The organism is Bradyrhizobium sp. HKCCYLS20291, from assembly GCF_051167715.1.
Lineage (GTDB): Bacteria > Pseudomonadota > Alphaproteobacteria > Rhizobiales > Xanthobacteraceae > Bradyrhizobium.
The window spans coordinates 1-40,466 of sequence record NZ_JBNPTO010000032.1 but is presented as its reverse complement, the minus strand read 5'-3'; the positions used below and the strand labels follow the sequence as shown (position 1 = coordinate 40,466).

Below are 40,466 nucleotides of genomic sequence, written 5' to 3'. Positions count from 1 at the left end.
TGTGGTGACGCCGCCTGCTTTTTTTCTGCAGGCGGGCCATGGGTGCGGCCCGCACCCGGCCTTCCCTGCGCCCTTCTCTGATAGGGGCGTGACGAAGAGCAAAGCTCGGACGCTGTGTGCGCCGCGAGGCGGCGGAGCCGCGTTTGCAGGGGCGGAGATGAAGGATCGAGCGCGGCGAGGTCTCACCGCTCTCCATGCAGACGCCGTTCGGCGTGCTCGTGGTCCGGTGTCCAGGACCGACCTCGGTTTCAGGCCCTCTCCATGAACACGCTACTGATGGAGGATGTGCACTTCCGGTGTCGGCGCCGGACTCTCTTCCCGCTTCTCGATCCCTGGTCCTTTGATGATCTCCTTCAAACCAGCCTGCAACCTCCGCACCGATGCGCAATGCAGTGCCCTCGCCCCTTGTGGGAGAGGGCAGCGCCGGCCGATCCGCAGACTCGGTTGGGTGAGGGGTTCTCTCCGCGAGCGTGACTCGTTGAGACAGACCCCTCACCCGACCGAGATCGTTGCGCTATTGTCCATGCCCTCTCCCACAAGGGGCGAGGGCGCAGTCATGGCCACCGCGCCCGCGGCGATGTCGATTGGTTTCCCGCTTCTCAGTGTGCGACGGCCGCTCCGTCGCTTGACCCTCATGGTGAGGAGCGCCGCGCCGATCAGGCTGTTACCTTGTAAGCTTTTCGTTCGCGGCGCGTTCAGGCGATGCTCTCGCATCGCCTTGAGAACCATGAGGCCACGGCGCGGGCCTCGCCCTTCGAGACGCGCGCCAAGATGGCGCGCTCCTCAGGGTGAGGGGAGAAAGTGCAGCGATGAGGCGTCAATCGAGCAGACGTTGCCAAGACCTCATGATGACGAGCGCCGTCTGTGGCGCGTTCAGGCGATGCTCTCGCATCGCCCCGGGAACCATGAGGCGCGGCCGCTCAGGCGAGCCCCGCCTCCTGCAAGGTCCGCTTGATATGGGCGACACCCTTCTTCGCGTAGGTCAGCGGATGGGCCTTGCGCGGGTCTTGCTCGGCTTCGATGACGATCCAGCCGGAGTAGCCGATGAGCTCGCGGAATACGGCGGCGTAGTCGACCATGCCGTCGCCGGGGACGGTGTAGACGCCGAGTGCGTCGCCCTGCCCGAGCACGGCATCGAGGAAGCTCCAATCCTCGCGCCGCGCCTGCTCCATGACGGCGCGGCGGACGTCCTTGGCGTGGACGTGGCTGATGCGGGCGCGATAGGTTCGGGCCAGCGCGGCCGGATCGGCGCCGCCCCAGGTGGCGTGGCCGGTGTCGAGCAGGAGATGCACGGCGTCGCCGGTCGCGGCCATGAAGGCGTCGATGTCGTCGGCGCTCTCGACGATCGTGCCGATGTGGTGATGGTAGACCAGCCTGACGCCCTCGGCGAGCGTGCGCTCGGCGACCTCGGTGATGCGGCGGCCGAACTGAGCCCAGTCGCCCGCCTGCATCGCCGGCCGCTGCGACAGCGGTTTGCTGCGATCGCCATGGATCGCATTCGAGGTCTCGGCGAACACCAGCACGTTGGAGCCCATCGCCTTGAGCAGATCGAGATGCGGGCGCAGCTGCCGCATCTCTGCGTCGGCATCGCGCGTCAGCAGCTCGGCCGAGTACCAGCCGGAGATGCAGGCCATCCCGAACGGCGCGAGCGCGTCTTTCAGCGCCTGCGGCTGGCGCGGAAATTTGTGGCCGAGCTCCATGCCCTCGAAGCCGGCTTCGCGCGCTTCGGCAAGGCAGGTCTCGAGCGGGGTCTCGCCGCCGATCTCCTGCAGATCGTCGTTCGACCAGCCGATGGGGTTGGCGCCGATACGGATGGGCATGTCGTCCTCACTCATTCAATGGTCACGGCGCTTCAGCGCCTCGACATAGTTGCGTCTCGCGGTCTCGACCTCCGCGCGCTCCGAGACCTCCGGCACCGCGACGTCCCACCAATGGCCACCGGCATCGGTGGAGGGCAGCGGATCGGTGTCGATCACGATGACGCTGGTGCGATCGTGGCCGCGCGCGGCGTCGAGCGCCGCTTCGAGCTCGGCGATCCCGGCGACCCTGCGCGCGATCGCGCCCAGGCTGGCGGCGTGGCCGGCGAAGTCGATCTCGGGCAAGGTCTCGTGGCGGGTGTCGCGCAGCAAATTGTTGAACGGCGCGCCGCCGGTCGCGTTCTGCAGCCGGTTGATGCAGCCGAAGCCGCGGTTGTCGAGCACGACGATGATGAGTTTTGCGCCGAGCATCACCGAGGTGGCAATCTCGGAGTTCATCATCAGGTAGGAGCCATCGCCGACCATCACGACGACATCGCGTTGGGGATCGGCGAGCTTGACGCCGAGCCCACCGGCGATCTCGTAGCCCATGCAGGAATAGCCGTATTCCATGTGATAGCCGCCGGGCGCGCCCGGCTGCCACAGCTTGTGCAGTTCGCCCGGCAGGCCGCCGGCGGCGCACAGCACGACGTCATCCGGCCGGCTGCGGCGCTGCACGGCGCCGATCACCTCGGCATCGCTCGGCAAGGTCGCGTTGCTCGCCGCGAGATAGCGCGCCGCGGTGTCGAGCCAGGCCGTGCGGCCAGCTTTCGCTTGTTCAGTCCAGCCAGCAGGCGCCGCCCAGCCGTGAAGCGCGGCGTCGAGCTCGGCCAGCCCGGCCCTGGCGTCGGCGACCAGCGGCTGCGCGCGGTGTTTGGTGGCATCGAAGGTCTGCGTGTTGAGACCGATGATGCGGCAGGCGGGATCGGCGAACAGCGCGCGCGAGCCGGTGGTGAAATCCTGCAGCCGCGTGCCGATGGCGAGCACGACATCGGCCTCTCGCGCGGCCGCGTTGGCGGCGCCGGTGCCGGTGACGCCGATCGCGCCGAGATTGAGCGGATGATCGTGCGGCAGCGCGCTCTTGCCGCCTTGCGTTTCCGCTGCCGGGATGCCGTGTGCGGTACAGAACGCGGCGAGCTCGCGCTCCGCCTCGCTGTAGAGCACGCCACCGCCGGCAACGATCAGCGGACGCTTGGCGGCCCTGAGCAGCGCTGCGGCCTCGGCCAATTGCGCTTCGTCGGATCGCGCGCGGCGCGGCTGCCAGACGCGCTCGGCGAAGAACGAGGTCGGAAAATCGCAGGCCTCGGTCTGCACGTCCTGGCACAGCGCGAGCGTCACCGGGCCGCACTCGGCGGGATCGGTGAGCACCTGCATCGCACGCTCGAAGGCGGGCATGATCTGCTCGGGCCGGGTGATGCGGTCGAAATAGCGCGACACCGGGCGGAAGCAGTCGTTGGCGGAAATGGTGCCGTCGCCAAAATCCTCGATCTGCTGCAGCACCGGATCGGGGCGGCGTCCGGCGAACACGTCGCCCGGCAGCAGCAGCACCGGCAGGCGGTTGACGTGCGCCACCGCTGCGGCCGTCACCATGTTGGTCGCGCCGGGGCCGATCGAGCTCGTCACCGCCATCATGCGGCGGCGGCGCGCGGCCTTGGCGTAGGCGATCGCCGCATGGGCCATCGCCTGCTCATTGTGGGCGCGCAAGGTCGGCAGGCGCTCGCGCACGGCATGCAGCGCCTCGCCGAGACCGGCGACATTGCCATGCCCGAAGATCGCCCAGACGCCGGCGAACAGCGGCAGCGTCTGCCCGGAAATCACCGTGCGCTGCGCAGCCATCGCGGCGACGAGCGCCTGCGCCATGGTCAGCCTGATTGTCGCCATCACCTCAACTCCCGCTCAACCGCGTCGCCCGACATGCACCAGCCCGGCGGCATGATGCAAGCCCGCGCTCTCAGTGCTCGCTGCGAAACGCGCGCACTCACGCATTTGTTTGAGACCGTATCGTCGAGCAGCGATGTTGCGATGCGGCGGATGACATCGAGAAGATCGGGCTCCATCCTTGACGTGGCGGCGGCGAGAATGGAATGCTCGTCCGAAGAGTCAAGCAGTGAAGGTGATGATGCGATTTGGACTTCTCGGCGCCGGCAGGATCGGGCGCATTCATGGCCTCAATGTCGCATCGCGCGGCGATGCGCATCTCGTCGCGGTGGCCGACGCCTCGCACGAGGCCGCCGCCTCGCTGGCGCAGGCCACGGGCGCCAAGGTGGCCGATGCGGAGGCCGTGATCGGCGATCCCGGCATCGACGCCATCCTGATCTGCACGCCGACCGATACGCATGCCGATCTGATCGAGGCCGCCGTGTCGGCCGGCAAGGCGGTGTTCTGCGAGAAGCCGGTCGACCTCGATTCGGACCGCATCCGCCGTTGCCTAGCGACAGTCGACAAAGCCGGCAAGCCGCTGATGATCGGCTTCAACCGCCGCTTCGATCCGAACTTCGCGGCGCTGGAAAAGCGGCTGCGCGGCGGCGAGGCCGGCGACATCGAGATCGTCAGCATCATCTCGCGCGATCCGTCGCCGCCGCCGGTCGATTACGTCAAGCGCTCGGGCGGTCTGTTTCGCGACATGATGATCCATGATTTCGACATGGCGCGCTTCCTGCTGGCGGAGGAACCGGTCGAGGTGTTCGCGCTCGGCTCGGCGCTGGTCGACAAGGCGATCGGCGCGGCCGGCGACGTCGACACCGCCGCGGTGCTGATGAAGACGGCGAGCGGGCGGATCGCGCAGATCTCGAACTCGCGCCGCGCCACCTATGGCTACGACCAGCGCATCGAGGTGCATGGCGCCAAGGGCATGCTGCGCGCCGGCAACATCCACGAGACCACCGTCGAGATCGCGACCGGCGATGGCTTCCGCGCCGACCCGGTGCAGAACTTCTTCCTCGAACGCTACAGCGCCGCCTATCGCGCCGAGCTCGCCGCCTTCATCGATGTCTGCGCCGGCAAGGCGGCGCCCTCGCCGAGCGGCCGCGACGGGCTTCGCGCCCAGATGCTGGCGGACGCCGCGACCGAATCGGCGCGCAGCGGGCGGCCCGTCGCTGTCGAGGCGAGCTGACGATGACGGAGACCGACATTCTGCTGCGCTGCTACGCGGTCCAGGGCCTCGTCGCCGAGGCCGGCCGCATCGCGCTCGATTATTTCAGCCGCAAGGAGAGCCTCGGCGTGACCATGAAGGGCACGCAGGATTGGCTCACCGTCGCCGATGGCATCGTCGAGACCTATCTGCGCACACGGCTGGCCGAGCTGTTCCCCGACGACACATTGATCGGCGAGGAAGGCGGCGGCGATGCCAGCGATGCGGTCTGGATCATCGATCCGATCGACGGCACGGCGAATTTCGCCCGCGGCGATCGCAACTGGTGCATCTCCATCGGCTTCCTGCACGAGCGCGTGCCGACGATCGGGATCATCGCCGCTCCCGCGCTGGACGAGCTCTATGTCGCGCGGCGCGGCCATGGCGCGACGTTGAACGGGCAGCGCATCGCCGTCTCAGGCAATGACGACATCCGGCGCGCTTATGTCGAGCTGGGCTGGTCGGCGCGGACACCGGCGCAGCGTTATCTGGACGTGATGGGCCGCGCCTATGCCGCCGGCTGCTCGGTGAAGCGCTCTGGCTCGGGCGCGCTCGGCCTCTGCCATGTCGCCAACGGCCGCACCGACGCCTATGCCGAGCCGCACATCAATGCCTGGGACGTCGCGGCGGGCCTCGTGATCGTCGCCGAGGCCGGCGGCTGGGCGAACGACTTCTTCGCAGGCGACGGCATCAGCACGGGCAACCCGATCCTGTGCTGCACGCCAGCGCTGGCGCCACAGCTGCGCGACATCACGGGGATTGGGTAAGGCGATAAAATACCGTTGCTTTGAAGCCGAAGAGGAGCCACCGTCAGGACAAAGACAGAGAAGCATCAAGTTTCTCGTTGGGGGGAAGTGGTCCATGGTTTCGAAATCCCTGACTTTGAGCGTCCTGCTCGGTGCCGGCCTCCTGGCCGCGGGCGGCTCTTTTGCGCCGGCATCGGCCGAGGGCTCGCTGGTGATGTATTGCGGCGTCCAGGAGGAATGGTGCCGCGCGATGGCCACCACCTTCGAAAAGGAAACCGGCATCAAGGTCGCGATGACCCGGAAATCCGCCGGCGAGGTCTACGCGCAGCTCCGGGCGGAAGCGTCCAACCCGCGCGCCGACATCTGGTGGGGCGGCACCGGCGACCCGCATCTCCAGGCGGCCGACGAGGGCCTGACGCTCGAATATGAATCGCCCGCCAACAAGGACCTGCACGACTGGGCGCTGAACCAGTGGAAAGCGGCCAAGCAGCGCGCGATCGGCATCTATGCCGGCGCGCTCGGCTTCGGCTACAACACCGAGCAGATCAAGGCCAAGGGCATCGCCGAGCCGAAATGCTGGGCCGATCTGCTCAACCCGAAGCTCAAGGACGACGTGCAGGTCGCGGACCCGAACTCCTCCGGCACGGCCTATACGCTGCTCGCCACGGTCGTGCAGCTGATGGGCGAGGACAAGGGGTTTGACTATCTCAAGGCGCTGCACAAGAACGTCAGCCAGTATACCAAGTCCGGCGCCGCGCCGGCCAAGGCGGCGAGCCTCGGCGAGACCGCGGTCGGCATCGTCTTCGTCCATGATGCCCTGGTGTTCACAGTGCAGGGCGACCCGGTCAAGGCCGTGGCGCCGTGCGAGGGCACCGGCTACGAGATCGGCTCGATGTCGATCGTCAAGGGCGCGCGCAATCTGGAGAACGCCAAGAAGTTCTACGATTGGGCGCTGAGCCCGGCCGCGCAGGCGCTCGCCGCTCCCGCGAAGTCGTATCAGGTGCCGTCGAACAAGAATTCGCCGGTGCCGACGCAGGCGCCGAAGATGAGCGAGATGAAGCTGATCAACTACGATTTCGTCAAATACGGCTCGTCCGCCGAGCGCACGCGGCTGCTGACGAAATGGGACAAGGAGGTCAAGGCGCTGCCGAAGTAGACGCGGGCGGCGGAGAGAGCGTGATGCGTGCTGCGACGCGGCTTGCCCTGATCGTTGGCTGGCTCGGCTACATCATCGTGCCGTGGTACCTGCCGGAAGGCTGGGACCTCGCTGGCTATCCGTTCGGTCGGGCCGGCACCGCGCTGGCGCTGGCGATGTCCGGCGCGGCACCATGGCTCTGGCCGATCGGCATCGCGCTGCTCGCAGCGACGGTGCTCGTGGTCCGCGGCGATACCAATGCGGGTGGCCGCGGATTGATCGCCGTCGGGCTGCTCGGCCTTGGAGTATTCTTTGCGCAGGGCTTCGCGATCACCTTACCCGGCCAAGGCATGCCTGCGCTCGCAGCACTGCTCGGCGGCACTGGCGCGGCGCAGCCGGGGATGGGGTTCGGCGCGCTGCTGACCTTGGTCTCGCTGCTGCTGCTGCTCTGCCACGGCCTCGCCTATCGCGGCGTCTGCCGCGGCGATCTGTTCACGACGTCGACCATCGGCGTCGTCGTCCTCCTGATCGGCCTCTTCATCTTCCTGCCGGTCGCGACCATCCTGCGCAGCGCGCTGGTCGACAGCAACGGCCACTGGGCGCTCGGCGAATTTTTCGATCGCCTGTTCTCCGCGACGATCTGGGGCACGGGCTGCCTCGGCGGCGGCATCGCCTGCGGCGTCGCGTGGAATACGCTGATCCTGGGCGTGCTGACCGGCCTCATCACCACGCTGCTGGGGCTGGCCTGCGCGCTCTTGGTGTTGCGCACCGCGATGCCCGGCAAACGGCTGATGCGCGCGATGACGGTGCTGCCGATCATCACGCCGCCGTTCGTGATCGGCCTTGCGCTGATCCTGCTGTTCGGCCGTTCCGGTGTCGTCACCGGCCTGATGTTCGAATGGTTCGGCATCCCGCGCTCGCGCTGGATCTACGGCCTGCCCGGCGTGCTGCTGGCGCAGGTGCTGGCATTCGCGCCGATCGCCTTTCTCGTCCTGATGGGCGTGGTCCAGGCCATCGCACCGAGCCTCGAAGAGGCGGCGCAGACGCTCGGCGCGCGGCGCTGGGCGACGTTCCGCACGGTGACCTGGCCGCTGCTGCGGCCGGGGCTCGCCAACGCCTTCCTGCTCGGCTTCGTCGAGAGCCTCGCCGACTTCGGCAATCCGCTGGTGCTCGGCGGCAATTTCGAGGTGCTGTCGACCAAGATCTTCTTCGCCGTGGTCGGCGCCGCGCACAATCAGGGACTGGCGGCCGTGCTGGCAATCGTGCTGCTCGCCTTCACGCTCGCCGCATTCGGCCTGCAGCAGGGCTGGCTCGGCGGCAAGAGCTACACCACCATCTCCGGCAAGGGCGATGCCGGCCTTCCGGCGAAGCTGCCGATCGCCGTCACCGTGCTGTCGGCTGCGGTGACTGGACCCTGGGTCGCGCTGACCGCGGTGATCTACACGGTCATCCTGATCGGCGGCTTCGTCAAGACGATGGGCCGCGATCATACGCCGACCCTGGAGCACTACCGCACCGGCTTCGCCGTCGACGTCAGCCACGGGCTGTTCTTCAGCGGCGCCGCCTGGCCGTCGCTGTTCACGACCCTCAAGGTCGCGGCGATCTCGGCGCCGCTGACGGCGCTGATCGGCCTGCTCACCGCCTACCTGCTGACGCGGCAACGCTTCGTCGGCCGCAAGCTGCTCGAGTTCACGACCATGCTGAGCTTCGCCATTCCCGGCACCGTGCTCGGCGTCGCCTACATCCTGGCGTTCAACGTGCCACCGATCGAGATCACCGGGACGGGGCTCATCCTGGTCATCGCCTTCGTATTCCGCAACATGCCGGTCGGCATCCGCTCCGGCATTGCGGGCCTAGCGCAGATCGACAAGAGCCTCGACGAGGCCTCGACGACGTTGCGGGCCCGTAGCTTCACGACGTTGCGCCGCGTCGTGCTGCCGCTGCTCAAGCCCGCGCTCGTCGCCGCGCTGGTCTACAGCTTCGTGCGCAGCATCACCTCGGTCAGCGCCGTGATCTTCCTGGTCTCGGCCGAATACAATCTCTCGACCGCCTACATCGTCGGCCGCGTCGAGGCCGGAGAGTTCGGCCTCGCCATCGCCTACTCCTCGGTGCTGATCGTCATCATGGCGGCGGGCATCGCCCTCATCCAGCTCGGCGTCGGCGAGCGCAAGCTCGGGCGCAAGCAGGTGGCGCTCGCGACCCCGGCCGCCGCGCCGGCCACAGTTAGGACCTGACATGGACAAATCCAGACCCGCCTCGGTCGCGTTCAACCATGTCAGCATGCGCTATGGCCCGGTGACCGCCGTGGACGATGTCAGCTTCACCATCGAGGCCGGCGAGCTCGTGACCCTGCTCGGCCCGTCCGGCTGCGGCAAGACGACGACGCTGCGGATGATCGCCGGGCTCGAGATCGCAAGCGAAGGGCAGATCCTGATCGGCGGCAAGGACGTCACGCGGCTGTCGGCGGCCGACCGCGACGTCAGCATGGTGTTCCAGTCCTACGCGCTGTTCCCGCATATGACCGTGCTCGAGAACGCCGCCTATGGACCGAGCGTGAAAGGTCTCGGCAAGGCTCGGGCCGAAGCGATGGCGCGCGAGAAGCTCGCGCTCGTCGGGCTCGGCGGCTACGAGAAGCGCTACCCGTCCGAGTTGTCCGGCGGCCAGCAGCAGCGCGTCGCCGTGGCGCGCGCGCTGGTGCTGGAGCCGCAGGTGCTGCTGTTCGACGAACCGCTGTCCAATCTCGATGCCAAGCTCAGGCGCCGGGTGCGGCAGGAGATCCGCGAGCTGCAGCAGTCGCTCAAGCTCACCGTCGCCTATGTCACGCATGACCAGGAGGAGGCGCTCGCGGTCTCCGACCGTATCATCGTGATGTCGAACGCGAAGATCGCGCAGCAGGGCTCGCCGCGCGAGCTCTATGAGAGCCCGGCCAACGGCTTCGTCGCCGATTTCATCGGCGATGCCAATCTCGTCGACGTCACGATCGAGACGGTGCAGGACGGCCAGGCCCAGGTCGCGCTCGGCCCCCTCCGCCTGACGCTTCCCGCGCGCGGCCTTACCCCCGGCCCGGCCCGCGCCGCTATCCGCCCCCACGGCATCACGCTCGGCGAGGGCCTTGCCGGCACCGTGCAAAAATCCTCCTACCTCGGCGACCACATCGAGCTGATCGTCGCGACGCCGGTCGGCGAGCTCCTGGTCGTCAGCCCGCAAACCGATTCGTGCCCCGCCGCCGGCTCGGCGATCGAGCTGGCCTTCGCAAGGCAGAGCATCGCACTGGTGCAATAGAGGACGCCGGGTCTGATTCAGCCGGGAGATGCCAGCTGCAGCAGGTGCGACGCCACGGCGTCGGCGTCGTGGAGGCCGCGCTGCCACGGGTCCTCGAAATCGTCGGTGACCAGGCGGATGCCACGCGCGTCGGCGATGCGCTGGGCGTCGCCGAGATCGAGGTATGACGCGCCCGCGTCGGAGCGCAGGAACGGCAGCGGGCGCCGGTTCGCCAGGACGTGCGTCAGCAACCCGGCCTCCGCATCGACAGCGCCCGGAGGTCTCCCCTTGGCAGCGAAGGTCGCGATCAGGTCACCGGCGCTGCGCCCGCGCGTCTCGCCGCATTCCATCATGTTGCAGACCAGGATTTTCGGAATCTCAACTCGCCCCGAGATCGCCTCGGCGACGCCCTCGACCAGAAGGTGGGGCAGGATGCTGGTGTAGAAGCTGCCCGGGCCGAACACGATGGCATCCGCGTTCAGCACCGCCTCGATCACCGCCGGGTTCGCGGCAACCGGACCGTCGCTGCCGCGCTCGCCGGACATGCTCCCCAGCCTGACGTGCCTGATCCCCGCCGCAGCATCCTCTCCCGCCAGGGCCGTGATCCGATCCTGGCCGGTGACCGACTTTCCATTGTGCAGCTCAGCCATGAGATGCGCGTCGTTGCAGGTCGACGCCGGCCAGACGTTGCCTTCGATCCCGCACAATTTTCGAAACACGAAGATCGCGGTGTTGATATCCGAATTATGGGCGAAGGTGGCACCGGTCAGAATGAAGTTGCCGATGCTTCCCCGGCGCAGATCGAAATCCCGTCCGATCCGCGACCTGAAGACATGGAGATAGTTGAGGATCGCGCCCCTGAGCCCCGGCTCCATGGCGGCAATCAGCGGATGCCTGCCGGAGACGTAGAAGTCGATCTCCTCGTCCAGCTCGGCAGGCGCCGACGCGTTGGACAGCCGCGCGTTGAAGATCTTGACGACATGGCCGACCCGGCCTTCCGCATAGGCCATCGTCATCAGCGCGTGCCTGACGTCGCCGACCGGCAGCATGTCGAAGCAGTCCCGCAGAATGCGCGAGCTGCCGCCATTGTCCCATGCCGGAACGACCCGCGTGATCTGCACCCCGCGCCGGCACAGCGCAACGTTGATGCCCCGCATCGCCGTGCCGCCCGAAAACAGCACGATGCGCGGCTTCCCACACCGTCCCAGCAGATCCGATCCCGAGGGCATCCTGATGGCCTTCTGTTCTGCGACGCGGACCTCGCGACCGGCGCGCCTCTCCGGCGCAGTGCGCCGCCACCAGTCTAGAAGCTGGACCAGTCCAGTCCACCCCCCTTGGGCGCAGACATCGTCGCTCAGCATCACGAGGGACCTGCTTGCCGCCATGCGCAAGCCGAAGCGATGGCGCGCCCTCTGCGCCATCTGCTCGCACGCGCCCAAAACCAAAGGAGACACTGCCGACCGACAACCCTGTCAGTGCGAGCGAGTGGAACGGCGAGCGACTCGTCCAAACCTTATGGATCGTCACGGCGCGTCGCTGACGGGCATCTGGCTAGACGACGCGCACCTTGTTCGGGTTACGGGCGGGATCGCGCCAGAACGCATCGTTCTCATATTTGCGCCAGAGGTCGCCGGGAAGCACGGTCTTGCGGCCTGGTGATTCCACGCGGCGGCCGACCTTGTGCAGGCCGGGGGTGCCGAGCCGGCGATCGAACTCCTCGGCATCGAACTCAATGTTTTCGAAATCATGCGCGAACGGCTTTTCGCCGATGAAGTCGTAGACGGCGGCGATCGCCTGCTGCGGCCGCTGCGTCAATGTCTCGTAGGTCAGCGCCAGCAGGCAGTCGGCCTGCTCGCCGCAGAACGCCTCGCGCAGCGCATTCCAGGCGAAGCCAACCATGCCATTAGGTGCCGCGAGCCCGTCGACCCGAGAATATACCGTGCCGCCGGGCTCGAAGTTGAAGATGCCCGAGGGCTGGAACTTGTTCTTGCGGATCAGCCGCTCGACCGAATCGAGGATCCAGGGCACGTCGCGCACGCAGCAGATCACCTTGGCGCGCGGAAACAGCTCGGCCAGCAGCGGCAGACGCGTGCACCAGTTGCGGTTGGTGTCGAACACCACGTCGCCCCGGGGGACGTCGGAGTAGTAGGCCGAGAAGATGCCTTCCAGCAGCGCCTTGCGCTGCGCGTCGGTGATGAAGATCGAGGTCTCGTTGCTCATACTCATGCTGCGCAGCATGGCATCGACCAGCGAGCCGACCGGCCCGGTCATGCCGGCGCGGAAGCGCGGGTTCTGCCGCAGGATGGCCGACAGCAAGGTCGAGCCGGCCCGCGGAAGCCCGGAGATGAAATGGATGTCGGCCTGCATGATCCTCAAGAGCCTGAAAGTGTCAGCCTCACACTAGCAGAATATCGTGCTGTGCAAGCTGGGTCGGAGTCACGCCGGTCAGCGTGACCATGTGATTGGCGTCGATCGCGATGGTGGTGTCGGCCGGGTTACCGGCGTTGTGCGGATCCGACGAGATCGCGGCCAGCACCGCCGCGGCATCGGCATAGACGCTGTGGCTGAGTTGCAGGATATCGTGCGCGACGTCGAAGCCGCCGATCGTCGCACTGCCGGCCGGCTGGGAGCCGAACTGGAACACGAAGGTGTCGCTGCCAGACGACGCCATCAGCACCGCATTCGGCGCCTGCACCGTGACCGTATGCGACCCGTCATTGTTGGTGACGTCCTGCGCGGCGACGGCGCCGTCGGCGCCATAGCTGACCAGGGACTTGATGTAAGGCGGGTTGGCGCCGATCGAGAACTGGCCGACGGTCTCGTTGACGGTCGACGGCGTCAGCAGCGTGTTCAGATCGGCATCGCTGGTCGGGGTGGTGTTCTGGAATTCGATCTCGAGCGGAGCCGCGCCGCTGCCCTGGACCAGGATGTGCGCAGTGCCGCCGCTGACGCCGATCGCGATGTCGGTGTCGTGGCCGCCATTGATGCTGGTCACAGTGACCGCATTCGGGTCGACGCCTTCGAGATGAATGCGGTCGTGCTCGCCGCTGCCGTTCGCCCACGACAAATCGGTGATCTTGTCGGTGACCCCAGCGGCGAGCTCGGTGGCGCGGAAGAAGAACACGTCGTCGCCGGTGCCGCCGGTCAATATCTGCGCGCCAGCGCCGCCATGGATGACATTAGAGCCGGACCGGTCGGGTCCGCCAGTGATGATGGTGTTGCCGGTGCCGGCATCGAAGGCGAACTGGAAGTCCGACAGCGCATGCAGGTCCGAACCGCCAACGCTGAGGCTGACCGAGCCGCTGGCGCCGTTCAGCACCAGCACGCCATTGCTGTAGCTCTCGCTGGTCGCATGGAAGCCGTCGATGATGATCTGGTCGCGGGCGCCGAAATTCGCGATCGCGTTGGTCGGCACATTCGCCGCGCTGAATTCCAGCGCGGCATGATCGGCCGGAGAGAAGCTGATCGCGCCGGAGCCGGCGGCGCCGTGGGCGGTCAGATCGAGCGTGCCGTTCTCGATGCTGATGCCGCCGGTGAAGGTGTTCGTGCCGGCCAGCACCAGCGTGCCGCCGCCGTCGAGCAGCAGATGTCCGGCGCCGGTCTGGCCGCTGGCATCACGCGAGCCGGTCATGTCAGCGATCACGCCGGCAAGGGTGATGCTGTGTCCCGCGTCTGGGGCGAAGGTGATGGACTGATCGCCTTGCAGGAAGATGCCGCTGCCATAGGCCGCGCCGTGGGCGTCGAACCCGGTCGCAGTGCCCGCGGTCACGCCGCCATTCTGCTCGCTGCCCGAGCCGGCGAAGATCAGCGTGCCGCCCTGCTGCACGAAGATCGCACCGCCGGCGCCGAGGCCGCCGCCGCCATAGGCGCCACTACCCCCCGTGCCACCGCCAAAGCCGCCCGCGCCGCCGGTCGTGCCGTAAACGCCGCCACCGGCGCCGCCGCCGCCGCCGAAGCCACCGGCGCCGCCGCCATGCCGGCCAGCGCCGCCGCCGCCGCCAAATCCGCCGGCACCGCCATAGCCACCGATGCCATTCCACGCGTCGAAAGTGCCGCCACCGCCGCCGCCGCCGAAACCGCCCGCTCCGCCCGTTTCAATGCCGCCATTGACGGTGCCAACGCCGCCCCCGATGCCACCGCCGCTGCCTGGGGCGCCATATCCAGAAATGCCGAAAGCGGCCGCGCTGGTGTAGAATCCGACACCCTGGCCACCGCCACCGCCATTGGCTCCGCCGAGATAGACCGGGTTGGTCCCGACGACCTGTCCGCCTCCCGAGGCCGCGCCAAGGGCGATGCCGGCGCCAGCACTCGTTCCGGAGTAGTATTGCCGCGGATGGCTGCTGCCAGAGGCATGAATGCCAATGCCGCCGCCACCCTGCACACCGCCGGCGCCGCCAAGGCCGCCGCCGCCGCCATAGAGCGCGGATCCCCAATAGCCGAACGTGCCGGCGCTGTTGCCGCCGACCGCCTTGTCGTTGGCGAAATTGACGTTGGACAGTGTCACCGTGCCTGCCGATGCGATGAACAATCCGCCGCCGAGGCCGGCACCGCCGCCGCCGCCGAAACTGCTGTCGCCGCCCTTTGCGACCGCATTGATGATGCTGAGATCGTCGATCTCGACACTGCCGGCATAGACGAACAGGCCCGGCAGGCCGTGGGCATCGAGCACATGGCCATGGCCGGCGATGGTGAGCGAGTCGCCCGGCGGAAGATTGAACAGCGGCAACTGGTCACTGAGTTGCAGATCGCCGACGATGTCGAACGTAGTGTGCGTTCCGTTTTGAGCGCTCGCGCCGGAGACGTCGATCGCCGCGATCGCCTTGGCGAGATCGGTCGCCGAGGTGATGGTCCAAGTGTTCGCCACCGGCGTGATGGTGACATCAGCGCCCGCCGATGCCGGTCCCGTGATGCCGTCGATCGTCGCGGTCACCGTGATGCTGTGCGCACCGCCGGTGACCGACTGGAATTCGCTGATGATGTCGAAATGGCCTGATGCATCGGCTGCGCCGGTGCCGATCACCGTGCTGCCGTTGTCGGCGTAGAGCTTGATGATGGTGCCGGCCTCGGCGTTGCCCTTGACCTCGACGCGGCCAACGGAGTCCGGCACCGAGACCACCGACGCGACGACGGGCGCAGCCGGAGCGACGCTGGCATCGAACGCAGCCGCAGGGCTCGCATGACCGAGGCCGTCGGTCTGGATCACCGTGATGTGCTGATGACCAGGGCCGAGCAGTGCCCCCACGCTTGCGTCGGTCGTCACGTCGAAATGTCCGGAGGCATCGACGGCTCCGGTGCCGATCACCGTGTTGCCGAGCATCAGGGTGATCGTATCGCCCGGCTGCCCGGTGCCTTGAAGCTCGATGACGCCGTGATCTGCAGCAACTCCGACCTGGCTGATGCCGGTGACCGGCGCCGGATCGACATACATGGCAAAGCCGGTCGAGGGGGCGCTGACGTCGGCGCCGGCCGCATCGGTCGCGGTCAGCGTGTGGCTGCCGTTCGCGAGCGCAGTCGTGGTCGTGATGGTGAAGGTGCCGTCGGCTGCAACGACGCCCGTACCGATCGGAGTCGTGCCGCCATCTGCGTAGAGCGTGATGGTCTCGCCCGCATGCTGGCCGGTGCCCTTGACGACGAAGGCGTGGCTGGCATCGACCTGTGTCGCAACCAGCGGCAAGACCGAGGTGATGGCGGGCGCCCGCGGCGTCACGTCGATCGTGACGCCCGCGGAAACGGCGCTCGTCAGATTGTCGCTATTGGTCTCGGTCGTGGTGATGACGTGATGGCCGCCCGGCGCATCGACGCTGACATCGAAATGCCCGGTCTGATCGACAACACCGGTGCCCAGCAAGATCGTACCGTCGGCATAGACCTTGATGGTCTCTCCGGCCTCGCCGGTGCCCTGAACCTGGATCGTCTGAGCCGCCGTCGCGATGACGGCCGAGATCACCGGTGCGGTCGGCAGCACGTTGACGTTGAACGAGGTGGACGGGCTGGTCAGGCTGTCGGCGTCCGTTGCCGTCGCCCGCAATGCGTGGACGCCATCGGCGAACGTCGCGGTGGTGACGATATCGAACGCGCCTGCGCCATTCGCGACGCCCACCCCGACCACCGTGCTGCCCTCGTAGAGCGTGACAGTGCTGCCTGCCAGCGCAGTGCCCTTGACCTCGACGGTGCCACCGTTGACGCGCTGGCCAATGATGGCGCTGATCAAAGGCGCCTGCGGATCGACGTGGAAGGCAACCGCCGATGACTGGCCACTGGTGAAGTTCGCGGCATCCTGGGCCGTCGCCACCAGGGCGTACACGCCATGCCCCAAGGGTGCCGTTGCGGTGATGTCGAAAAGGCCGTTGGCATTGGTGCTGCCGGAGCCGATGTACTGGCCATTGGCAAACAAGTTGATCCGGATATTGGCCTCGGCGCTGCCCGTCACCTCGATCCTGCCGCCATCGACCGGTTGCCCGACGACGCCCGAAATCAGCGGCGCCTGCGGAACGACGTCGAACGCGATCACGCTCGACGGCAGGCTGACGACGCCATCCGCGTCGGTTTCCGTGGCGTTGAGCGAGTAGTGGCCGTCGACGAGGTTCGGCGTGACGAAGTCGTAGTGGCCGCTGGCATCGGTCGTGGTGGTGTAGGACACGGAACTGCCGCCGGGACCGCTGAGATGCAGCGTGACGGTCTGGTTCGGCTCGCCGCTGCCCTGCAGATGCACGCCGACATTGTTCGCCACCACCGCCTGCCCCGGCGCCAGCGCGAGCGACGGCGCGAGCGGCAGCACGTCGACGATCAGTGGCGCCGTGGTCAGCGTTTGGCCTCCGCCCGTCTGCGCGGCGGTGAAGACGTATTCGCCGTCGGCGATTGCAGCGGTCGTGAAGCTGATGTGGCCGCTCGCATTCGGCGTGGCGGTGCCGACCTGATTGCCGTCGATGAAGATCGCAATGCTGCTGCCCGGCATGCCCGTGCCGCTGAGCACGACCTGATTGCCGTTCTGGGGCTGGCCGACGAGGACAATCCTCGGTGCGATCGTGTCGGTCACGGCGACGCCACCATTATAGGCAGCGATGCTGAACTGGGCGGTCGAGTAGTCGACAGCCGGATCGAGATGAAGCTGAGCCGTATGCGTGCCGTCACTCACCGTGAGCACGTTACCGGCGCCCAGCGTCACGGTCGCATTCGCCGCGAAGCCGGCGAGCTTGATGGTGTCGCCGGGCAGGAAGCCGTCGATCTGGTTGGTTGGAGTATCGCCCTGATCGATGATCAGGGTGGCCATGGCCCCTTGCGCGAAGGTGATATGTCCGCTGCCGACTGCGCCGACGGCACCGAGCTCGATCACACCGTGATCGGCAAGCTGTGCACCGCCATCGATCGTGCTGGCTGCGTCGAGCAGCAGGAAGCCGTAGTTCGAGACGCCGGCATGACCGCTGCCCTGCAGGCTCGTCGTCAGCGTGAACGTCGCCGAGCCGGACACCGTCAGCGAGTCGTTGATGAGCGTCCCGTTGATCGTCAGGGTACCGCCGTCGACGGCGATCGTCGTCGCCCTGACGTCACCGAGCACGACGCTGCCGGCGCCCGCAATGTGGAGGACGCCGGTCATTGCGCCGGCGATCGAATCCGAGATCGTCAGCGTCTTGCCGGCATCGGGCGCCAGCGTGACATTGTTCGACGCGGCGAACAGGCCGGCCCCGAGGCCTTGCCCGTTTCCGCCGTTATTTCCGTTATCGCTCAGACCGCCGTTGCCGCCGTGAACGTAGTTTCCGGACAATGTTGCGCCGCCGGCAATCGTCAGCGCACCGCCTGAGGCAACGAAGATGCCGCCGCCGAGCCCGGCACCGCCGCCACCGCCGCCACCAGAGGTTATCGGCTGGCCACTACCCTGTTGATACCCGAGAAAGACAGGGTTTCCACCGTTGCCGGCACCGTACCCGCCCGAACCACCGTTGTAGCGAGAGAAGCTTCCGTAGCGGGACAGCACCAATCCAATTCGGTGCGCGCCGTAGCCGCCGCCACCGCCGCCGCCGAAACCACCGTCATGCCCATGTTTTCCGCCGGACACGCCGCCGCCGGCGCCGCCCGACTGATATCCATTTCCATTGAGGACGCCACCACCGCCGGCAAAGCCGAAACTCCCGGTGTGCCCGACGGCGTCTCCGCCATTGCCGCCGATCGCACTATTGCTAACGACATTGACGTCCCGGATCGTGGCCGAGGCCCCGCTTCCGATGAACAGGGCGCCGCCAGCGCCGAGGCCACCGCCCCCGCCGCCACCTTTGGCGGTGCCATATCTGTAGCCATACACGCCGAAGCCGCCATCCTGGCCGCGCTCGACCATGTGCTGCATCGTGAGGTCGGAGAACGATGCGTTGCCCGAGCGGAGATAGAACCCGCCGAAGCTGTTGCCGCCGTCGATGACATGGCCGTTGCCCTGGATGATCAGGGTATCGCCATCTGCAATGGTGAGGAACGGGAGCAGCGCACTCAGCGAGATATCGGCCGTCAGGTTGATCACGTAGTTGACGGCCGTGCCGGAAATCGGATTGGCGTCGATCGCCTGAATGGCTGCTGCGAGTTCGACGGAGGTCGAGACGTTGTAGATCGGCTTGACCAGAAGGCTGCCGGTGCCGGTATGCGTAATGACCTCGTGGCCGAAGAATCCCCCTTCGAGCACCACGTTGCCGGATCCGGAGACGTTGATGTTGGTGACGTCGATGTGGGTCAGCACCGAAACATTGCCCGTGCCGGTGATGTTCAGGACATCGGCCTTGATGCCTTGCCCCAACACGACGGTGCCCGCGCCACCAACGTTGAACGTATCGGTGACGCCAGCGGCGAGTTGCACGTTGGTGCCCGCGATCAGCTGATTGACGTTGACGGTCTGGCCCAGCGCGGCAGTCAGCGTGACGGTGCCGCCATGGCTGAACAGATCGTTGCCGATGCCCTGTCCCGCTGCGCCGCCCGCGCCACCCGCGCCGCCGGTCGCGGTGTTGTTCGAAAAATTCCAGTCGCTGACATAGAGGTGACCGCCGGACGCAACGTAGACAGCGCCACCGAGGCCCGCGCCGCCGCCGCCACCACCGGTGGTGTTTCCATTGAAGGCGTTGGTCGAGCCATGACCGCCGGCGCCGCCGCCATAGCCGCCTGCCCCGCCGGAGCCACCCGCTCTCAGAAAACCACTATCGAAGTAACCGGCGCCGCCGCCGCCGCCACCACCGCCGAAACCAGCGGCACCCCCAATACCCGCGGCGCCACCGACCGAACCCTTCCGGCCGCCATAGCCACCATAGCCGAACGACTGCGGAGCGTGACTCGGAGTCCCGCGATGCTGGTCGTCAGGGCCATAGAGGTGATAGCGGCCCGGAAAACTGGTGGCGTTGGCCTGCTGGTAGGAGCCGCCGTTGCTCCCATTGCCGCCGACGGCCTGATCGTTCCTGAACGCCACGCCGCTGAGGGTCGCCGATGCGCCAGACCCGATGAACAGGCCGCCGCCGGCGCCGAGGCCGCCGCCGTTGCCGCCTTGGAGCGAGGTGAAACCTGGCGAGCCGCCATTGCCGCCGCGCGCAACGAAATCGGCAATGGTGAGGTCGTCGATCTCGGCGCTGCCCGATTCCAGATCCAACCCGGCATAAGTGGGGATGCCGTTGACCGTGCCGCTGATCGTGTGGTGCTGGCCCTGGATGGTCAGAGTGTCGCCGGACGCGAGCCTGATCGCGGGCAGCACCAGATCGATCGAGAAATCGGCGGTGATGTCGATCTCATAGTGCTGGTTGGTCCGGGACAGCGCACCGCCGATGCTGATCTCGCTGATGACGCGCGCAAGCTGCGCGCCCGATGCGACATGGAACACCGGCACTTCGTCGAGCACGACGACGGTGCCGCCGCCGTTGTCGGACACCACGGCGAATCCATGGTCCGCCTGCAGCGACGGATCGAACTGGATGGTGGCGACGACGGTGATGCCGTCGGCGCCGACCAGCGAAAGCAGACCATTGCTGAAGCTGCCGACGGCCGTTGCGGAGATCGAGGCGAGGTCGATCGTATCGCCGGCTCCGAAGCCGTGGATGACCGCGCTCGGCATCGTCCCGGTGATCTTCAGCGTCTGATCGCCCGTGCCGAAATTGACTGATCCCGTGCCGGTCAACCCGCCGTTGAAGTCGGCCTCATTGGCCCCGTCTCCGAAATAGAACGCGCCGCTCAGCGCGACGGTGCCGTTGAAGACGGCCGTGCCGTCATGGAAGCCAAGATGGATCGTGCCGTTGTCGTTGATCGTGCCCGTCAGCGTGACGGAATAGGCAAGCAGCAGGTCGCCATTGTCCGTGACCGGCCCGTTGCCGATGTTGCCATGACCTGCGAGCTTGAGCGTCGCGCCGGCTTCGATCGTGGTGCCGCCGGAATAGGTGTTGGCAGCGTCGAACTCGACGATGCCCGCGCCCTTGATGTCGACCGCGCCGCGCCCGCCGTTGCCGCCCTGATCCGCGATCACGTCGGCGACCGTCGCCGTCGCACCGGACGGCGGCGCGAAGGTCAGCGTCTGGTTGCCCTGGATGAAGATGCCGCTGCCGAGACCCTGGCCGTCCTGCGGGAGAGCATAGCCTTGCCGGCTGTCGACAATGTGACCGGCCGATCCTCCGGCCACGTCGCCGCCGGACAGCGATCCGCTCTCGATGACGAGCGAGCCGCCCTCCTGGACGAAGACGCCGCCGCCGGCGCCAAGTCCGCCGCCGCCGAGATTGCCGAGCCTCGCCTGATAAGACCCGTTCGCCAGATAGACATAGGCCGCACCCCCGCGACCGCCGCCAAATCCGCCAGCGCCGAAGGTGTTGTTTCCGGCCCGTCCTCCGAGTCCGCCGCCGCCCCCACCACCGCCAAAGCCGCCATTGCCGCCCGATTGTTGGAAGGGCATGTTCGCGTAGATGCCGCTCAGGCCCCCAGCTCCGCCACTGGCGCCGCCGCCACCACCGAATCCGCCCTGAGCGCCGGCCGTTGCGCGGATTCTTGCCGTGAGGAAGTAGTCTCCGCCACCGCCGCCGCCACCGCCGAAGCCACCCGATGCCGGGTGGGACCCCAGGTACGTTGTCGCGCCGGCTCCGCCTTGATCCGGAAGATTGGACAGGCCCAGGCCACCGCCAGCCGCGCCGGCAAATCCCGTTGCCAGATAGACGTTGTTTCCAACGCGAATAAAGCGAGACACGCCAGTCGTGGACGCCGCGGCGCCGTCGGTGCCCATTCCACCGCCACCGCCGCCGCTCCAGGCGCCGTTGTACCCGGCAATCGCGGCAAAGCTGACGGGGCCGCCGCCATTGCCGCCGTGCGCGGCGTCGTATTTGAACGCAACGTCTGCGATGGTCGCCGACGCACCGGCCGCGACGAACAGGCCGCCGCCGAGGCCGGCGCCACCGCCGCCGCCGCCGAGGCCGCCGTTTCCTCCCAGCGCCAGCATATGGGCGATCGTCAGGTGCTGGATCTTGATGCTGCCGGCATATTCGAAGAAGCCGCGATGAGCATTGGCGCCATCGAGCGTGAAGCCGGCGCCGTCGATCAGCAGCGAGCTGCCGGTGTCGAGGTTGATCGCAGCGAGATCCGCGTTGGCTGCGAGCGAGGCCAGCGAGATGTCGCTGGCAAAGTGGATCGTGTAGGCCGCGTTCTTCGCGTAGGAGGTGCCGCCCTGGCTGATCGCGGCGAGCGCCGCATTGAGATCCGCGGCGGAGCTGACGTCGAAGCTGGTCTGGATGGCGACGACCTTGGTGCCGCCCTGGCCGTCGCTGGTGACGCCGAACGGCCCGAGCGTCTGCGCCGGATCGAAATGCAGGGTCGCAACCGCGGTGCCGCCGGAATCCTTCAGCGTCACAACATTGTTGGCACCAACGACGACGGTGGTTGCCACCACCAACCGGAGGTCGATGACGTCACCATTGGCGAAGCCCGTGATGGTCTGGGTCGGCACACCGTGCTCGAACACGGCCGTGCCGCCTGAGGTGCCGAAATTGATCGTGCCGTTGCCGGTGATCGATCCGGCGAAATCGGCATTGGCGGCATTGATGGTGACGATGCCGTTGTTGACGACCGTGCCCTGGAAGATGGCGGACGCGTTGATGTTCAGCGCGCCATTGTCGGTCACGGTGTTCGCGAATGTCGTCGCCGCGTTGACGTTCAGCGTGGCGTTGTCGGTGACCGTGCTCGCGAAGGTCGTGACCGCATTGACGTTCAGGACGCCGCTGTCAGTGACGGCGCCGGCAAAGGTCGTTGCCGCGTTGACGTTGAGAACGCCGCCGTCGCTGACCGTGCCGGCGAAGGTCGTCGCCGCGTTGACGTTCAGGATGCCGTTGTCGGTGACCGCGCCCGTCCCGAGCCCACCGGCGGCATCGATGTCGAGCGTCGCGCCGGCATCGACGATGGTCGCGCCGACATAGCTGTTGGCAGCAGTGAAATGCACGGTGCCGGCGCCGGAAATCTCGACATTGCCGGTACCGCCATTGCCGTGCTGATCGGCGATGACGTCGGCGATTGTCAGATCGTCGCCGGAGGCCGGCGCGAAGGTGACGGTCTGGTTGCCCTGGATGAAGATACCGGAGCCGAGCGCCTGGCCGGCTTGCGCCGACGTACTGAGGTTCCCTGCGGCGCCGCCTGCGACCGTTCCGCCCGACAGCGAGCCAGCACCGACGATGAGGTGTCCGCCTTCCTGGACGAAGATGTCGCCACCGGCGCCGAGGCCGCCGCCACCGGAGCCGAGCACGCCGAAGCTGACCTTGCCGCCTCCCGCGCCGCCGCCATAGCCGCCGGCGCCGCCAAAATAGCCACCGCCGCCACCGCCGCCGAAACCGCCGGCGCCGCCTGTGGTGTGTAGTCCGGCTGAGCCGCTGGCCCCGCCACCGCCGCCGCCGCCGAAGCCGCCATTGCCACCGTTGGAGCCCAGCCGCGAGATCTCGGACGTAGCGATGGAGTTCATGTAGCTGTAGAAGCCACCGCCGCCGCCACCGCCGAACCCGCCGGTTGCAGCCGGCGTGTAGTTGGTGAAGCTTCCGCCTGTCCACGCGCCACCAGCGCCGCCATGCGCTAGTCCACCTTGGCCGGGAATGTTGAGTCCGACGCCGCCGCCGGCCGTACCATCGACCGCTGTTGCGACGTAAGTGGAGTGGCCCACCGGCCCTTGTCTCGTGTCGTGCTGGTATTGTCCGCTGTTGGCGCTGGCAGCCGATCCCATGCCGCCACCGCCGGCGCCCCTGTTAGCACCACCGTCGAGGCTGCCGCCCTTGCCGCCGACCGCCCTGTCGCCGCTGAAGCTGACGTCGCTGATCGACACCGTGGCGCCTGCGGCGACGAACAGGCCGCCGCCCAGTCCGGCACCGCCGCCACCGCCTTGTGTCCCGCCGGCGCCACCTTGCGCCAGCGTGTGATTGATGGCGAGATGATCGATAGTGACATTGCCGCCATACACGAACAGGCCGCGATAGGCGTCGCCGCCATCCAGCGCATGGCCGCCGCCATGGATGACGAGCGAGCTGCCGCTGGCGAGATTGATCGCGCTCAGATTGGCGCCGAGCGAGGAAACAGAGATGTCTGCGGCGAACTCGATCGAGTAGCTGGTGTTGGCAGCAGATGCCGAGCCGCCCTGGCTGACCGCGAGCAGCGCCGCATTGAGCTCGGCTGCATTGTGGACGATGAAGACATTGGCCGGCTTGATCAGCGTGCCGCCGGCGCCGTCGCTGGTGGCTGCAAAGCCGTAGGTCGCGCCACTGAAATGCAGCGTGGCGGTGTTGACGCCGTCGGTCACCGTCAGGATGCCGGTCGACGCATTGAACGACTGCGCGTACTGCGCGGAATTGTAGTCGATCCCGGCGAGGTCGATCGTATCGGTCGCGCCGCTAAAGCCGGTGATGGTGCCGGCGAAGCTGGCGGGATGGTCGATCTTCAGCGCGCCCGACGCACCGGTGAAGGTGATCGTCTGCCCGGCGCCGACGTTGCCGCCGAACTCGACCGTGCCGTTGGCGTCGACGATCACGGCGCCCGAGCCGGTGACGTTGCCCGCCACCAGCAACGTGCCGCCGCTCTCCGCCTTCAGCGTGCCGGAGTTGGTCACGCTGCCAGCAAGGTCGAGCGTGCCGGCCTTGGCATCGATCGTTCCGGTGTTCGTCAGCGCGGTCGAGATCGCCGTGGTGCCGCCGCCGGTCTTCTCATAGCTGCCGGCGACATTGACCGTGCCGGTGCCGGCGCTCGAGGAGATGGTGAAGGCGGAGCCGCCCACCGCGGCATCGGTGAAGGTGACACCGGCGTCGATCTCGAGCACCGCGCCGTTGTTGAGATGCAGCGTCTCGCCGGACAACGCGCCGATCTGCGCCGAGCCATGTAGCTGCAGCGTCCGGCCATCGAGCGTGAAGGTCTCGTTGCCTGCATCGAAGAACGACGCCAGGCCATTGACGACCGTGGTGCCGCTGCCGCTCTCGGTGCCGCCGGTGAACGTCGCGCCGTTGGCGTCGGTCAGCGTGCCCGTGCCGGACAGAATGCCGGCGGACTGGCTCAGGCTGTGGATGGTCTCGGAAACGGCGCCGAGATCGAGATTGCTGGTGATGACGAAGTCGCTGTTGACGGCGACGTTCACAGCCATCCCGGCCGTGGTCAGGATGCCGTCGGTCGCGGTGACCGTAAAGCTCGCCGCCGGATTCTGCGTCGCGTCGTGAACGAAGATCACCTGTCCTGCGGCGAGCTGCGCCTGGGTGAAGCTGGTGATTGCCGCGCCGGGCGCGCTCGACAGCGCGACGTAGCCGTGAATGGTGCCGCTGACATTGAACGCGAGCTGGCTGGCTGGATTGTCAATATCGGTGACGTTGAGGTCGGCAGTGGTGATGGTCGTCCACGTCCCCTGCAGCAGCGACGTCGATGCATCGCCGGAGAGGACGGGCGTATCGTCGCTGCCAGCAATGGTGATGGTGACGACCTGCGTGCTGCCACCGGTGGTGGCGACCGTGAAGGTGTCGGTGAGAACGGCGCCCGCATTGAGCGCCTGGACCGCAGGATTGCTGTTGTTGAGCGTGTAAGTCCAGACCCCGGTCGAGGTCAGGGCGTAGGTGCCGTAGCCGCCACTCCCAGCGGCGCCTGCAGCAACCGGGACGAAGGCGCCGTCGGCGACCGTCAGCGTGCCGGTGGCGACCGGTGTTCCCGGCGTGCCGTTGTTGACCCCGCCCGCCTCGGTCACCGCGCCGCTGATGGCGCCTGCCACCGCGGCGACATCGTGGGCGCCGTTGATGGTGATCGACACCACCTGCGCCGTGCCGTCGATGGTGGTCACAGTGAACGTGTCGGTCAACGTGGCGCCGACGTCGAGCGCCTGCACCGTGGCATTGCTGTTGTCGAGCGCATACGTCCACACGCCGCCCGAGGTCATGGTGTAGGTGCCGTAGCCGCCCGCGCTCGGCGCCGGCGTTGCCACGGCCGTGAACGTGTCGGCCGGGTTGTCGATGTCGCTGTCGGTCAGCGTCCCCGTCGCGACCGGCGTTCCCGGGGTGCCATTGTTGATGCCACCCGCCTCGATCACCGCGCCGCTGGTGCTGCCCGACACCACAGCCGCGTCGTTGGCGCCGTTGATGGTGATCGTCACCACCTGCGCGGTGCCGTCGATGGTCGTGACCGTGAAGGTGTCGGTCAGCGTTGCGCCGGCGTTGAGAGCCTGGACCGCGGGGTTGCCGTTGTCGAGCGCATACGTCCAGACGCCGCCCGAACTCAGCGTGTAGGTGCCGTAGCCGCCCGCGCTATCCGTCGGCGTTGCGACTGCGCTGAACGTGTTGGCGACATTGTCGACGTCGCTGTCGGTCAGCGTGCCGGTCGCATTCGGCGTCCCCGGCGTGCCGTTGCCGACGCCGCCCGCCTCGCTCACAAGGCCGCTGGTCGTGCCCGACACAACAGCCGCATCGTTGGCGCCGTTGATGGTGATCGTGATCACCTGCGCCGTGCCGTCGATGGTCGTCACCGTGAACGTGTCGGTCAGCACGGGGCCGGAGTTGAGCGCCTGAACCGCGCTGTTGCCGTCATCGAGATGATAGGTCCAGGACCCGCCGGAGGTCATGGTGTAGGTACCGTAGCCGCCGGCACTGACCGTGGGCGTCGCGACCGCGGTGAAGGCGTTGGCCGGATTGTCGACGTCGGTGTCGGTCAGCAAGCCGGTCGCCGTCGGCGTACCTGCCGCCGCATTGCTCACGCCGCCGGCCTCGGTGACCGCGCCGTCGCTGACGCCCGAGATCACCGCGGGGTCGTTCACCGCCGTCACCGTGATGCTGACGGTGGCGATGCCGGAATCGGCGAGGCCGTCATTGGCCTTGTAGGTGAAGCTGTCGACGCCATTGTAGTCGGCTGATGGCGTGTAGGTGAACGAGCCGTCGGCATTCAGCGCGAGCGTGCCGTGACTGGGGCCGTCGACCAGGATGGCGCTGAGTGCATCGCCCTCGGCGTCGTGATCATTGGCAAGCACGCCTGCGCCCGCGATCGTCAGCGCATTGTCTTCGGCCGTCGTGTAGCTGTCCGCGGCAGCCACCGGCGCGTCGTTGGTGCCGTTGATCGTGATGACCACGGTCTGCGGCGCGCTGGTCCCTATCCCGTCGCTGACGTCGACGGCGTAGGTGAGCGTCAGCGTCTGACCCTGTTTCAGGAAGTCCAGGTCCGCGGCGCCCGGGTGGTAGATCCAGGCGATGTTGGTCGTGCCGCCATTCGACAGATTTCCGGCATTGTCGAACGACAAGGCCGCGGCGTCGGCCAGTGCAGCCGCCCCGGCCGGCAGCGTGAAGGCGTGGCCATCCAGCATCACCGTCGGCGAACTGATGACCGATGCCGTCAACGGATCGCCGGCGTCGAGATCGGTCACCGCGATCGTGCCCGCCAGCGCGATCGCCTGGGCATGGGCGGCGCCCGCCTCATCGACTGTCCCCGCGCTGCCGGTGATGGTCGGCAGGTCATCGGTGCCGGTGATGGTGATCGCCACCGTCTGCGTGCCGCTGTCGTGGATTCCATCGGAGACGGCGACGGTGTAGGTCAGAACCAGCTGCTGGCCCTGCCGCAGGAAATCGAGGTTGGCGGCCGCGGGATCGTAGTTCCAGCCGATGCTTGCAGCGCCGCCGTTCGAGGTGACGCCGGTCTGGAACGACAGCGCGTGATCGATCAGCGATGCGGCGCCAACCGGCAACGTGAAACCATAGCCGTCGAGCGTGAGCGCCGGTGAGCCGACGATAGACGCCGAGAGCGCATCGCCGACATCCAGATCGGTCACCGCAAGCGTGCCGGTGATCGGCGCGATATCCTGTGCGGAGGCGTCGGCAGCTTCGGTCACGGTGCCCGAGCCGCCGGCGGTCAGCACCGGCGCATCCTCGGTGCCGGTCACCGTCACGGTCACGGTCTGCGTCGTCTGTCCGCCATGGCCGTCGCTAACGGTCACCGCGTAGATCTCGGTCACGGTCTGGCCGGCCTGCAGGAACTGAATGCTGCTGTTGTCGACCTGATAGGTCCAACTGACCGCGCCGCCGGCACCGTGGCTGGTATCAGCAGTCAGTTGCGGACTCATGGTCCCCAGCGCAATGCCGCCGGCGTTGCTGGAGCTGACGAGGGCGACCGAGACCGTGTGCGTATCGGTCAGATCGACATCGCCGAAGCCGATGACGCCGCCGGCCTGCAGGTGTCCGCGGGCATCGACGGCGCTGTCCTCGGTCACCGCGCCGGTCGCCTGCGCCGTGGTGATCACGGGCGCATCGTTGGCGCCGGCGATGGTGACGCTGACGTCGCGGCTTGCCGTTCCGCCGTGGCCATCGCTGACCGTGACGCGGTAGGTCTCGACCACGCTCTCGCCGGCAGCGAGAAATTGCACCGCGCTGTTGTCGACGTGGTAGCTCCATGTCGCTTCGCCGCTGCTGCCCCCGGCCGTATCCGTGTCGATCAGCGCGCCCATGCTGCCGAGCGCCACTCCGCCGGGGCCGGTCGTGCTCAGGAAAATGGCAGAGGCTGAATGCGTGTCGGAGAGATCGAGGTCGGCGAAACCGAAGCTGCCGTTCGCGTGAAGCTGGCCCTGGGCATCAACGGCGACATCCTGCGTCGCCGTGGCCGCCGTTTGCGCGGCGATGATGGTGGGCGCATCGTTGCTGCCGGTGATGACGATCGTGAGCGGCTGGCTGCCGACATGCGCCGTGCCGTCGGTGACCTCTGCAAGAAAGGTGATGGTCAGCGTCTCGCCGGCCGCGAGCCAGTCCAGATTGGCTGCGGCGGGATGATAGGTCCATGTCAGCGGATTGACGCCGCCACTGATGCTGGTCGTCACGCTGTCGAACGAGATCGCGGCCGCATCGCGCAGCGCGTCGATATCGATTCCAGCCGGCAGCGCACCGCCGCTGTAGCTGACCGTTGCGGACACCGCCACATGCCCGGTCAGGACGTCGCCGATATCGCGGTCAACAGCCGACAGCGTGCCGGTGATCGGACCTACGGACTGCGCATGCGCATCCGCGAGCTCGGCGACGGCGGCCGGATCGGTCTCGCCGGTGATCGCGGGCGGATCGTTGATGGGCGTTGCCGTCAGCGTGACGGTGCGTACCGTCGTGTCGTGCCCGCCATTGGCGGTGCCGTCGGCGTCCTGAACAATGATGGTCAGCGTGCGGGGCAGCGATGACGGATTGTCGCTGGTGTCGGTACAGGTGACCGAACGCAGTGCGGCTTCGAAATCCGCTACCGTCGGCGACTGGCCGGAGCGTGCGGTCAGGATCAGCGTGCCGGTGGCCGCGTCGAAGGCGCCGTGGATCTGCGCCGTGTCGGTGAATGACAGCACATCCTCGCCGGGCAGATAATTGCCGGTGATCTGCAGTGAGGCGTGATCGAGCGTCACGCTGTCGACGTCCGACAGCGACACATGGGGGGCGACGGCCGTCGCGGTCTGCTCGGCGGCGGCGACCGAGGCTTGGCTCACGCTGAGCGTCGGCGCATCGTTGATGCCCGTGACCGTCAGCGTGACGGATGCGGTGGCGAGATCGTGGCCACCGAACGCGGTGCCGCCGGCGTCCTGCACCGTGACGATCAACGTGCGGGGCAGCGCCGACGGCGCATCACCGTCATAGACGTAGCGGACGCTGCTCAGCGCAGCCTGGAAGTCGGCCAGGCTCGCGGTGTGGCCGGGCGCTGCGACGAGCGTCAGCGTGCCGGTAGCTGCCTCGAAGCGGCCTTCGACCTGCGCCGTGCCGGCGAAGGCGAGCATGTCCTTGCCCGGCTCGAAATGGCCGGCGATCCGGATCGTCGCCTTCAGCAGCGTCGTGCCGTCATCATCGCTCAAGGTCAGCCGCGGCAACACCGTCAGCGGCGTCTGCTCGAGCGCCGCCACCGCCGCGACATGCAGATCGAGCACCGGCGCGTGGTTGACCGGCCCGAACCCGGCGTCGGCGGGCCGACCTCCGGAGGTGCTGTCTTCATTGCGCTGGACGACGCCGCCGGTGGGATCGGACGGCGCGGGCTGACCAGAGCCGGAGCCAAACGAGCCTGGCTCGAACACGGGTGTCTTGTGGTCGTCGCCTCCAATAGGCGCAAAGGACGAACCGCGAATGCCGATCGCGGTCGGATCGACGCTGTCCTTCGCAACGATCCTGATCTGCAGAATCTGGTTGAGCGTGGAGGCTTCCAGGGCCTTGTCGGCCTCGGACTTGGCCTGCTCGTCGGCCGCGACACGCGACGGGTTCGTCGAGGTCAGGGTCAGCCTGCCGCCATCGCCATCGATGGTCGTGACCGGACTGCCGTCGCCGTCGTAGATCGTCGCCTGGCCGCGGCCATGCTCCTGATGGTACATCGAGAGCTTGGCGACGCCGCCGTGCTCGGCAATGTCGGCGCCGCCGACGCCGCCGAGGATCTTCGCCGAAGCGGATGCGACCTTGACGCGCATGTCGCCGGTCCGGGCGACGGCGCCGGCGGCAAAGCTGAACGAGCCCTGCAGCAGGTTGAAGTCTTCGCGGTTCTCGACACCATGCTGGCCATAGCTGAACTCGGTCAGCGCGAGGCGCGACTCGTGACCGAGCTGGAAAACGCTGCCGTCCCTGAAGATCAGACTGGCGGCGCCGTCACCATCGGTCTGAACGACGTCACCCTTGCGCAGCGCGTCGCCGTCATGGAGCGTGACCTCGACGCCGTTGCGCAACACGACGACGTGGCCCTTGGTCTCCACCACCCGCCCGATGACCTGGGCGGGCTTCGGCGAGGTCGCCGCGGGCTGCTCGCCCGGCTCCTGGCGCGCTTCCAGCACAGGGGCACGATCGTCATGGCGCCCGTCATGGCGCTCCGCCGGCCCGAATGGCCGTGGCAACGGCTGGTCTTGCAGCGGCCGGCCCTGGACAGCGGCGGTGCCGGCCGGGCTCATCGGATGCGGGGCCCCGACGGCGCCCGCGTTCGTGATCGATCCGCTTGGCGACGGATCCGACGAAAAACCGTCGGACTTGATCGTCGTGACCACCATTCAACTATCCTCGTACAATACCAATGCGTCCAAGACGTATGCGGGCGTCAGTCCGAGCAGCCGGCGCCGAAACGGGCGGCTCCCGGAAGCGGAATCGATGCTCGCGGGCTGAACGGCCCCGCGGGACGACAGCCACAGGGCGGCGCACGCCTCCGGGCGCGGGCGGCATGATCCGGAGTGTCGTCGGCGGTCAGCACCATGCCCTCGTTGCCTCGTGGCGAAAGCCGCCCCCTCGCGTGACAAACAAAGGCGAGTCGACCGGCGCTCCCTCCCTGGTGTCTCATCCGCACCGTGGGAAGTCCTGAGGAAGCGCGCCGTGATGCTGTGAAATTTTCTGAATCAGAATCGAAATGCGCTGCAAAACGCCGGCAATCCACCTGATCGGAGCCGCAGGGCAAGCTCGGCCAAGCCCGCGCAAAATGCCATCGGGGCGCGGCTCTTTCAGCCGCATGGCCAGGGGTGAGCAACGCCTCGCGATCGCTACGTCCGCGGCAGGGGCACACGAGCGCCGTTCACGATGTCAGAATACGGTATCAGGTTAGGGTATCGATTTCCGAAGTTTTCTGAAATTTTTATCGAGACCAGCCGTCAGGCCATGGTTCGGCGACGTACCGGTATGCCAATGCATTTTGGGCAGCATATCCAGAGAGACTGAATGATCGTCCGTTTTGCCGGGTTCGAGCTCGACCAGCAGCACGCCGAGCTGCGTGGCCCTGGCAGTGTGCCGATCAAGCTGCGCCCGAAGACCTACGAGATGTTGCGGCTGCTGGTCGCCAATCCCGGCCGGGTGCTGAGCAAGCAGGAGCTGATGGAGGCGGTCTGGCCGGAGGTCCATGTCGGCGAGGACAGCCTGTTTCAATGCATCCGCGAGATTCGCAACGCGCTGCGCGACGACCGGCGGCAGCTGGTCAAGCTGGCGTCCGGCGGCGGCTATATCTTCACCGCCGACCTTGCCGTCGTCGCGCCTGATGTCCCCGCGCCCGAGGCCGAGCCACAGCCGGCGGCCGCCGAGCCCGAAACCGCCTCCCCCGCCGAAATTGCGACCGCGCCGCTGGGCTCGCCCTGGTTCTCACGCGGGCGGGTGGCGGCGGCGATCGTGCTCGGACTGTGCGCGATCGTCGGGCTCGCCGCCGCCACGCCGCTGTTCAAGCAGAACCTGTTCAGGAGCGCCCCGCCGGTCGTCGCCGTCATGGCGATCACGAATGCGACCGAGGATCCCCGCGGATCGACGATGGCCAGCGAGATCGGCGCCCGGCTGACCGATGGCTTCGCCCGCATCGACGGCATCAGCGTGGTCGCGCCGGCATCGACCGCGCCGCGACCCGCACCTGTTGCTGCGACCGCCACCGTCGCCTCGGATTTCGAGATCCACGGCGAACTGCAACGCAACGGGCCATCCTGGACCCTGCGGGCCCGCCTGGTTCAGACGACCACCGGCAAGGTCGAGGGCGTCGCTGCGATCTCGGTCGAGGCCGATGACAATACGCTCGCGCTGCAGCAGACCCGGCTTGCCGCCGGCGTCGGCGACGTGCTGGCCCGCCGTCTCAACGCATTGACGGAATCCGGATCCTCCTTGGGGAATGATGCCACCACCGCCGGCGGAGCCAAGGCCGCCATCGAGCAAGCGACCGCATCGATCAACAGCGTGACGCTGGAGCGCTTCGGCATGGCGCAGACGATGCTGCAGAACGCGCTCGCCGAGGAGCCCGACAATGTCGACGCCGCGGTCGCGCTGGCGGCGCTGCAGATGCGCGGCATCCAGATGGTCTGGTACAGTCCCGAAGCCGCCGCGGCGGCCGAGGCCCAGGCCTCCGCCAACCTCGAGCGGGCGTTGCGCACGCGGCCGAACGCCATCCCGGTGTTAGAGACCTATTGCCGCTTCCTCAGCGCCACCAACCGGTTCGTCGAGAGCCTCGTGATCTGTGCCAGAGCCGTGAGCCGCGATCCCTGGAACGGGCTGGCGATGTATCTGATCGGCCTTGCGCAGCTCAATCTCGGCCGCTTCGATGATGCGCTGGCGACGTTCCAGCAGGCCGATCGCTACGACACGCCGGCGGTCTCGCGGTGGACCTGGCTGCTCGGCATCGGCTGGGCCTACATGACGATGGACCGCGCCGAGGACGCCCTGCCCTGGCTGCAGCGCTCGATCGCGATCACGGCAGCCTCCGGCCGTCCCTACATGCTCCTGGCCGCCGCCCACCAGCGGGCCGGGCAGACCGAAGAGGCGAAAGCCGCGATGCAGAACGGCCTCAAGCTGCGGCCCGGCACCACCGCATTGAACGTCGCCCCACCGATGAAGAACACCAGCCCGCTGTACCGCGAGGTCGCCGGCCGCATCGTCCAGCTCATGGTCGACGCAGGCCTGCCGGCGCAATGACCGGCGGAGCAGGTGTGAGCGCGGCAGGACGCATGGCCGGGAAAGTGGCTCAGCTCAGCCTAGTGGACTGTCGACGGCATCGCCTATGGATCCCGGTTCAGTAGCCTCGCGTCGGCGGCCAGCATCTCGTTCCGTGTCTGCGGGCCGTCCGTTTGCCTTGTGCCGATCGCGCCGGCGGCGAGCCTGCGCAGCCGATCCCGGCGTTCGCGGAAGTCGGCGTACTCCTGGTCTGCGAGCACGCCGATCAGGATCACCGATCCGCTCACCGCAAAATTGAGCGACGACGGGATGCCCAGCAGATTGACGAGGTTCTGCAGCACCTGCAGCAGAATGGCGCCGAGGACAACACCGATGATCGAGCCTTCGCCGCCGCGCAGTGAAAAGCCGCCGAGAACCGCGGCCGCGATCGCGTATAATTCGTAGAAGTTGCCATGCGAGCTCGGCAAAATCGAACGCGTATACATGGCCAGGAAGATCGACGAAATAGCAGCCAGCACTCCGCAGATCGCGTAAGCCGCGACAATGACGCTTCCGGTTCGAATCCCCGAGAACCGCGCGGCCTCCTCGTTCTTGCCGACCGCATAAAGGTGGCGCCCGAAGACGGTGTGATGGAGCACAACCCACATTGCCGCAGCAACGACCAGCATGAAAACGAATGAGTGTGGAATCGGGATCGACGTGTAGGCGTCGCCCGTGAACAGCCCGACGATGTCGGTGCGGCCGGTCGTGAGGTACTCCAGAGTTTCGAAGCGGACGCCGAAAGGAAAGCCGGCGGTAGCGTCGGCGGTATAGAAGCGCGCGACGCCGCGGTAGATCAGCAACCCGCAGAGCGTCACGACGAACGGCTGCATCCTCTTCTTGGTGATGAGCAGTCCATGGATCAGGCCCATCAGGATGCCGATCGCGAGGATGATGAGCGAGGCGACCGGCCAGGGAACGCCGCGGCTGGCAATCAGATCGACGAAGATCACGCCCAAGAGTGCGATCATCGAGCCGACCGAAAGCTCGATCCCGCCGGTGATGATGACGAAGGCTTCTCCGATGGAAAACATGCCGAACAGGCCGACCAGGTTGGCCGTGTTCGAGATGTTCACCGCCGACAGGAAACGCGGGTTGATCAGCGCGACAACCGTCCCGACCACGATGATGAGGACGAACAGCCCGAGGTCCTTCTTGAAATTCAGCATTGAGTATGTCCCGCCTGGTTTGCTGGCTCCGCCACGCCGTGTCCCACGGCCAGCCGCAGGATGTCCTCTTCCCGGCATTGCGCGCGGTCGAGGATCCCGGATATGCGTCCCTGGTGCATCACGGCGACGCGGTCGGAAACACCGATCACCTCCTCCATGTCCGAGGAGATCATCAGCACCGCAACGCCGGAGTCCGCGAGGATGCGCATCAGCCGGTAGATCTCCGACTTGGCGCCGATGTCGATCCCCCTGGTCGGCTCGTCGAAGATGATGACGCGCGGCTTCATCGCCAGCCATTTGGCCAGCACGACCTTCTGCTGGTTGCCTCCGGAGAGCGAGCCGGCGCGCGCGGCCACGCTCGGTGCACGAATGTCGAGTTCACCCCGGCTCTTTTCCGCGCGCTCGCGCTCGGCCCTGCGTGAGATCGTCATGCCGCGCGCATAGGCGCGGAGGTTGGGAAGCGTGATGTTCTCGGTGATGGCGAAGTCGAGCAGCAGGCCCATTCCCTTGCGATCCTCGGGCACCAGGAAGACGCCGGCTCGCACGGCCTCGGCCGAATTTGCGAACCGGACGGGCGCGCCATCCAGCAGCACGGTGCCGCCCTCGGTGCGGTCGATGCCGAACAGGGTGTGGGCGAGTTCGGTTCGTCCGGCGCCGACCAGGCCGGCAAGACCCAGAACCTCGCCGCGATGGACGTCGATGCTGACTTCGGCGAGAGGGAACGTCTTGGTTCGCAGCTTCTGCACGGACAACACAACGTCGCCGCGTTCGCTCGCCGGCGCCGAATAGGCGACCTTGAGATCGCGCCCGACCATCAGCTTGACCATCGCGTCATGGGTCACTGCACCGCCCTGGAGATGACCCACGAGGCGGCCATCCCGCAGGATGATCACGCGGTCGGATGCCTGTACCACCTCGTTCAGCCGATGGGAGACGAACATCACCGCGATGCCGTTGGCCTTGAGTGCTGCCATGACCTTGAGCAGCTTCTCGGTTTCCGCGAGCGGCAGGCTGGATGTCGGCTCGTCGAGGATCACGAGCCTTGCGTTCAGGCTCAGCGCCTTGGCGATCTCGACCATCTGCCGCTGCGCGAGCGAAAGCCGGGATACCGCGGTCGAGGAGGAAAAAGTCGCCCCGAGCTGGTCGAGATAGGGCTGCACCATCGCGTGCAATGTCTTGCCGTCGACGACGTTGAGCAAACCGAACTTGCGAGGCTCTCGCCCGATGAAAACGTTGGCCGCGACGTCGAGGTTTTCGAACAGATTGAGCTCTTGATGAACGAAGGCTATGCCGGCGCTCATCGACTGGGAGACCGTGAGGCTGTGGTGGGGCACGCCATCGATCTCGACCGTGCCCCGGTCGGGTGTGGTGACGCCGCCCAATATCTTCATGAGGGTGGATTTGCCGGCGCCATTCTCGCCGACGAGCCCGACGACCTCGCCACGCCGCACCTCGGCTGCAAAGTCCGAGAGCGCCACCACGCCTGGATAGGATTTGGTGATGGCGGTCAATTTGAGGAACGGCTCCGCGAATTGCGAAGGCACGGACGAAACATCGCCGACAGACATGTTGAACCCGAGGAAAGACTCCCGCAGCCGGCAAAGCCGGAACGGAGGGAAGGTGTGCCGGAGGCCGGCTGCGGGAACTCAGGCTCAGTTGGTCAACTTCGCCTGGAGATCGGCCTTGAACGCGTCGACATTGTCCTTGCTGATGATCTTGCCCGGAATGATGGCGATGCCCTTGGCTGGGACGACCGACTTGTCGCCGCTCAGATAGGCGGCAAACAACTTGCTGCCCTGGTAGGCCCACTCGTACGGCTGTTGCACGACCGTGCCGGCGAAGGAACCGTCCTTGACGGCGCCGAGCGTGATCGGGTCTTCGTCGAACGCGATCACGGTGATCTTGCCGAGCTTGCGGTTGTCACGAAGTGACTCGTAGATCTTCGGCGGGTTGTACGAGTAGAATCCCACCATGCAGTTGATTTCGGGGTGGGCGACGAGCGTGTCGTCGACATTGGCGCGGGCACGGGCTTGGTCGTGGTCGTCGGTGCGCACGTCGACCAACTCGATATTCTTGGCGCCGGCGACGGCCTTGAAGCCTTCGATGCGCTCACGAGCGTTGTCGGCGCCGGTGTTGCCGACGAAGCCCATGCACTTGGCACCATTTGGCAGGGCCTTGACCGCGACCTCGCCCGCATTCTTGCCGAGGTCGACGTTGGACGAGCCGATGTAGAACACGCGCTTGGCGTCGGCAGCGTCGCTGTCGAAAGTGAACAGCGGCACTTGAGCGCCGATCTTGTTGAACGCTTCGGCCTGGGTCTTCGGGTTGAGCGGCGACACCGCAATTGCGGCGGCACCGGCCGCAACCAGGTCTTCCATCAGGCGTTGCTGGATGGCCGCGTCGGCGCGTTCCGGATATTTCCACTGCAGATCGACGTTCGGCAGCTCCTTTTGTGCCTTGTGCATGCCAGCTTCGGCAAGTTTCCAGAAATCCGACGCCCCATTTGGCACCCAGACGATGACTTTCTTCTCGGCAGCCTCCGCCGCGCCGACCAGCATCAGGCTGGCGGCGGCGATCACACTCGCGTACTTCATGGCAGTTCTCGCTCCCTTGAACCGGCGTGCGATGCGCCGGCGTTTCCTCTACTCGAACCCGGCTGAAAGGCGCCCGGACTTACGTCCCTTCTTGATGCGCCTAGCCGATCGCCAATCCCCGTCGGAGAAGGTGTTGCCGCCGGGTGATTGCTCAACGCCAAAACAATGGGAAACGGTTGCTCGTCCGTCCAACAGATAGTAGAGATCGCGTTAATCGATCTAATGAATGAAAGCCTTCGGTTCGAACAATGGAATTGCGTCAACTCCAGCATTTCATCGTTGTCGCCGAAGAGCTGAACTTCACTCGCGCCGCGGATCGCGTTCACATCGTCCAGTCGGCGCTGTCCAGTTCGATCCGCAGTCTCGAAGAGGAACTGCGTGTCCGTCTCTTTGTGCGCAGCACAAGACAAGTGCGGCTCACCCCGGCGGGGCGCGCCTTTCTGGAGAAGGCCCGCGAGGCTCTCAAGGTCATCGATATCGGCCGGGAGACCGTCGCTGATATCGCAGGGTTGCGGCGTGGCTCCCTGTCGATCGGGACCGTTCACAGCCTGCCCGCGTTTCTCGATCTGCCAACACTGATCTCCCGCTATCACGCGACCTCGCCCGGAATTGAGGTGCGGCTGCGCCAGGGCGATGCGGCCGGGCTGATGGAGCAGCTTCGCAGCGGGCGGCTCGATCTTGCCTTCCTGCCGCTCCTGGACGCGCCGGACGACATCGTCACCGGGATCATCGCCTGCGAGGATCTCGTCGCCGCCACGCCGCCAAACCACCCTCTGGCAGGGCGAACCGGCGTGGAATTGCGCGAACTCATGCCCTATCCGTTCGTTGATTTCGAGATCGGCTGGGGCACGCGGCCGCTGATCGATCGCGCCTTTGGCCAAGCGAACCTGGAACGGCAGACCAACTTCGACGTCACGGATCTCGAAACCATCGTCGACCTCGTCGGCCAAGGACTTGGAATAGCGCTTCTGCCAGAGACGATCGCCGAACTGCGGCGCTCGAAGATTTCGGTCTGCGAACTGGCCGAGCCCGCCATCTGCTGGGAATTGCTCATCGCCTATTCGCGGACCGACGGCGATGCCCCGCTGAATGGCGCGGCGCAGGGTTTCCTCGATCTTCTGACCTTCCAATAGCTCGGCCAATCGCGGTTCAAGTGCGGCTCGAGTTCGGTTCATCGCCGAGATCGATCAGAGTGATCTTGATTATCTGTTAGACGCCCGGGTGATCGATCAGCATCTTGCCGCGGCACAGCGCCAGCCGTTCGCCTCAGGGCGGCGCTGGTGGACGATGTGTTCGTGGAAAGGATTCGACCGATGAATGGAAAGCTCGAGGGCAAGGTTGCGATCATCACAGGGGCGAGCGCCGGCATTGGTCAGGCCAGCGCCCGGGCGCTTGCCCGCGAGGGCGCGCGCCTGGTGCTCACCGCCCGCAGGCCAGACCGGCTCACAGCGCTGATCGATGAGGCGCGTTCGCTCGGCGGCGACGGCGTCGCGGTGATTGGCGACGCGCGCGAGGAGGAGACTGCGCATGCGGTCGTCGAAGCAGCCAAGGCTTTCGGCAGCATCGATATCCTGATCAACAATGTCGGCGTCGGCAACTACAAGAAGCTGGCGGACACCAGCCTCGCGGACTACGTCGAGATGATGGACGTCAACGTCCGCTCGACGTTCCTGTTCAGCCGCCACGTGGCGCCGGTCATGATCGCGCAGGGCGACGGAATCATCCTGATGGTCTCGTCCATGGCCGGCGTCTACGGCTTCGCCGGTGAGGCGGTCTATTGCGCCACGAAATTTGCGCAGGTTGGTTTTTCGCAAGGGCTCGACAAGGAGCTGCGTCCGCACGGAATCAAGGTCGGAACGATCAACCCTGGCGGGGTAAAGACGGAATTTGCCCTCGGCAAGGGACGCACCGAGGCGGGGGTGGCGCAATCGGACATGCTGGAAGCCGAGGACGTCGCCGCCGCCATCCATTTCGCCTGCACCCAGCCGAAAGGCTCGCGCATCATCCAGGTCCAGATGCGCACGATGGCCGAGGCGCTGGCTTAGGCGGCGGTCTATGGCGTTGCCAGCTTGGCTCAAAATAGCGCCAGCCTGTTTCAAACTGCCCGTCGTGCCAGTTTGTCGCATTCCGTCGGGCAAATCGGGCCTTGTGCCGTCGGGCAAATCAGATCGATGCTTCCCGCCGTCTCCTGCTCACTGAAGGGGCGTTTCGCGATCGTCACGGACCGTGGAGCGGGAGATGCGGTGGCCGCCTGGGGTCGCAGTGCGCGTTTCGCGTGCGGACGAACGAACCCGGTGCGGACGGTCAAGCCGTGTGGTCCCGACACCCCGACGCTGGTGTCTTGGTCGGCGACATCCCGATGACGGGGGCAAGCAAGCCCGGTCCCCTGGGAGAGCACGGAGCAGCCGTTAAGCCCATCGCGCAGGGAAGGCCGGTGTGTCCGGCCAATCCTGTGGTGACGCCGCCTGCTTTTTTTCTGCAGGCGGGCCATGGGTGCGGCCCGCACCCGGCCTTCCCTGCGCCCTTCTTCTGAAAGGGCGTCCTGACAAGCAAAGCTCGGACGCGACAGCGCGCCGCGAGGCTGCGGAGCCGCGCGCGGAGTCCTTGCGAGGGTCAGGTCACGCGGGTCAATTGGCCGCAGTCGCGCCGGCATTGCATGAAATTTGCATCGCGCGGGCGGTATGGATCACGAATGAACCTCATCAGCCTCGACATCCGCATGCTCAGGTCGCTGATCTCGGTGGTCGAGACCGGCAGCATCACCGAAACCGCCCGGCGGCTGGGACGCACCCAGCCGGCGATCACTTTGCAGCTGCAGCGGCTGGAAGAGCTTACCGGCAAGCAGCTGTTCGTTCATGGCGGCCGTCGGCTGGCGCTGACCGAGGACGGCGGCATCGTGCTGACCTATGCGCGCTCGATCCTGCGGCTGCATGACGAACTGATCTCGCAGCTGGCGTCGCAGGAGATCGAGGGCCAGGTGGTGCTCGGCACGCCCGATCTCTACGCCGCCTTCATGCTGCCCTCGATCCTCAGCGTCTTCAGAAAATCCTTTCCGCGTATCCAGGTCGAGCTCAACTGCGCGCTGTCGACGCCGCTGGTCGAGCTGGTGAAGCGCAGCGAGGTCGACATCGCGCTGGTCACCCGCATGAACGATTTCACCGGCGGCCAGGTGGTGCGGCGCGAGCAGCTGGTGTGGATGACCGGCGAGCAGTCGTCGGCGCATCAGGAGCATCCCATTCCTCTGGCGTTGCTGCCCCAGGGCAACATCTACCGCGATCACGCCATCGCTGCGCTCGAGGCCGCCAACCTGCGCTGGCGCGTCGCCTGCCAGAGCGAGAGCGTCGGCGGCCTCCAGGCCGCCGCCTTCGCCGGCATGGCGGTCACGGTGCTCGGCCGCAGCGCGCTGGTCGCAGGCATGCGCGAGCTCGGCCCCGCCGACGGACTGCCGGCGCTGCCGCAGGTCGAGCTGCTACTTTACAAGTCAAGCGGCGCGACCTCGAAGGCAGCCACCGCGCTGCACGACTATCTCGCGCATTATCTACGGCTCGGCGATCAGCACGGCGAGACGGGCGCGCCGATCGAGCTGGCTTGAGCGTGCGCGACGCGCCCTGTCCTTGTGAGCTCCCCTCTCACCACGCGTCATTGCGAGCGCAGCGCGCTACGCTCGCAATGACGCGGAGCAAGAGGACAAAGTCCGGACCTCACGTCGTCGTCCGTAGAGCCCGTGAGCCAATTGAGTTTTTGGGCTCATTGATGGCGAAGATTGTGACAGCCGCAGGATGACCGTG

Annotated in this window: 17 protein-coding genes; 9 read left to right on the top strand and 8 right to left on the bottom strand. The window is 66.8% G+C overall.

Translation table 11 applies throughout. The annotated features are described in order from the left end of the window. Window positions 1-920: 920 nt before the first annotated feature. Entirely contained in the window at window positions 921-1,820 is a 900-nt protein-coding gene (gene iolE / locus ACQR07_RS36460; protein ID WP_434906871.1) for a myo-inosose-2 dehydratase, read from the bottom strand. Between the two features lie 15 nt (window positions 1,821-1,835). After that, window positions 1,836-3,677, bottom strand: a complete 1,842-nt coding sequence (iolD, locus tag ACQR07_RS36455; RefSeq protein WP_434906870.1) for a 3D-(3,5/4)-trihydroxycyclohexane-1,2-dione acylhydrolase (decyclizing) — start codon at window positions 3,675-3,677, stop codon at window positions 1,836-1,838. Window positions 3,678-3,912: 235 nt separating this feature from the next. On the opposite strand from iolD, the gene iolG reads away from it, so the two are divergent. From iolG to ACQR07_RS36430, 5 genes are all read left to right on the top strand, one after another. Next, window positions 3,913-4,908 carry an inositol 2-dehydrogenase gene (gene iolG / locus ACQR07_RS36450; RefSeq protein ID WP_434906869.1) on the top strand — a complete coding sequence of 332 codons (996 nt, stop codon included), beginning with the start codon at window positions 3,913-3,915 and terminating at the stop codon, window positions 4,906-4,908. 2 nt (window positions 4,909-4,910) lie between these two features. Then, window positions 4,911-5,693 (top strand): inositol monophosphatase family protein, encoded by a 783-nt coding sequence (locus tag ACQR07_RS36445; protein WP_434906868.1) that lies wholly within the window; start codon window positions 4,911-4,913, stop codon window positions 5,691-5,693. Between the two features lie 94 nt (window positions 5,694-5,787). Continuing rightward, window positions 5,788-6,828: an ABC transporter substrate-binding protein gene (locus ACQR07_RS36440; protein WP_434906867.1), complete on the top strand. Its 1,041-nt coding sequence runs from the start codon at window positions 5,788-5,790 to the stop codon at window positions 6,826-6,828. A gap of 23 nt (window positions 6,829-6,851) precedes the next feature. Continuing rightward, entirely contained in the window at window positions 6,852-9,041 is a 2,190-nt protein-coding gene (locus ACQR07_RS36435; RefSeq protein WP_434906866.1) for an ABC transporter permease, read from the top strand. A gap of 1 nt (window position 9,042) precedes the next feature. After that, a complete protein-coding gene (locus tag ACQR07_RS36430) occupies window positions 9,043-10,089 on the top strand; it encodes an ABC transporter ATP-binding protein (RefSeq protein WP_434906865.1) in 1,047 nt (348 codons plus the stop codon). Window positions 10,090-10,106: 17 nt separating this feature from the next. On the opposite strand, the gene ACQR07_RS36425 is transcribed toward ACQR07_RS36430, so the two are convergent. From ACQR07_RS36425 to ACQR07_RS36415, 3 genes are all read right to left on the bottom strand, one after another. After that, on the bottom strand, window positions 10,107-11,297 hold the full coding sequence (locus tag ACQR07_RS36425; RefSeq protein ID WP_434906864.1) for a gluconeogenesis factor YvcK family protein: 1,191 nt from the start codon (window positions 11,295-11,297) through the stop codon (window positions 10,107-10,109). Window positions 11,298-11,619: 322 nt separating this feature from the next. After that, the gene (locus ACQR07_RS36420; protein ID WP_434906863.1) at window positions 11,620-12,435 is read right to left on the bottom strand and encodes a sulfotransferase family protein; all 816 of its coding nucleotides are present in this window, start codon (window positions 12,433-12,435) and stop codon (window positions 11,620-11,622) included. A 28-nt stretch (window positions 12,436-12,463) separates the two neighbouring features. Then, window positions 12,464-30,520 carry a VCBS domain-containing protein gene (locus ACQR07_RS36415; RefSeq protein ID WP_434906862.1) on the bottom strand — a complete coding sequence of 6,019 codons (18,057 nt, stop codon included), beginning with the start codon at window positions 30,518-30,520 and terminating at the stop codon, window positions 12,464-12,466. Window positions 30,521-31,175: 655 nt separating this feature from the next. Here ACQR07_RS36415 and ACQR07_RS36410 point away from each other — a divergent pair. Then, entirely contained in the window at window positions 31,176-32,897 is a 1,722-nt protein-coding gene (locus tag ACQR07_RS36410; RefSeq protein WP_434906861.1) for a winged helix-turn-helix domain-containing protein, read from the top strand. 83 nt (window positions 32,898-32,980) lie between these two features. On the opposite strand, the gene ACQR07_RS36405 is transcribed toward ACQR07_RS36410, so the two are convergent. The 3 genes from ACQR07_RS36405 to ACQR07_RS36395 form a co-directional block, all read right to left on the bottom strand. Continuing rightward, the gene (locus tag ACQR07_RS36405) at window positions 32,981-34,084 is read right to left on the bottom strand and encodes an ABC transporter permease (protein WP_434906860.1); all 1,104 of its coding nucleotides are present in this window, start codon (window positions 34,082-34,084) and stop codon (window positions 32,981-32,983) included. Next, window positions 34,078-35,652 carry a sugar ABC transporter ATP-binding protein gene (locus ACQR07_RS36400; RefSeq protein WP_434906859.1) on the bottom strand — a complete coding sequence of 525 codons (1,575 nt, stop codon included), beginning with the start codon at window positions 35,650-35,652 and terminating at the stop codon, window positions 34,078-34,080. The genes ACQR07_RS36405 and ACQR07_RS36400 overlap by 7 nt, the downstream gene beginning before the upstream one ends. An 84-nt stretch (window positions 35,653-35,736) precedes the next feature. Then, the gene (locus tag ACQR07_RS36395; protein WP_434906858.1) at window positions 35,737-36,678 is read right to left on the bottom strand and encodes a sugar-binding protein; all 942 of its coding nucleotides are present in this window, start codon (window positions 36,676-36,678) and stop codon (window positions 35,737-35,739) included. Between the two features lie 248 nt (window positions 36,679-36,926). On the opposite strand from ACQR07_RS36395, the gene ACQR07_RS36390 reads away from it, so the two are divergent. The 3 genes from ACQR07_RS36390 to ACQR07_RS36380 all read left to right on the top strand — a co-directional run bounded on the left by ACQR07_RS36390 (window position 36,927) and on the right by ACQR07_RS36380 (window position 40,270). Next, window positions 36,927-37,811 (top strand): LysR family transcriptional regulator, encoded by an 885-nt coding sequence (locus ACQR07_RS36390; protein WP_434906857.1) that lies wholly within the window; start codon window positions 36,927-36,929, stop codon window positions 37,809-37,811. A 180-nt stretch (window positions 37,812-37,991) separates the two neighbouring features. Then, window positions 37,992-38,723: an SDR family oxidoreductase gene (locus ACQR07_RS36385; protein ID WP_434906856.1), complete on the top strand. Its 732-nt coding sequence runs from the start codon at window positions 37,992-37,994 to the stop codon at window positions 38,721-38,723. A gap of 647 nt (window positions 38,724-39,370) precedes the next feature. Beyond that, window positions 39,371-40,270, top strand: a complete 900-nt coding sequence (locus ACQR07_RS36380) for a LysR substrate-binding domain-containing protein (RefSeq protein ID WP_434906855.1) — start codon at window positions 39,371-39,373, stop codon at window positions 40,268-40,270. Window positions 40,271-40,466 lie beyond the last annotated feature (196 nt).

Coding starts and splice junctions, on each gene's coding strand:
- iolE (WP_434906871.1), bottom strand. CDS start 1,820: ATGCCCATCCGTATCGGCGCCAACCCCATCGGCTGGTCGAACGACGAT.
- iolD (WP_434906870.1), bottom strand. CDS start 3,677: ATGGCGACAATCAGGCTGACCATGGCGCAGGCGCTCGTCGCCGCGATG.
- iolG (WP_434906869.1), top strand. CDS start 3,913: ATGATGCGATTTGGACTTCTCGGCGCCGGCAGGATCGGGCGCATTCAT.
- ACQR07_RS36445 (WP_434906868.1), top strand. CDS start 4,911: ATGACGGAGACCGACATTCTGCTGCGCTGCTACGCGGTCCAGGGCCTC.
- ACQR07_RS36440 (WP_434906867.1), top strand. CDS start 5,788: ATGGTTTCGAAATCCCTGACTTTGAGCGTCCTGCTCGGTGCCGGCCTC.
- ACQR07_RS36435 (WP_434906866.1), top strand. CDS start 6,852: ATGCGTGCTGCGACGCGGCTTGCCCTGATCGTTGGCTGGCTCGGCTAC.
- ACQR07_RS36430 (WP_434906865.1), top strand. CDS start 9,043: ATGGACAAATCCAGACCCGCCTCGGTCGCGTTCAACCATGTCAGCATG.
- ACQR07_RS36425 (WP_434906864.1), bottom strand. CDS start 11,297: ATGCCCTCGGGATCGGATCTGCTGGGACGGTGTGGGAAGCCGCGCATC.
- ACQR07_RS36420 (WP_434906863.1), bottom strand. CDS start 12,435: ATGCAGGCCGACATCCATTTCATCTCCGGGCTTCCGCGGGCCGGCTCG.
- ACQR07_RS36415 (WP_434906862.1), bottom strand. CDS start 30,520: ATGGTGGTCACGACGATCAAGTCCGACGGTTTTTCGTCGGATCCGTCG.
- ACQR07_RS36410 (WP_434906861.1), top strand. CDS start 31,176: ATGATCGTCCGTTTTGCCGGGTTCGAGCTCGACCAGCAGCACGCCGAG.
- ACQR07_RS36405 (WP_434906860.1), bottom strand. CDS start 34,084: ATGCTGAATTTCAAGAAGGACCTCGGGCTGTTCGTCCTCATCATCGTG.
- ACQR07_RS36400 (WP_434906859.1), bottom strand. CDS start 35,652: ATGTCTGTCGGCGATGTTTCGTCCGTGCCTTCGCAATTCGCGGAGCCG.
- ACQR07_RS36395 (WP_434906858.1), bottom strand. CDS start 36,678: ATGAAGTACGCGAGTGTGATCGCCGCCGCCAGCCTGATGCTGGTCGGC.
- ACQR07_RS36390 (WP_434906857.1), top strand. CDS start 36,927: ATGGAATTGCGTCAACTCCAGCATTTCATCGTTGTCGCCGAAGAGCTG.
- ACQR07_RS36385 (WP_434906856.1), top strand. CDS start 37,992: ATGAATGGAAAGCTCGAGGGCAAGGTTGCGATCATCACAGGGGCGAGC.
- ACQR07_RS36380 (WP_434906855.1), top strand. CDS start 39,371: ATGAACCTCATCAGCCTCGACATCCGCATGCTCAGGTCGCTGATCTCG.